Here is a 57,671-nt window from a genome sequence, read left to right on the forward strand (position 1 = left end):
GTGCACAACGCAATGCCGGATTTCTGGCTTGTGCCGCAGTGCGCCAGTACCGCGGCGGGGCGACTTGCAATGCTTTGCAAATCGGCTCGGCCCCGTACATTGCACGGTGCTGATCAATAAATGCGCTAACTACTTGCGGTGGCGGTCGAGCTCCGCCTGCGCGAAAAAAGCACTTGCCAGCCTCAGAATTTCGTTTGTTTTGCGCAGTTCTTTAACTTCGCGTTCCCAGTGCACGAATGCGCTCCTGTTCTGCACTCGTCACACCGTTCCGAAGCCCTGTATCGGTTTCATGCTGACGTACCCAGCGACGTAATGTCTCTGCAGTGCAGCCAATCTTGCCGGCAATAGATTCTATTGCAGCCCACTGTGAGCTTTACTCGTTCCTACCCTCCATGACCATACGGACGGAACGTTCGATGACTTCAGGGGAATATTTTGATTTGTTAATTGCTCGATTTTCTCAAATAATGGAGCTTCCCAGTTTTCCGGTACTGTTCAGTCTAGCAAAGAATCGTAGATGCTGTCAGCGATGACAGCGACATGGAGCTATTGATGATAGACAATACGTTTGTGCGTGCCCATCAACATTCAGCCGGTGCCCAAAAAAAGCGGTCCGGCAGTACATAGGCCGTTCGCGTGGAGGATTAAGCAGCAAAATTCATGTTGTAGTCGATGGATTGGGCAATCCGGGTCGCTGGCGACTGACCGGAGGAGAGGTGCACGACTTTACGCAGGCACTGGGGCTGATGAATGGCATGCAAGCGTAGTCGGTGCTGGCGGACAATGGTTATGACACCAACGATTTTGTGTCGTTTATCAGAGAACAGCAGATGTGCGCAGTCATTCCGCCTAAGCGCAACCAAACCGGGCAGCACGCGTATGATAAGTCATTGTATAAAGACCGAAATTTGGTTGAATGATTTTTTAGCCATATCAAGCACTCCAGAGGAATCGCCACGCGGCATGAAAAGCTGGACAGAAATTTCCTATCGTTTATCAATCTCGTGTTCAAGTAATTGGGCTGGCTTAAATGTTAGCAGCCCCTAGAATATTGAGCACTTTTATTGTCTACATTCATTCGATTCCGCAAGTCGGTTATCTAAAAATTCTGATACTAAATAAATATTTAGTATCCGATTGACTTAATCCATATACGGAATGCACCGAACCGGCATTTCTCTCAACCTGAAACCCCACTTCCCAAAAATCCTTGTGATACCGCGCTTCCAGCCAGTAGCGGCGGCTGCGGTCTTCGGGGATGTGGGTGATCATGGTGCTGAGGTCAAGGTGGGGGATGATGGCGTCTTGCCAGGTGGCGTGCAGGAATAGCTGGCGGCGGGTGGTGAGGTTTTGGGTTTGCTGGCTGTAAGCCCGGTACAACAAATAGGATGGCAACGAGCCGTTTTGCAGTTGTTGCCAGGCTTGATTGTCCGGTGCGGCGCTGTTGTAGTGGGCTTCTGCGGTCAGCGTCAGTTTATTACTGGTGGTGTAGCTGATGCCGGTAGCGATTTGTTGTTGCCATTGCTGTTCTCCGGCGCGGAATGCAGGATTATATGCGGCGAATGCGGCATCCGTTTGTTTTAGCGCGTAGCCGCCCGACCATTCCAGATTAAACACCGTGGCGTCGTTCAGTAAGTGACTGAGATTCAGTCCGAAGCGCGGTTTCTGTCCTTTTTCCTGAAAAATTAATCCCTGCGGCGTGAAGTCGCCGATTTTCTGGCTGATTGCCAGTAAATAGCGGTCGTTGTGATTAGTTGCACCGATATTCGGATTCCATCCGGATTGCATCTGCAAATCTGCCAGTCTTGGTGATGCGATCAGCGTCAAAGAGCCGCTGTCCCACAATTGCTGAGCGCGCAGCATCACACTGCCCTGCCGGTTTTCTCTAAGGCTGGCGGGATCAACGGACACCGCAGAACGTACCGCATAACTTTTAAAAAAATCAGTCGGGTTATAGCCGAGTGCAATGCCGTATCGGGCATTAATTCTGCCGGCATCCAGCAAGGTATTTTCTCCGGGTTTCCAGCTGACGCCGGCTTCTTTGAGTGTATTGATTGCGCGATCGCCGTTACTGGTGGCTGGCCAGTTGAGATCCACGCGATCAGAAAAAAACAGTCTCCAGGCTGGCGTCAGGGTTTTATCGAATTGGGCATCAATAGAAAGCCGCTGACTTGTCTCATTGCCGCCATCCCGCAGGCGCGCGTAACCGCTGGCAACTTCTGCAAAAGCACGCCAGTCGCTGGCTTTTTCAGGCTTCTTTTGCATGGTATCTGCCAGCGTCAGGGCTTCCAGTTCCGGATCATCCGGACTGGCATAAGCATTCACTGACAATAAAATCATCAGCAATACAGAAAGCCGGCAGCGAACAGGCGTAGGGGAATGACGGTTCTGCATAGGATTATTCCGGTTTGAAGCGTGGCAGGTAATCGCGTTGCAGCCAGGTTTCCGGCACATCCCGTTTTACCCAGTCGGAATAGCGCATCACGGTGACCCAGTCGCTTTCCAGACCATCAATGATCACTGTCTCAGTAGGACGTTCGACACCAAATATCGGCTGATAACGGCGGTAGTAGGCCGTTTTCAGTAATTTTCCGCTTTCCGCATAAAAACGGGATTTCACCGGACGCATACTGGTTTTATCCACCCACATCAGAATCCGGTGATATGCCGCGCCCTCGCCGCTGGCGTTCAGTTCCAGTTTGTAGGCGTGACGGGTCTGGCGCTCACCATCCTGCGTATCTTCTTCCGTTGCGCTGACTGCCTGATAATCCTTGGCGAAATTCACGGTCACCACATCGCCGTTGGAAGCCTGCCCGAGCAAACGTTGCTGCGGCGACAGGCGGATACTCGCCTTACTGGACGGATCAAAGAACCACATATCTTTACCGCTGAACAGAATCAGCTTGTTCGCATCGCGTGCCGGCGCAACATAGCGCACCAGCGAACGGAACTGTCCGCCTTTCGGATCGGCTTTGGAATAAATTGCCAGCGTACTGGATTCCGTTTCCTTGCCTTTACGGTATTCCACCAGCGTATTGGTTAAACCAAACGGAAAGTCCGGATTACGGATCGCATCGCTGGCTGCCAGAATTTCCTGCGGCGACAGTGCATATACAGCCGGGCTGATGGTGATGGCCGCCGCCAGTACCAGAAATTGACGACGATACTGAGAAAAAAGCTTCATTACATTCTCCGTGAGCAAACTCTGATCAGACATGACGCAATGCATCCACAATTTCAAACTTCGCCGCGCGGTTTGCAGGCAACCATGCCGACAACAAGGTGACCGCTATCATACTCAGCACACTGCCAGCCAGCAGCGGAATATCCTGCCCTACCCGCACCAGTATCAGATACGCGTACGAATAGCCGGGTGGATTCCAGGTCCAGCCACTGTGATTAATCATATACGCCAGTATCAATGCAGAGACTGCACCGAGCACAGAACCAATCACGCCCAGCAACAAAGCTTCGCACAAAAACAGGCGGCGAATACCGCTGCGACGTAAGCCGATGGCGCGCAGGGTTCCAATTTCATTGGTGCGCTCCACTACCGCCGTTCCCATCGTATTGCCAATAGTGAACAACACAATCACCGCAATCAGCATCGCGATAAAACTAAACATCGAATCCATGAACTGATTGGTCTGACGGTACATCGGGTTCAGCGTATCGTAGTCGAGTACATCCAGTTCCTGCTGCGGGAATTTCTGCTTCAGCAATTCCGTAATACGCGCTTGCGCTGCAGCGACTTGCTCGGTTTTTTGCAGCTGAATCATGATTGCGGTGACCTGCCCCGGCTGGTTGCCGTAAATCAGGCGCTGCGCCTGCTCCAGATGCATCGCCATATACACATCATCCAGTGCTTTGATGCCCATATTATTAGCCTTGATCACATTCAGACTGGCGACGTTCGGTGCACCACCGGCGGTTGCTGCCAGCACTTCGATACGGTTTTCAGAAGCCGGTATCACAGGTTTTTGCTCGCCCTCTGCCATCGATAAAGCAGCGATATCATCCGGCACTTGCCCCGCATCCTGTTTCGCTTTGCTGACAGCAGGAATGCAATCATTCTCAGAAAGTAAACTACACAACTTCAGTTTACGTGCGACTCCGGTACCAACCACAACCGCATCATTGCCTTTGCCTTCTAGCGGAATCGGTAGTGCATAGCTTTTTACGCCGTACTGATTCCATTGCATCATCCCGTTCCGCTCCGCAGGTACCAGACCTTCTGCCAGTACTGAGCGCGAGACACCGGCGGAAAAATTCCCCGCCAGACCGCCGAGACGCAAATTCGGCGTCATCAGGAATAACTGATCTTTTAACGCCGGATCATCTTTCAGCGTCTGAATAATCTGTTGATAATCACGGATGCCGTAAGCGGTCGGATTATCGCCGCCATCGATGAAATAGCCTTTGTGCTGAATTTGCAGATGGCCGGTGTATTGCACGAAACCGGTCAGCGAACCGTACAGAATATTGGAACGATAACCGCCGAACAGCAAAATCGCGGTCAGCCCGACTACCATCGTTAAGATCGTCGTCAGTGAACGGCGACGATTGCGCAGCAGATTGCGAATTGCCAGCATCAGGGTATTCATGCTTTCACCTCTCTTTGTTCTGTACCGACAATTTTTCCGTCGCGGATAAAGACCACATCGTCTGCTTCTGCCTGAATTTGCGGATCATGCGAGGAAAACACAAAGCTGACATCGCGTTCACGCTGCAGACGACGCATCAGTGCAATCACTTCCGCACCGGTCTGGCTGTCCAGATTGGCGGTCGGCTCGTCTGCCAGCACCAGACGCGGGCCGATGGCAAGTGCGCGCGCAATCGCAACCCGCTGACGCTGGCCGCCTGATAATTGCCCCGGTAAATTATTACGACGATTACTCAGTCCCACATCTTCCAGCAAAGCTTCGGTACGCTGTTTGCGTTCTGCAGCTGGCACGCCGGCCAGTATCAGCGGGTATTCCACATTCTCAAACGCGCTGAGCACCGGCAGTAAATTGAAGTTCTGAAAAATAAAACCGATGTGACGGGCGCGGAAATCGGAAAGCTGATCATCGTTCATGCTGCGCACATCGATACCGGCGATTTCTATGTGGCCGCTGTCAGGCCGGTCGAGGCAGCCAATCAGGTTCAGCAGCGTGGTTTTGCCGCTGCCGGACGGACCGGACAACACGGTAAAACGACCGGGGCGAATATCAAGGCTGATCTGGCTGAGCGCGGGCACACTGACCGCGTCCATGTGATAAGTCTTGCCGACATCTTGTAAGCGAACGGGATACATCACAGCATCTCTCCTGAAAAGTAATCCGGCGAACCGGTGCAATTGCACGGCATGCTACCGAAACAGCGCGCTGCAAAATTGTACCGTCACGACATTCAGACGTATTTTTGTCGCGATTTTCACCAAACCCCTATTCAAAGTTCTCACCTGAATAAAAATTTTTGCGGAAAACTATTCTTTTTTCTCACCTTCCGCAGAGAAACACGGGCTGGAAACAGCTAAACAACGGCTTTCCGGCATGCCAGATGCATCTGAAAACCGGCATTTGCGGGTATTCCGCATGTTTTTCATAGTCATTTCATTAAGTTTTTGAGGTTTTACACTGGCAAGCCATTTCCTTATTCAAATTCCTCACCTTTTTAAAAAACCGCCGTTTCTAGCTATTCAAACTCCTCACCTTTGCAAAAAAGTGCGGATTAACGAATAAAAATAGCAATAATCAGCACAGCCTTCCGCCTCAGACCAGAACTTGCGAGCTGTTTTTTTCCACAGGTGCGGATTTTGTCGCAGCAAAAGCAGCTCTTTTTCAAAGGTGAGAAATCCGAAGGGGGTAAATTAAAAAAATCACTGAAAATCAGGGTTTTAGCGTGGATTGCTACAGAAAATTCCCCGCTGCTGAATTGAAACAGATCGTGATACGCAGGGAATACCGGCCTAAGTTCGCGTATCCACCACGAACGCCGTACCGGAATTGCTGAAATCTGCGGCTTCCGTCAGCGATTTTTTTATTTTTCCTATTCAAATTTCTCACCTTGCGGCTTCTGCGTAAGAATTCCCTGCCCGGAAAACCCTGTTCGGGCTGCCAAAACCGGCTTTTTTGCCCGAAATGCGGGTTTCAGCACAGCAATCTGGCGGTCGTCGGCAGAAAGTCTGGCTCTCCGCAAAAGCAAAATGATGATTTCTGCATCATTACAAAGCGCTTACGCCGGAATTTTTAAGTTCTGACTATTAAAATTCCTCACCTTTGAAAAATTCTCAGAATTTTTTTACTTTTCTTATTCAAAGTCCTCACCTTCAGCGATTCTTGAACGACTTGCGTTCCGGCTTCTCGTGCTGCGTCGCAGAAAAAATGCTGATTTCAGTTAAAATGGCGGCCTTTCTGCATCCGCCCTTCCCTTGCACCTTGCTGTGCTGACTGCGGATGTGTACTTGATTTGATCCGGAATACTCCCTTGCAACACATCAAAACTGCTTACGGCCAGATCGCGGTAAAAGTCTGGCAAGACACCCATACGCTTTCCACGCTGGCACCGGTTGTGCTGCTGCATGATTCCCTAGGCTGTATTCAGTTGTGGCGTCAGTTTCCCGGCTTACTGGCTCAGGCCACGCGCCGTCGCGTGATTGCGTATGACCGCGCCGGTTTCGGCCATTCCGCACCGCGCAACGGTTACATCGGGGACGATTTCATCGAGGCGGAAGCGCAAACCGTGTTTGCGGAATTGCTGAAAGCCAAAGAAATCGACCAGTTCATCGTCATGGGCCACAGCGTTGGCGGTGAAATGGCGGTGAATGTAGCGGCGGCTTATCCGGAACGCTGCGTCGGCTTGATTACCGAATCGGCGCAATCGGTGCTGGAACCCATCACCCGCGCGGGTATTCTGGAAGCGCAGCAATTATTTGCTGATCCCGAACAATTTAAGCGTTTAGCCCGTTATCACGGCGAAAAAACCGCGTGGGTACTCAGCGCATGGATCGATACCTGGCTGGGCGCAGCCTTCGATCACTGGTCACTGGACCCGGTTCTGCCTTCAGTAAAGTGCCCGACACTGGTAATCCACGGTGAGCTGGATGAATACGGTACGACCGCACAGGCAAAGCGCATCGCCGACGGCGTCAGCGGGCCTGCGCAACTGGAGCTGATGCCAGGTATCCACCATGTGCCGCACCGCGAAGCGGAACAGCAAGTACTAACCATGCTGGCTAATTTCATGGCGACGCTGGCGTAATCGCTGATTGAGAAATGCGCGAAACTGACGGAGATTTGTGCAGAGATCGTCATTCAGCCTTTTCTGAGGCCCGGACTTTCTGCCGACGACCGCCGGATCGCTGTGCAGAACACCGCATTCAGCACGAAAAACATCAAAAAACGGGCCGAACAGCCCGTTTTTTTATTTTTCACTATTCAAAGTTCTCACCTTTGAACAAAAAATCCGGCTGAAATACAGGTAAAAAACCATCGTAAACAGCTTTTTACCGCCAGTTTTTCAGGTGATTTCTGTGTTTTTCTGATTCCTATTCGAAATCCTCACCTGACAGAACTCATTTCATCAATATCCGCGAGATGCGTTTGTCTCATAGCGCGGGCTGGCAAGACGGACAAGGCAGTGAATAGCGGTGCTATTCACAACGCGTCCAACGCTGTCCAGCGTGCGCTATGAGGCAAACCCTTCGGGAACGGAGGTGCCGGGCGCATTGCTTTGTTGCGTCGCTTGCACAGGCACCAGCCTGTGCTGCGCAACGACGCCGCGCACTGCCTCCCGGCACCTCGCGTTCGCACTCGTGGCTATTGATGAAATGAGTTCTGGTACTGTTCATCAGAAAAACCTGTTTTTTGCAGGAAAGCGGCCTAAGATGAAAGAAGGTAACACCTGTTACCTTCGTTTCGAGAGCCGCACATGAATTACCCATCCGATCAGTTGCAACCGATTACCCGCCTGCCAGCGCTGCTCGAAGCGATTTCACGTCAGCTGCAATTCTTGCAGGAACAAATCACCACGCTGCAAAAATTGCGGCAAAGTCAGGAAACGCTGGATGAACTGTCGCTGGCGCGTCTGCGGCGTATTTACAGCGAAATGGCCGACTTACCGCACCTGCTGCATGAACAGTTGGTGTACTGGGATACCGTCGCCGTCACCACGGAACAGCGTAGCAATCTGGAATTATTTGCACAGTGCATTACGGTGCTGGACGATGGCATTGCGGTGATTCTGGAACTGATACAGTTGCTGCGCACCCGTTACTCTGCCCGAATAGGCGCCTGAGCAAGTCCCTGAACACCGCCCAGAATACCTGCTGACTGCGTCGCACCATAAAAAAAGGCAAGCGTTGCCTTTGCCACGCTTGCCAAACCGGAGTGACGGCCTGACGTGCCGTCCACGAGGGGAAACCGGTACTCTCCACTACCACGTTGCAGCACCACTGCAACGCTCGTTCCTGCTTCAGACAATCAAATCAGTATTGCCAGAAAATACGTTGCAATTCTTTGGTGTTATTGGTCGTTGCCAGTGCCACGCTGGCCAGAATGCGCGCTTTTTGCGGATTCAGATCATGTGCCACGATCCAGTCGTATTTGTCGTCAGGCTGTTCCGCATTGCGCAGTACAAAGCCACCGGCGTTCACATGTGAAGAACGGATAATCTGAATACCTTGCTTATGAATATCCTGCAGCACCGGAACCAGGGAGCCTGCAACAGAACCATTGCCCGGGCCAGCATGAATAATCGCTTTCGCGCCAGCCTGTGCAAATGCACGGTAAGCAGTGTCATTCACATTGCCGCCTGCATAAGCAATTTCGACTAAAGGCAGCGATTTTATTTTATCAATATCAAATTCAGAAGCATTGGTATGACGTTTGTCGAGACGGCGGAACCAGTAGCTTTTACCTTCTACAATCATCCCCAGCGCACCCCACGGGCTTTTGAACGCATCCGGACGGATATTGATCATCTTGCTCACATCACGGGCGCTGTTGATTTCATCGTTCATCACGACCAGCACGCCACGGGAACGGGATTCTTTATTGCCTGCCACGCTGACCGCATTGAACAGATTCAGCGTACCGTCTGCGGACATCGCCGTACCCGGACGCATAGAAGCCACCACAACGATAGGTTTGTCGGTATGCACCACCAGATTTAAGAAATACGCCGTTTCTTCCGTGGTATCAGTGCCATGCGTAATCACGATGCCATCCACGTCATCGCGTTTGGCCAGATCAGAAACGCGTTTACCCAGCGTCAGCAGATTTTCATTGCGCAGACTTTCGGAAGCCACCTGAAACACTTGCTCGCCACGCACACTGGCGATGTCGTTCAGTTGCGGAATACCGGCAATCAGTTTATCCACCGGTACTTTGGCAGCCTGATAGGTTGCGCTGTTGGTAGCATCTGCACCGGCACCGGCAATCGTGCCACCGGTGGCCAGAATCACCACTTGTGGTTTTTGCTGCGCCATCGCCAGTGCACTAAAACTCAGTGCAATCACCAACATCCCGCATTTGCGCAAACCTGCTGTCATTCGTTTCATCTGCTTGTCTCCTCACAATAATTTTTTCAGATGACGCAGTGTAGAAGCGCTACCGCTTCCGGCAAAATGTCGGAAAACACGTAAAACGACGAAAATAAATTTTCCTGAGACAGAAAAATTTCGCCAAAACTTCAGAATACAGACTGAAAAATGCGACTGTGCTGCTATGACAGCCAACGGAATAGCGCCTGAGAGTTTTTTTTTCATACGCGCTCGGCACGACGCAGAATCAGCATGGAAAAAATGTCGGAAAGCGACAACAGGCGCGGGAAAATGACAAAAAAACCCCGGACGATGCCGGGGTCTCTGCCAGTTTTCAGTCCGTTATTTCGGAGCAGAAAGTGCCGTTACGGTAATTTCCACGGGGGCACTGTTGACCGTACCGTCGTTCACAATCAGGCGTGCGGTGTAAGTTCCCGGCAGATCCACACTGAAGGTTGTTCGCGGTAAATACGGGGTTGGGAATGCTGCTTTACTGCCAGCAGGTACACTGACCAGTGTCCAGTTGAAGCTCAGGCGGTCACCGTCAACATCGTAACTGGCTGTGCCATCAACCAGTGCATCCTTGCCGGCTTCCCAGTTGCCGTTACCAATCGGTGTTATTTTCGCAACCGGTGCGGTATTTCCGTTTTTCGCGATGATCGTGACCGTCGCTGGCTGGCTGTCGACTTTTCCGTCGTTCACAATCAGTGTCGCAATATACTGCCCGACAGCATCCGTTCTGAATAACGGGCGAGCGACATTGTTTGCCGATAACGTTGCCTTGCTGGTTTCAGGCGCACTCAGCGTCCATTTGTAAGTCAGCGGATCGCCATTCGGATCATAACTGCTGCTGCCGTCCAGCGTTACCTGCGTACCGGGCGTGACCGTCTGACCAGTTGCTGTCAGCGCGACCGGCGCAGCGTTGACGGTCGCAGAAGTCACAGTCACTGAGGCAGCAGCGCTGTCTGCCTGACCGTCATTCACCACCAGTGTCGCAACATAGTTACCATCAAGGTCTGCTGTAAATGTCGGATTCATGGCTGTTGCAGACGACAGCGTCGCCTTACTTCCGGAAGGTATGGTGCTGAGGTTCCATTTGTAGGTAATCGTATCGCCATTGCCGTCATAACTCTGACTACCGTCCAGAGTTACCAACTTTCCTGTTACAACGCTCTGTGCTTTTCCCGCATCGGCAACCGGAATCATATTTTTCACCGTAGCCGAAACCGTCACAGTTGCAGGTGCACTATCGGTTTTTCCATCATTCACCACCAGCGTGAAAACATATGCGCCGGTTTCATCCGCAGTAAACGTCGGGCGGGCATCGGTCAGTGAAGACAAGTACGCATTACTTTTCGCCGGACGGCTTGTTAACTTCCACGTGTATTTCAACGTATCGCCATCCGCATCAGCACTGCCAGTGGCATCCAGCGTTACCAGACTGCCGGTGTACACGCTTTGCGCTTTTCCGGCATTCGCCACCGGCGCAGAATTCACTTTCGGCGTCGTTGCAGAAGCGGTATTGTCAGAGGAAGAAGAGCCGCCGCAGGCGGTCAGTACAGCCACTGCCAGCATCGGCAGGGCGATCAGTTGCAAACTACGTTTCATCATATTCTCCGGAGGGTGTTAACGTCCGCCCGCATCAGGGCGGAACTTTCCGGCAGGTGGATATCCTGCCGCTGTGTTGTCTGACCGGGTGATCAGCGGGTCTTGGCTGCAGACTGATATTTCAGTGCTGCTGCTTTTTCAATTGCGACGGGAAGCGCACTGGCGGGCAATGCATATTCATACTGTCCGGCCCAGCGTTCACCGAAGTACACGCCCGGCGGTGCTTTCTCAACCAGATAAAAGCGGTTAGTCCAGTATTTACTGTCCTGATCCTGGAACACCGCGACATACACGCGGCTGCGCGAAACAATGGTGTCGGCATAGGTATTGTTGACCCACTGCTTTTTATGCTGTGTTTCAAACGCAGTTGCCGGATAGGTATACACCAGACGGAATGTACGGGTGGACTGGGTTCCGCCAACTGCCTGGGTTTTGATCAGGATATTCCACTGCTGTTTTGCGGCTTCCATTTCGGCGCGGGTTGCCAGTTCTGCCGCTGGTTCGCGCAAAGCCAGATTCGGATCGGCAGTCGCTGCAGTATTTTCCAGCGCAGTATCGAATGCAGCATTTGCCATCCGGTATTGACTGACTATGCGCTCCGCCGTCCATGCTTTCGCAGCCTCTTCTTTTCCGGCTTTGACTAACATCGGCAGCACGGTTCCCTGACGCAGCAGGTTATGGCCGTCCGGACTGGTTTTATCACCGGCAAACGGAGGCGGTCCCACATACAGAATACCGGGTTCCAGCTCCAGCAAGGTTTCCAGACCGGTCGGCACCAGTTTGTCCGGCACCGCGTTGCCCTGCAGATCCGTTTTATAAATCATCTGGCCGTATAAAAAGTGCTGACGGGAAGCGGGATTCCCTTCCCGTAACAGAAAATGCGTAGTGTTTTGCAAAGCCCGCAGATTGCGGTCTTTATACGTTGAAGTACGGCTGAACTGCGCTTTAGGAACCAGTTTGGCCGGATCATTTGCCTCGTAGCTGTGACGTGTCCAGATCGTTGCGACGCCGGTGGCATCATCATATTCCACAAGGAATTTCCCCACAGCAAAAGCACCGGCCTGATTCAGGGAAACACCACCCATAGGAACATTGGCGAAATAAACGCCACTAATACCGCGCTTATCAGTCTGCACCTTTTTCTGATCCAGCAAGCCGTCCGCTTTATCCTCTTCCAGCTGCTTCTTGTCGGATGCACTGAGCGTGTTTTGCTGCAAACCACCGCTGTTGGATGGCTGGGCAACTTTTTGCACCGCTTGTTCAACCAGCTTGCCGAACAGGCTTTGTGCATGCACCGGAACCGTGCAAATCAATAAACTGCCCGAAACCGCAGCAGCTAAGGCGGCGGATAATGTCTGACTACGAGTCTGCACTTCTGAAGATTTCATCGGAGATCCTGTTTCATAAGAGAGATTCCGGTGCTGCCTGATACTGACTTCTGCCGCAGATTAAACAGCAACGCACCGGATCGATTTATCAAAATGATTTCTTATACATTTCGACAACATCTTATAAAATGCAGGACGCATTGAAATCACATGAAAATGTGGCAAAGATGTGAAGTTCTGTGTATATGATGTGATCTGCCAGCATGTTTTGCGCCATTCACTGCCGGTTCAGTTCACAGATTTTCAATTCGTGATGCTTATGAACGTCAAAATCGGGATCGTCGAAGACAACCCGCGCACCCTAAACCGCTTCAGCAAGGCCATCAGTGAACATACTGGCTGGCACTGTGCTTTCGCCTGCAGCCGGCTGGCGGATGCGATGCAACTGATTCACGAACATTCCATTGATGTTTTATTGCTGGATCTCGGATTACCCGATGGTGCCGGTATTGACCTGATTCCGTTCACGCTGCGTCGTCAGCCGGCATGTCAGATTCTGATTATTTCGGTGTTCGGCGACGAGGAAAATGTGATTCGCTGTGTAGAGGCAGGCGCATCCGGTTATCTGCTGAAGGGCCAGGGCGACGATGATCTGGCGGAGCATCTGCAAGATTTACTCAATGGCGGCTCGCCGATGTCACCACAGATTGCACGCCGGGTTCTCAAACAACTGCGTCAGTACGCCAGTCCGGCGCCGGTATCCGGTAACGGAGGGGTGACCGAATCAGCGCTGAATGATCTGACCAGTAAAGAACTGGAAATTCTGAAAGACCTCGCCATCGGCCATACCTACAGCGAAGTGGCTGCCAATTTGCATATCAGTCTGAATACTGTACGCCACCATGTTAAGAGTATTTACAGCAAGCTCTACGTCAATTCACGCACGCAGGCAATTAACACTGCAGCCCGTCTCGGCTTACTGTGAAACAATGATCTCCGCCGAATCCACTCCTTTCACACAATGGCTGCGCGGCTGGCTGGCGATACTCTTTCTGCTGCTATGCATGCTGATCTGTTTACAGGCAAAAGCCGCAACAACAGAGATTACGGAAGCTGAACTGGCGCAGGGACAATTCAGCGCATCCAGCGCCGCACAAGGCCAGTGGCAAAAAGTCGCACTCTCCGATGTCTGGCGCAGGCAAAGCCCTTGTCGGCAGGGAATCTGGACTTACCGGATTCCGGTCAGTATTTTCCCCGACCCGCAAGACCGTTCGCTGCTGATTTACCGCGCAGGTAACCGGCTGCGATTTTTACTGGGTGATACCAAAATCGGCGAAGCCGGTGAATTTCAGAATCAGGATACCGATGTCAGTAACCACGCCACCATGCTGAAGCTGCCTGCGGCCAGTCAGTCTGATGGCGCAAACACTTTGTATATACAGGTGGCCGGTGACTGTCGCCGCTACTCAGGCCTGTCGCAAATGCTGGCGGGGACTTATGAAGAAATTCAGCCTCTGCACGGCAGGAAGGTTGGCATCTTTATCTGGTCAACCGTCGCAATCGTTGTGGTCTGCTGCATATTGTGTTTTGTCAGTCTCAGTGCGGCGATTCTGTACCGCTCTTTCAACGCACTGCTGTTCGGAATTACCTGCGGATTCTGGGCGTTGCGCGCCTGGCTGTGGTCTATGCATGCATTACCGCTGCCATACGCTGTATGGTTCTTCCTGATCGACCTGAGCTTTGGTATCTGGATGTCGCTGATCTGCATCCTCGCAATGCGTATCAACCATATCCGGCTTCGCTGGCTGGAGCTGGCACAGTGGATAACACTTGCATTTTTTCTTGGCAGCTCAGTCGCGCTGGTGTTCGGCGCACCACCTCTGTTCAAAGCGCTGGGCATTGATCTGGTCGTTTTAGCAGGAACCGGTGCCCTGATCTCAATCATGGTTCAGGCATTCCGCAAACCGGCACCGGGTAACATCGCGGTTGCCCTGGCTGGTTTTGTCATGCTGATTCTGGGTATGTATGATCACTGGAATGTCTGGATGACGACTGCACCGGATGCTTATCAGCGGTTTTACTTTACGCCGCTGATTGTGCTGTTCTTTATTCTGGCAGTCGGTATTGTGCTGAATCTGCAGTATATGCGCGCCATGCGCAGTGATGCGCAATACAAAAAAGTACTGGAAGCAGAAGTCAGCCGTCAGCGTGCCATTCTGGAGCGGCACCATCAGGCGCTGGCACAGCAAGCCCGTCAGGAAGCGGTAACGTCAGAGCGGGAAAGGATTATGAAGGATATGCATGACGGGCTGGGTTCGCAACTGGTCGGTCTGATGTCTCTGGTGCAAACAGCGCCGCAACAACAATCGGAAATTGAACATGAATTGCAGCAGGCACTCGATACTCTGCGCGCCACCATTGATACACTCAGCCCGAGCGGCGAAGATCTGACCACAGTGCTGGCACAATTCCGTTTCCGCCATGAATCCCGGTTCAAACGCGCCGGCATTCAGTTGCACTGGCGGGTCAAACCGTTTTCCAGCACAGAGTGGAGTTCAAACGGCCTCATTCAGTTTGAACAAATGATCCGTGAAATTTTCACCAATATCATCAAACATGCCGGAGCCAGCGAAATCTGGGTAGATGCCGGCACGAATACCGAAGACAATTTTTTGTTTATTCAGGATAACGGCAAAGGTTTCGATGCTTCAGGTAACAGCGGACGTGGGCTGAAAAATCTCAGCCAGCGGGCAACTGAAATCGGAATACGACTCAGCATCGACAGTACACCTGGCATCGGTACGACCGTTTCACTGTACTGGTCATTAATGCGGAAAAACTGATCCAGCAGGCTCAACCCCGTTTTCCACTGAAAAACCACCCGAAAAAGCGCCGGACAGCCTCAAATGCGGTGTTCTGCATAGCGATCCGGCGGTCGTCGGCAGAAAGTCCGGGCCTCGGGAAAGGCCAGATGAGGACTTCTGCACAATCTGAGCGTAAAAAACAGCGATGAAACCCTTTATTGCTGCGCGACGGGCGATGCGGTTGCGGCGAGCTTGTCAGGCATGCTGACACCCATCGCCGCGTACAAGGCCACGGTATCTGCGTAACGACTCAGCCGCGCCTGCAGCAACGCCAGACTGGCTTGCTGCTCTGCCAGCTGTGCCTGCAACACATTCTGCAGCGGAATTGCACCGGCTGCGCGTTGTTTGCGGGTGACTTCCAGCGCTTTCAGGGTCGCTTGCTGCGCCTTGCTGTTCAACTGCCATTGCTGACTGTCCGCATCCAGCGCGCGCAGGGTATCCGCCACATTCTGAAACGCATTCAGCAGCACGCTGCGGTATTGCGCCGCTGCCTGCTGATACTGTGCTTCGGCTGAACGTTGCTGATGCAGCAGCGCACCGCCACGGAATACCGGCTGCGTCAGATTCGCACCCAGATTCCAGAACGATGAATTGCCTTTCAGCAGATTTGCCAGCGTCAGGCTGCTGCTGCCCAGCGTGCCGGTCAGGCTCAGATTAGGCAAACGGGCTGCCACGGCAACGCCAATCTGTGCATTCGCTGCCTGTAACTGCGCTTCTGCGATGCGGATATCCGGACGCCGTTCCAGCAATTCCGACGGAATACTCAGTGGTAACTGCGATGGTAGCTGGAGTTGCGCCAGTGTGAATTCCGCTGGCAGCGTATCGCCGGGCAGCAAACCCAGCAATACACGCAACTGCCCGCGCTGCTGATCCAGCGCCCGCTGCACCGGTACCAGACCGGCTTCTGCCTGTGCCAGTGCCGCTTCCTGCGTAGCGACATCCGCTGTTGACGCAATACCCAGCGCTTTTTGCTGACGGGTTAGTTCTGCCAGCTGACGGTTCGCCAGCAATTGCGCCTGTGCGATCTGCAACTGTTCACGCAAACCGGCTTCCTGCACCGCTGCCAGAATCACATTCGATACCAGCGTCGTGCGTGCCGCCTGTACCTGAAAACCGGCAGCATCCACCTGCGCCGCAGCGGCTTCGTTCTGACGTTTCAGTCCGCCTGCCAGATCAAGGTTATAGCTGACACTGACCTGTGCCGTGTGCAACGTGTAAAAGCCTGCGCCGGAAGCCGCCGGACTGGCCAGCGGGTCGGCCACTTTCTGACGTGTCGGCTGCCAGCTGGCATCGACCGATGGCAGCAAACCAGCACGCAATACCAGCGCATTTTCCTGCGCCACTTTCAGCGCCGCATTGGTTGCCTGCAGATCCGCATTATTGCTGAGTGCCGTCGCAATCAGCTGGTTCAGCGCTTCCGATCCGAAAGCCTTCCACCAGCCATCCTGCACATCCAGACCCGGCAGCAATTGCTGTACGACGGCTTTTTCATCCGCAGTGACTTTACCGGTAGTAGCTTGCGTCGCTTGCTGCGGTAAACCAGCCTGATGTCCGGCCAGCAAATCCGGCCGCTGATAATCCGGACCCGCAGTACACGCTGCCAGAGCGGAAACACACGCCAGTGTCAGTAATGATGTTGAAAATCGCATCATGCCTCTCCTTCGCTGGCATCAAATTGCACCGGTTGTTCCGCGACCTTTTTACGGTTACGCACACCGGATTCAATCATGTAATACAAAGCCGGCAGCACAATCAGCGTCAGTGCGGTTGCCGTAATCAGGCCACCCACCACCACCGTTGCCAGCGGACGCTGCACATCGCTGCCGAGGCCATGCGCCATCGCTGCTGGAATCAGACCCAGTGCAGCGACGGTTGCGGTGGTCAGCACCGGACGCAAACGTTCGCTGGCAGCATGAATCACGGCTTCCTTCAGGCTGATATCGGTTTGCTTGCTCCAGCGGTTCAGATTGGAAATCATAATAATCGCATTCAGTACCGCCACCCCGAACAAGGCAATAAACCCGACCGCAGAAGACACATTCAGCGTCATATCGCGCAAATGCAGCGCACACAAACCACCGAGCGTTGCCAGCGGTACGGCAGACAAAATCAGTGCCGGCTGACGCAGATTTTTAAATTCGCCGAACAGCAGTACAAACATCAGTGCCAGTACCATCGGCAGAATCATCGCCAGACGCGCCTGCGCCCGTTGCTGATTTTCAAACTGCCCGCCCCAGTGAATAGAAAAACGGCTGTGGTCATACTGCACCTGTTTTTCAATCGCCGCATGGGCATCATCCAGAAAGCCTGCCAGATCACGGTTACGCAGATTCAGACGCACGGTCAGATGGCGTTTACCCATTTCACGGGTAATCGTGGTTTCACCTTCGGCAAAGGAAATGCGTGCCACCTGCGACAGAGGAATCTGTGCATTCGACGGCGTAATCAGCGTCAAATGACCAATCGCTTCCGGACTGTTGACCATGGTGTTTTTGAAGCGGGCAGCGATGTTATAGCTGCGCTCATCAATGAACACTTGCGTGACCGGCGCACCACCGATACCGGTTTGTATCAGACTCATCACATCGGCGACATTGATACCAAGCCGCGCAGCAGCCAGTCTGTCCACATCCACTTTCAGCTGCGGCAGCGGTGGTTCCTGATCAATAATCACATCCTCCGCACCGGGAACCGCACTCAGGGTACGCACCACATCATTCGCAATACGGCGGGTTTCGCGGAAATCATTACCCATCACTTTGACTACCAGATCGCTGTGTGCACCGGCCAGTTTGTCCAGCACGCCGTCTATCATCGGCTGACTGAAACCAACCTGCGTGCCGGGCAGTTTTTTGAACCGCTCTGCCATTTTTGCGATCAGTTCCTGCTTGGTCAGACCGCTTTTCCATTCGCTGTAAGGATGCAGTGTGACGGCGGTTTCGATATGCGAAGGCGTGAACGGATCGGTACCATCATCATTACGTCCGAGCTGGGTCACAACGTGATTCACCTCCGGAAATTCCAGCGTTGCTTCGCGCAGCGCATCTGCCATGCGGGTGGCTTTATCCAGCGCAATGCCCGGTGGCAGCGTCACTTGCAGCCAGATCGAACCTTCATCCAAGTACGGCAGGAAGTCACGGCCTATAGTCGCGCCGCTGACGATCACTGCCGCCAGCGTCGCGATAAAAATCCCTGTTACCACGCGGCTGCGACCTACCAGCCAGTTCAGCACTTGCCCGTAGCGCGGTTTCAGCCATTCCAGCACCGGATTATGGAAAATTTTCAGCGGCTTTTTCAGAGCCATATAAGACAGGCCCGGAATCAGTAACAGCGCAACCAGCAAAGCGCCGAGCAGCGCAAAGCCAACCGCGTATGCCATCGGCGAAAACAGTTTGTATTCAATCCGCTGGAATGCGAACAAAGGCAGATACGCAATGATGATGACCAGAATCCCGAAAAACACTGGCCGCGTCACCTGACGTACCGACTGCATGATGTCTTTGCCCTGCAGTGTCGCGTCCGGCTCTTCTTCGCGGCGGCGCAGGATGTTTTCCATCATCACAATTGCACCGTCCACGATAATCCCGAAATCAATCGCGCCCAGCGACAGCAAATTCGCCGGAATTTTAAAATGGTGCATCAGGATAAACGCAATCAGCAGAGAGACCGGAATCGTGATCGCAACGATAATCGCCGCACGCGGACTGCCGAGAAACAGCAGCAATACCAGCGTGACCAGCGCAATCCCTTCAATCAGCGTGTGGCTGACGGTGCTGACCGTTGCATTCACCAGATTGCTGCGGTCCATATACGGCACCACCTGCACATCTTTCGGCAAAATCTGCTCGTTCAGTTCCTTCACAGCTTCATGCACACCCGCCATCACACGTGAAGGGTTTTCATTTTTCAGCAGCAGCGTAATGCCCTCGACCGAATCCGGATTGTGATCAATACCCAGCACGCCGTGACGTTCCTGATGGCCGTAAGTCACTTGTCCCAGATCGCGCAATAACACCGGCACACCAGCCTTTTGCGTGATGACGATATTGCCCAGATCATCCAGATTACGGATCAGACCAACGCCGCGCACCACCATGCCCTGCTCACCACGGGTCAGCACGCTGCCGCCCGCATTCGCATTATTTGCATTGATCGCTGCGGTAATCTGGTTCAGCGACACGTTGTATTTACTCAGTGCTGCCGGGTCCAGTTCCAGCATAAACTGGGTCGTAATGCCGCCGAAATTCGCGACATCCACCACGCCGGACACTTGTTTCAGCCGCGGAATGACTTTCCACAACTGCAATTCAGACAATTCGCGCAGGCTGCGGGTTTTCGATACCAGGGTGTAGCGGAAAATTTCACCAATCGGCGAAGTCAGCGGGTCCAGCCCCGGTTGTGCGCCGTAAGGCAAAGCCACCGTGCTGATACGCTCCTGCAAACGCTGGCGCGACCAGTAATCATCAGCACCGTCTTTGAATACGACGGTAATCAGCGATAAGCCAAAGGTACTTTTGGAACGCATGATATGCATGCCGGGCGTACCCATGATCTGACGTTCCAGCGGAATCGTAATCTGTTGCTCCACTTCTTCCGCCGCCAGACCATTCACCTGTGTCACGACTTGCGACGTAGTGTCGGCAATATCCGGATAAGCTTCCAGCGGTAACTGATTCCATGCAAACCAGCCATAAGCGGCAACCAGCAAAAACACCAGCGCGACGATACCGCGCCGGTTAAAACACAGGGTAACGAGACGATCAATCATTGAAAATCACCCCGTCTTTCAGCAATACTCGCTCACCGGCTTTAAGGCCGCTCAATACTTCAAAACGACCGTTATTCACCGGGCCGACCGTTACTTCCCGCGCGGCCAGTTCACGCGGCGCGACTTCGACAAATACTTTGCTGGCAAAACCCTGCTGCACAACTGCCGTCGCGGGAACCAGTAAGCCCTGATGGGCACCGGTACTCAGCTCGGCTTTGGCAAACATGCCGGGTTTCAGCTTTTTATCGGTATTGATTAAGGGAATGCGGACTTTGACTGAGCGCGTATCAGGGTCCAGCACATCACCGATGTACTGGACTTTCGCCTGCACCGGTTCTGCAAAAGCGTCAAAACGAATCGTTACGCTCTGCCCTTCGGCCAGTAAGGCAAGATCTTTCTCTTTAGCCGATGCGGTGACAAACACTTTGGACAAATCCGCGATACTCATCAGCGGCTGGTTCACATCATTCCAGTAAGCGCCCGGCGCTGCATTCAGCTCGACCACGCGACCGGCAGACGGTGCACGTACCACCAGCTGATGACCCGGCAATATATCACCGGCGCTTTGTGCTTTTGCACCCAGCAATCCCAGACGCGCCTCAGCGCGACTCAGTTCTGCCTGTGCCTGCGCCACATCGCTTTGTGCCTGCTCCAGATCGCGTTTAGTACCGACATCGGCTTTATCCATCGCTTGCTGACGTTCTAACTGGCGCTTGCTCAGATTCAGCGCAGCCCGTGCTTTTTCCTGATCACTTAGCGCCTGTGCCAGATCAGCTGAATCAATCGTCAACAGCACATCACCGGCTTTGACGATGTCACCAGCCTGTTTGCGCACGCTGGTAATCCGGCCTGCCAGTGGCGTCATGATTTTCACAAAACGTAAAGGATCTGCTTCCACCACCGCTGGCAATTGCAAAGGCAATGCCACTTCCTGTGGCTGTACTGCGGCAATCTGCAACGATTTTTCCAGTGCGGACTTGGCGGCGATCAGAATATGGCCATCCGCATTACGGGTATAGCCTTCTGCCTGAGCAGGTTTGTTATCTGCGGTTGCGGTCCGGTTTGCCAGCAGCCACCCGCTGCCACCCAGTACGGTAAAACTCAGTATGCCAGCCAGTAAGCGGCGGGGATGGATGGATTTTCTGATCATAATGCAGCCCTTTCTTTGCGACGAACAAGGATGTACACCCTGTCAACGGGCGCTATCGTAGGCAATCTTGCTGCGCTGCACACCTGAATCTTTTTTCAGGAAACGCAGGCTGTTCAGCAGCACTGCTATACTGCTCAGCATAGAAATTCCGGAGGCACACCATGCGTATCCTGCTGGTAGAGGATGATCTGAAAGCCGCACGATTGCTGGTCAATGGCTTACAGGAAGAAAACTGGCACGTCGATCACTGCCCCAGTGCAGAAGAAGCGGAACAGCAAATTTCGCAGGGATATGATTTACTGATTCTGGACTGGAATCTGCCCGGCATGGATGGAATGCTGCTTTGCAGCAAGCTGCGTAGTACCGGTGTTTCAACACCGGTACTGATGCTGACAGCACGCGACGCGCTGCAGGATAAAGTACAGGGTTTGCGTCAGGGTGCAGATGACTATCTGGTGAAACCCTACGCGTTTGAAGAATTACTGGCCAGAATTGAAGCCTTGCGCCGCCGTGCGGAATTGCAACCGGCTCCGGTATTGCAAGCCTTCGATTTGAGCCTGCATTTACAAACCCATACCGCTGTGCGCGCCGGACAGGAAATTGAACTGACCCGCAAAGAGTTCGCATTACTGGAATTTTTTATCCGCCAGCAGGGAATATTAATCAGCCGTCATCAACTGGCAGAACATGTCTGGAAAGCAGATCTGATTGCGATTGATAATCTGATCGATGTGCATATTAAAAATCTGCGCAAAAAAATTGACTTGCCCGGCTGTGAACCGCTGATACAAACCGTGCGCGGACAGGGTTTTGTGTTCGCACTACCGGAGTAAACATGCTTTCTTTCCGCCAGCGACTTGCCGTGATACACAGCGCCGCGATTACCGCCATCGTGGCTTGCGCGGCATTTGCCACGTGGTGGGGCTTATCGCATGAAATGAATCAGCAATTAGATCAGGCATTGCTGGCGATTGCAGATGCTGAAGTTTCGGTACTCAACAGTGCGCCGGATCAACCGGTGCGCGTGCATGATCAGCAAACCGGTAAAGCGCCGCCTTCGCTGGTACGACTGGACCGGCTGGTGCAAATTGCCCTGCGTGATGGCACCGTGATCGCTAAAAGCCAGAATCTGGGCGACGCCGATTTACCGCTGACCAAAGATATTCTGCAGCAGACAGCCACGAATGAAACCGCGCTGATCACGATTGATAATTTTGGTGAAGAACCTTTGCGGATGATTGCCGTACCGGTACACGCCAGTGGCAAAAATTACATCGTGCAGGTTGCCGGTTCACTGGATGACACGGTGCGTATCGTGGATTATGCCACCGGTTTATTCAGTATTCTTGCGGTGGTGCTGGTGGCGGCGGTGGTGCTGGTGGCAAACAGCATGACGAAAAAAGTCTTTATGGCGATTGAAGATATTGCGAGTCAGGCAGATCGCATCGGCGATGCGAATCTGAGTGAACGGCTTGCACAATCCTCGGACGCCGACGAAATCGCGCATCTGACCGGTACGCTGAATCAAATGCTGGCGCGGCTGGAAAATGCGTTTCTGATCGAGCGTCGCTTTACTGCCGATGCCTCGCACGAAATGCGCTCACCGCTGACACGCTTACGCGCTGAAATCGACATTTGTCTGCGCCGCGAGCGCAGTCCGGAAGCCTACCGCGAAACCCTGCGCTCTTGTCTGGACGAAGTCTGCGGCATTACCAGCATGGTGGAAGAATTGCTGTTACTGGCGCGTATCGAAAGCGGTCAGGAAGATGATACCGGTGCACAGTGCAATGTGCAGCAATTGCTGGAAGCAGTTGCCAGCGCACACCGTAGCGCTGCCGATGCGAAGCAAATTCAGTTGGTGCTTGATAGCGCACCGCCTGTTGAAATCCGTTTATCTGAACGTGCAGGCAAACTGATACTGAATAATTTTATTGAGAATGCGCTGAAATTTACCGGCCACGGTGGTGAAATCCGGCTGTCTGCAAGCATAGCCGGAAAACAGTTGCAGATCCGCGTACAGGACAGCGGCCCCGGCATCGCAGAACAGGATCTGCCGCATATTTTTGAACGCTTTTATCGCGGGCAACAGGCTAAATCCAGCGGCATTACCGGTGCCGGACTGGGTTTATCTCTGGTGCAGCACATCGCCAGCCGCGCCGGAGCCAGCGTCGTGGCGGCGAATACCGGTTCCGGTGCGGTGTTCACCCTGCAAGTCGCACTGGTCTGAATTTCCGAATCTTCGGAATCTTACGGAATTTCTGTATTTCGCTGATCCAGTGTCCGCGAAACCCCTGTTTCAGCCCTGTTGCAGCTCCATTTCAGCCCTATTTGAGCCCTGCTCGCTGAAACCGCACTTTCATCGTGCGGACACAAATGCTGCCGACAATCTGCAGCAGCTAAAACATATTTCGACAATTCACGCCAACTCCCGGCGCTGAAAAAACACGCCTGACGCTTTACGGAGGACACATGGAAGCCTTACACAACATCAATCTGATATCGTTTCTGGATACCATGATCAGCCTGACAACCGCCTTCATACTCGGCGGGCTGATCGGCTATGAACGCCAGATACGCCAGCGCACCGCAGGTTTGCGCACCAATGTACTGGTCGCAGTTGGTGCTGCGGTATTTGTGGATATGGCAAACCGGCTCGAAGGCCATGAAGGTGCGGTACATGTGATCGCCTATGTGGTATCCGGCATCGGTTTCCTTGGCGCGGGCGCCATCATGCGTGAAGATGGCAATGTTCGTGGCCTGAATACCGCCGCAACTTTGTGGGGTTCCGCTGCTGTGGGCGCAGCCGCCGGTGCGGATCTGATTATGGAAGCGATTGCGGCCACGCTGTTTGTGCTGGCGGCAAATACGCTGCTGCGCCCGATTGTGAACCGCATTAACCGTCAGCCGATGGAAGGTGCGGATGTGGAAGTCACCAATACGGTCTATATTATTGCGTCCAGAACGCATCAGAAATGGATACTGGCCTTTTTATCGAAAGCGCTGGAACAGGCGAATTATCCTATCCGCGATCTGGAAATCCATGCTTTCGGTGATGAAGATATCGAGATTGAAGCAACGCTGATGGCCACTTCCGTCGATGCTGAAGAACTGGATAAAATCGTCGCCAGCCTTTCCGAACAAGCGGCCGTCCGGCAAGCGTTCTGGAGCCCGAGTACCTCTGAATAAGGAAGCAACCCGATGCGTATCAGCCTCTTCGTCAGCACCCTGCTGTTTGCGCTGCACATTAATGCCAGTGCTGCCAGCAATGAAACCTGCTGTGGCCCGGTCAGCGCCAAAGGTGCGCAGTTAGCGGAACAGTTGCAGAACAGCGGTGTAGAACGACTATGGCTGGCCGGAAAGCACGTAGACTGGGAAAGCGGCGAGCCGGATCAGGGCGACAAACCGGCAAAGTCGCATTGCAGTGCATTTGCGGCCGCGTTTGCAAAAAAGCTGGATGTATATCTGCTGCGTCCGCCGCAACATTCACAGGTATTACTGGCGTCGGCACAAGTCCTGTGGCTGCAAACGGAAGCCGCCCGTGCCGCTGGCTGGCGGCCTGTAGCCGATGGGCGCAGCGCGCAGACGCTGGCGAATCAGGGGCAACTGGTTGTTGCCGGTTTTCAAAGCCCCGACCCGCATAAACCCGGCCATATCGCAATCGTGCGTCCGGCGGAACTCAGCGAGCAAAGCCTGAAGGAAGATGGCCCGCGCCTGACACAGGCCGGACAAAAAAATTACCTGTCCACCAACGCCCGCATCGCGTTTCGCTACCACCCGGGCGCATGGCCGGACGGGATTCGTTATTTTGTGTTTGACGGCAAGTCCGCACCGTAATCACATGATCAAATGAACTCAACGTAGCGGTGCAGATTTTCCGGTTTTCCGGCTTAGTCCGGCATTTTTTATCGCTGCAGCAGCCGGAAGTTCGCGCTTTTTTGCCTCAAATGCGGACTTCAGCACAGCCACCGCGCTGTCGTCGGCAGAAAGTCCGGACTTTCAACAAGACCACATGACGATTCTTGCATCATCAGACAAGCTGAATCGCGGGTTTTTCTCCCGTATCGCACTGTTTCTTCCGCTTTGTTCCCCGCCAGATACTTAAGTCGACCCCCGCGCTGCGCGTGGATCGGATGACGGACTTTAGGTCGCGCAAGCCATCACAAATACAGACTGTTCTGTTAAACCCCGCAGAGCATGCTGACGATGTTGTTATTATGATTAGTATGATTTTTCGTATCGTCGGTTAAGGTATTATTCATTCTGCATCTCCGACGACGTACAGCGCGTCGCATCAGCCGCATTCACGCTGCGGTACTCACACATCTTGCTTGTTTCTTTGACGTATTCACCGAATTGGCGGGTCTATGGTCAGTATTCACCGGTATTTGCAATATCAGCTGAGCGGACTGGTTTTGTTGATTGGTCTGGCATTCACCATGGGCGGTTATGCCTTCATGAGCCGCATGGCGGAAGATGATGCGGTGAAATCGCTGCGCTCCATGACTGGTGAGTCCGGTTATGTGCTGGATCAGTTGTTGCAGCCGCCGACCACGCTGCTGAAATTGCTGGTGAATGTACCGGACTTAAAAACCGGTAAGGAAGAAGACTGGATGCTGCGCCTGCCTGCGCAGGCATCGATTCTGCAGGATAACAAGATGCTGAGCAGCGTTTATGTTGCCGGGCCACAGGGGCAGTTTCTGTTATTACGCACCCTGCATTCTGACTGGGATCGTAAGCGCTTCGACGCACCGGCCAATGCGCAGTGGCTGGTTCAGTTGCAAAGGCTGCATCCGTCTGAGGGCGAAGATCAGGTCTGGGTGATTCTGGATGACAAGTTTCAGCTACTGGAACGCCGCCGTGTCAGTTCCTTCGCAGATTACGATCCGCGCACCCGTCCGTGGTATCAGGCCAGCCATGAAAAAGACGGCGTGCTCAGAACAGCAGCGTACACCTTTCATGCCACCGGTAAAACCGGCATTACCCTTGCCAAACATATGGGAAATGGCTGGGTGATGGGCATGGATATCCGCGTGGATTCGCTGGAAACAGAACTGACGCGACTGGCGCAAGCGAACGCGGCGCACATTGCCTTGTTTGAATATTCCGGCGCCATCGTATCAGCTGACCGGCAGGACGCCAGCATGACCGAGTTTCTGAAAGGCATGGTGCATGCATCGGCTGCTTCTGCATCGCAAAGTTTTGACTGGTTGTTTGATCACAAAGGTGAATCGTGGTGGGTGGGCACGGCAGATATTCATATTGAGAATTATGAAGGTCTGAAACTGCATGTCGCCGTACCAAAAGATAAGTTACTGGCGAAACCACGGCAATTGCGGAATACCCTGCTGGCGGTGACTTTACTGATCACTTTTCTGACGCTGCTGATCACCCGCCGGACCGCGATGCGCATCTCCTCAGTGTTTCAAACGCTGGCAGAGCGTGCTGACGCGCTGATTCACTTTGATTTCAAAGCCTTCGCCAGCACCAAAACCATCATTACTGAAATTGCGCAGCTGGAAGCCGGACTGGAGCAAACCCGCACCACCACCTCGGATTTTTTGCGTTTGCTGGAAAAGGTGTCACGCGAAGCCGATCCGGAAAAACTTTTACCACTGGTGCTGGAAGAAACCACCAAAGTTGCGCAGGGCGAATCATCGTGGTTGTATATCCATGATGGCAGCGAGTGGCAATTGCGGGCTGAACGCGGCCCCGGCAATGAATACGACTGGCTGAATACCTGGCTGGCAATGCCGCAAACTGCGCGCAGCGCCATGGTGCAAAGCCAGTCCGCCACCGGACATTACGCGCTGATGCTGCCACTGCAGGGACGGCGCGGGCAATTGCTGGGCTTACTGGTGATAGACCGCCAGTCCCCGTTCAGCGAACAGCATCAGAATTTTGTGGAAACTTTGTCCGGCTTCGCGGCTTTATCGCTGGAATCGCGCGAAGCGATCGCCCAGCAAAAGCAATTGTTTGAATCTTTTATCAAATTGCTGGCGGAAGCAGTCGATGCCAAAAGTCCGCATACCGGCGGACACTGCCACCGGGTGCCGGTACTGACTGAATGGCTGGTGGAACTGGCCGCGACCAGCGATGCGCCTTGCGTTGCCGGTTTTCAGCTGAATGAAGAATTGCGTGAAGCGGTGCATATCGCCGCCTGGCTGCACGACTGCGGCAAAGTGGTGACGCCGGAATATGTGGTCGACAAAGCCACCAAACTGGAAACCCTGTACGACCGCATCCATGAAATCCGGATGCGGTTTGAGGTCTGCAAACGCGAGACTGAACTGGCCGCCTGGCGCAGCGCCTTTCCGCAAGGTTTGCCAGCGGATGCTTCAGCACAAGTAAGGGCTGCGCTGGACGCCATCGACCAAGACTTTGCATTTGTGGCGGAAAGTAATCTCGGCAGCGAATACATGTCACCGGAAGCCATCCAGCGTTTGCGCCAGATTGCCGCCCGCACATGGACGCGCACGCTGGATGACAGGCTGGGCATTTCGCGTGAGGAATCCGACCGCCGCGCGATGCTGGCACCAGTGGCATTGCCGGTACAGGAAGCTTTACTGAGCGATCAGCCGTATCACAAAATCCCGCGTCCACCCGGACAGGCATTTTCCGGCGACAACCCGTGGGGATTCAGTATGCAGGTGCCGGAATATTTGTATGATCGCGGCGAATTACGGAATTTATCGGTAGAACGCGGCACGCTGACCGACGAAGAACGCTATAAGATCAATGAGCACATCGTTCTGACCATCAAAATGCTGGAAGCACTGCCATTTCCGCGCCATTTGAGTAAGGTGCCGGAAATCGCCGGCAGCCACCATGAACGCATAGACGGAAAGGGTTACCCGCGCGCCGTTGCGGCCGGATCGCTGAGCATTCCGGCCCGTATGATGGCAATCGCTGATGTGTTTGAAGCCTTAACCGCACCGGACCGCCCTTACAAATCCGGAAAACCGATCGCGGAAGCACTGGATATCATGCGCAAAATGGCTGCCGGCGGCCATCTGGACAAGGATTTATTCGAGGTACTCGCGCAATCCGGCATTCCGTCGCGCTACGCAGAAACCTTCCTGAATGCGTCTGCACATACCGGCGGCGCGCTGCAATAAGTCTGTGACGATGTGCTGGCTGTAGCTGGCTGTAGCTGGCTGGCTGACTGCATTCGGGTTGAATGATCAGCCGTTTCGCTGTCCGTCCGCCTGAAAATAGCCGGATTCAGGCTCAAATGCGGACTTCAGCACAGCAATCCCGCTGTCGTCGGCAGAAAGTCCGGGCTTTCAAAAAGACCACATGACGACTTTTGCACAATCATGCCAGCCATCGGGCAGATGATGGCGGGCAACACGGACAATTCAGGCTGCGGATGCACGCTCCTTATTTGCTGTCCTTCATCAGCGATTTTTCGCTGACGCAGTGCGGCTTGAGTAACCACAAATCAACCTGCACGCCCGGCCGGTCGTCGTTTTTTCCGACATTGCCATAGCCCTGCCTGGAATTGGTACCACCCCATGTAAATGAATCTTTTTTCGGTGCGGACTGATTCATATCCTGCAGGGTGATTTTGACCAGCTCCGAAAAGGCAGTCCGTTTCGATTGCTTCAGAATCTCGAGGTATTTTTCTTTTTCCGCCGGCTCGATTTTGATACCCAGTTCCATGCCATTCGGCAACTTCACCCGGTGATATTCCGTATTCAGCACATCCCAGGAATCCAGTACTTTGCCATTGGCACTTAATTCCACGAACTGCACAGGCTCACCGGCATCATTGCAGCCCATAGCAAAACTCAGCGGTGTCACGAAAAACGCTGCTGCCATCGTCAGAACTTGCCATTTTTTCTGTATTTGAGTCATTTCAGTACCTCCGGATTTGTGGTGAGCGACACGCTGTGTTATCGCAGGATTCATGACGAATATAGCACATAAAAATTGCTTATCTGACTATCTTTCGTATCAGCAAGATCCACGTCAAACCACCATGAAACCGGCACACCCGCAACGTCGCTGATCGTCGCAATTTGCTTTCTGCACCGCGCAAACCGCAGTTGGTCGCAATCCGCAGGCAACGCCAGTCCGCGCTTGCTACAGTAAGCACATGCACTCACCGCAGTGCACTCTGAAAAACCGGAAAGGAAAGATCATGTTAATGACCGACAAACTCGACAGCTTATTGTTAGCCAGTATTGCGCTGGTAGCACTGATGCAATTCGCACAGCAATTATTCGCCTGAGCACAAACATCATGCTCGGATTTCTGATCTGGCTTTGCCTGTTTATTCTGTGCTGGCCACTGGCCTTGTTTGCGCTGCTGCTGTACCCGCTGTGCTGGCTGATCACCCTGCCCTTCCGTGTACTGGGTATCGCAGTCGATGGCGTGTTTGAATTGCTGCGCGCCATTGTGATGCTGCCAGCTCGCTTACTGGGCGGTGGCAGATAAAAGCGAAGTTTGCGGAGCCTTTGCGCGGACACCGGCTGATGTTTGACGGCTTCGGGCGCAATGTTGATTAAACTGCCGATGCGGTCTCAGAGCAACACGCACAAAGCATAAATGCCAACGGCGATGATGCTGAGCACCGTTCCGCAGGCAATCATGCTGGCCGATCTGCCGGTCTGCAGATAATAGGTTTCCAGCACGACGATATTTGCCGCTGGCGGTAGCAGACAAATCATATACAGCGCAATCCGGTTCTGACTGACCAGATCAATCTGCCAATGCATGCAGACCAGGATAAAAACGCTCAGCAATACAAACAAACCCAGTGCCTTACCAATAAACGGCAGCAACGCCTGCCGGAAATCGCTGATGCGCACCGGTGTTTCCGACAGCCAGATGCCGAGAATTGCCATGCCGGTAAAGCTCATCAGAAACTTCAGCACTGCATACGCCGCATGCCCCTGACTGGCGATCACGTCACTGAACGGACTGAGCAAGATCCCCATCGCCAGAGACCATACCGGCGGCGCTTTCAGCGTTTCACGAATTCGCGCTCGTAAGTCCGCACCTTTCACCAGCAAACCCACACCAACCGAATTCCCGAACAGCGAACTACCGACATACGCCGCAATAAATATCATCGCCGCCCCGTTACCAAACAAACTGCTGGCCACCGGCAACCCCAGCCAGCCAATGTTCAGATAACAAAAACACAAATTCTGCACCGGATCTTTCGTGACCAGGCGGCTGATCACCAGCATCAGCGACATCACCACCATGATGCCGCCAATCACCACAAACACACCCGGCGGATGCGTTGCGATATTAAAAATAATCACCAGTGGAATAATCAGACGCGTCAGCAAAGCGGAAGCACGCGCTTTGACATTGAGTCCGGATTTACCCAGCAAAAAACCGGCAAACAAATACAGCAAGGGAGCAAGAACAGAAACAGGCATGCGGACTTTCAATCACAGGCGATATCAGGCAGACGGAATGTGCGCGAGGCAGGCTGCTGATCGCCGCACTGACGCACTCATCCGGTGAAGGATCGCTTAGAAATTTACTTTCAGGAAACTTTTTGATTATAGAAGAAAGCATTCCGTCCGGTCATTCACAGATGACACGGTTTTGCACAATTCGCTGTTATTGAAGAAGACTGACATCATCTGCTGCAAAACCGGATTGTCACGCGTGTTGCCGGTGAATCTTGTCGTCAAATTCAAGGCTTTCAGTAAAGGAAGGCACATCCTGTGCTGGATACCGGAAAATTGCTTTTCCCACGCCACCTGCCGGAAGAAGGCAATTTGGGCTTGAATGAAGATTTTTGCACAGCAATCCGGCGGTCGTCGGCAGAAAGTCTGGTTCTCTGAAAAAGACATGTGCGGAGATCGGCACATCAAGCCTCATCCTTCAGCCAGAAATTCACCTGCAACGGTAACTGACCACATCAGACAAACACTGAAACAAAAAGTGATCAGCGCTCCGCACACGCCATCAACCCCATGCTGTAAAACAGAGCTACGGAAACAGCGCACGCCGCTGCTCGTTACTCAAAGCCGACTTTTGCCCGGCAAAACGCTAATAGCCAGCAAATGCAGGCTGCATCTTATTGATACGGTCTGATTTTCAGAGGGTAAAACTGGTTTTTTCATAATTTTCGGGCTGAATCACCATCATAATTAAGGGTTGATTACTATTATAATCAACCTCAGTATTTTACGCACATAAATACACAGCAAAATTTCTCAGTAAATCGTGGGTTTTTCTGTTTCCTTTAAAAACAAGGGCTTGTCTGCGGTAATTCCGGAAAGCGCGGAGATACCTGTGCTTCGACCGGCTGTCGAAATTCACTTAACTTTGAATTTTGTTCAGCTAACTCTGAACTTTTTGGATCCAATGAAAATTAGCTTTTTGTAATTTTCGAGCATTGAAGGCCAACGGGGAGAAGTTCTGCCGGAGATCGAAAGACCGTCTTTTGAAGGCAAATGCAACCTTTTTCAGCAGTACAAATTTGGAGAGGATGGCGAAGATAAATACTTGCAACTTACACAATCTGAGCAAAAAAACGCTGAATTGCACTCAAGTATCACCTGGTCACCCCAGCATCATCCGGAACCATCCCCCGAATGAGCCAGAGTGCAGGTACTGGCTTAACGACAACAATGTAGCTAAAAACGATTGGCTACGAAACTTAGCCCAGTCCGAATTGTTTGTGCAGCACCTTGTCGAAGAAGCCGCGCGGCAAAAAGCGCCGGGCGAAAGCGCCCTGACGTGCAACCTTGCCTGATGGATAGCGCAGAAGTGGCACTTGGTCGTTGGCAGCCAGCACGATGGTCTCAGCAACGCTCTCGGCACTATCCGCTGCACGCATCGCCTTTTCAAATGCAATCAGATACTTCTTGCGACTGGCATCGTAGGCAGACAGTGGCTGATCGGAAGGCGTCACGCTGGTGTCGAAAGCGGTGCGGGTTACTCCTGGTTGAATCACCGCCACGCGCACACCGAAGTTGCGTACTTCATGATCCAGCGATTCGGAATAGCCTTCGATGGCATGCTTGGTCGCTGAATAATGCGCGTTGAAAGGAGCGGGGATGATTCCCAGCCCTGAGCCTACGTTAAGGATGCGGCCGCTACCCTGCTTACGCATGGTGGGTAAGACTGCATTACTGACTCTGACGACCCCGAACACATTCGTCTCGAACATCGCCCGTACTTGCGCGATTGAACTCTCTTCTGCAGCAGCAGGCCCAAAACCAAAGCCGGCATTGTTCACCAGCAAATCGATACGCCCTTCTTGTTGCAGCAGCACATCAACAGCTGCTTTAACAGAAGCGTCGTCGGTTACATCCATCGTCAACATAGTAAAGGCACCGTGGCCGGCTTGGGTGCCGCGTCGGCTCGTGCCATAAACCTTGTAGCCCGCTGCAACGAGTTTATGGGCGGTAGCTTCACCGATCCCTGAGGAGGCGCCAGTGACGAGGGCGACTTTTGATACGTCTGAGTTTGTCATTGATAGCTCTTTGATTGAATTGGATTAAGTCGGGTCTGACTGTTGCAGAAGGCTGAATTAATGCGCCAGGAAAGCCAGTGATCTGATCACGAAATCGGAATGAAACTGGAATATGCCCCCATGTCCGGCGTCGGGATAAATGACTAAGGTACTGTTCGGAAACCGCTTCGCCAGGTCATACGTATTTTGTGTAGGAACCATTCGGTCTGCTTCGCCGTTAACAACAAGCACCGGCTGTCTGACCGCCGACAAATCAACCGGACTCTTACGTCCCCACATACTTAAAGCCTGCAACTGCGCGATGTAAGCCGCCACGGTGATTTCTTTATCCCGATTCTCGGCGCGTTCATTCAATCGCGCCAGAAACGCTTTTCCGGCCTCAATACCATTGGGTGTGCGAGTGAAGAACAGGTATTGCTTCGGGTCTTGTCCTGTCAACAGCCCCCGGAGAATGTCGTAGTTAGCGACGCCATTTACTGTACTGATGCCTTCTCCACCAGCAGGACCTGTACCTGCAAGTATCATCTTGCGGATAAGTTGCGGCTCCTTCAGAACCATTTCCTGAGCGATCATGCCGCCCATTGAAAAACCTAAAAGATCGACTTGCCTGAGTCCCTTGGCTTTGATGAAAGTGATGGCGTCGTCCGCCATTTGCTCAATAGAATTAGATGGCGAACCAGAGGATGCACCGATGCCGCGATTGTCGAAGGCGATCACATGGTGCCTTGCTGCAAGACCGTCCATGATCCTTGGATCCCAGTTATCCAGCACGGCTGCGAGATGGGCTAAAAACACTACGGGAGTGCCCCCATTGTGTTGCCCCATCTCCCGATAGACGAAACTGACATCGTTAACTTTGATGGATTGAGTCGGAACATTCTTCCAGTTGGTTTCTTGCGTTTGCGGAGCTACCTTCACTGACTCTCGCGTTTGATCGGTTGACGCCTCTGCTGCTCCAACCGGGGTTGTAAGCAGAGTAGACGTAATGGTGAGGCTGGCAAAGATGGCCTTCCACAACTGCTGAATCGCATGCGTTTTCATGGTTGGATCCCGGTTTTTTTAATCGATTTGTGGCAGGTAGAAAGGGCGTGGTGCAGTCAGTGCTTGATGCACTTGTTGCGTCAAGGCGTCAGCCAGCACCTCATCTGCACCGGCTTCCAAACCATCCAGTGCGCGCTGTACGATGTCTTCGGGACTTGTTTTTGGTACATCGAAGCCGCGCGTGAGGTCGGTATCGACGTAAGCCATGTGCAAACCTAATACCTGAGTCTGCTGGCTTGCCAGCTCATGTCGCAGTGCGTTGGTCACGGACCATGCAGCCGATTTACTGGCTGAGTAGGCTGCGAGCTCGCCACCGTTCACCCATGACGCAACGGAAAGTACGTTGAGTAAAGCACCTCCACCATTTGCCTTCAGCACAGGCGCAAATGCTTTACTGATATTTAGCACACCAAAAACATTGGTTTCGAAGATGCGTCGTGTAACCGCTTCACTGTCACTCGCCAGAAAACCGCCCGGCTGAGCGATGCCTGCGTTGTTGATTACCAGCGTTACGTCAGATGCCGTTTTAACAGCGGCATCGATTTCATCTTGTTTGGTGACGTCAAGTTGCAATGCGGTGACACCCGGTTGAGTCACGCTAGCGGGATTTCGTGCGGCAGCATATACCTTACGCGCGCCGCGGGCGAGCAGCGCCTGGGTAAAGGCTAAGCCAATTCCGCGATTGGCACCGGTAACAAGAACAACAGAATTTTCGATTTTCATAAAAGACCCGGAGATAAATTAAATTTTCATATGACAATCATCATATGAAATGACGAGCCGTTACTTCTCGCAACGGCGGTGGATTAGCGAACCTTGATCACGACTTTGCCTTTAGCTCGCCCACTTTCGACGTAAGCCAGGGCTGCATTGGTCGATTCAAATGGAAATACCTTATCAACAACCGGATGAATGACGCCCGACTCGATGAGCGATGTAATTTGTTTGAGCTGACTTCCGTTTGCTTTCATAAAAAGGAATGAAAAATCAACTTGTAACCGCTTCGCCAGTCTGCGGGTTCCCAGGCTCAGAAGGCGTATTACTTGTTTTACAAACCAAGGAGCATTGATTTCCTCTGCAAATAAAGGATCGGCGGGCCCGGAAATGGTGATGAGCTGTCCGTTGGGCTTGAGCACCTGCATCGACTTTGCGAGTGTCTTGCTGTCCTGACTATTTAACACAACGTCGTAGTCGCTCAGGACTTGCTCAAAATCTTCTTTTTTATAGTCAATGACAATATCCGCACCCAGTGCTTTCACCCAGGCCACATTGCTAGTACTGGTTGTAGTAGCGACTGTCGCACCAAGATGCTTAGCTAGCTGAATGGCAAAAGTTCCCACACCACCTGAGCCAGCCTGAACGAAGACCTTCTGTCCTTTCTTTAATTGAGCCTTCTCAACCAGCGCTTGCCAAGCGGTTAAGGCCACCAATGGCATTGATGCGGCCTCTTCCATAGTGAGATTTTTAGGCTTTAATGCCAGGGAGTTTTCCTTGATAGCGATAAATTCCGCAAAGGTGCCAATCCGCAAGTCATCTGGCCTCGAATACACCTCATCGCCAACTTTGAACTGTCGGACTCCGCGGCCAACCTGAGTCACAATCCCTGCCACATCGTGGCCGAGGATGAAAGGGGTAGCGTACGGCAAGATAAGTTTGAACTCACCATTTTTAACCTTGGAGTCAATCAGGTTTACGCCAGCAGCATGTACCTGGACGAGGACTTCGTCTTCACGTAGCTCAGGTATCGGCATATTTGCCAGCCGCAGTGCATGATTCTTTCCATAGCGCTCAACGATGTATGCTTGCATGGCTTCTCCTGTTGTCAGATCTTGGTTAATTGAAAGTTAAAAGTTTAGACTTAGCTTGAATTTCATATGATGATCATCATATTTTTGAGCAAAAAAATTTAGTCGTCTGTTTTTGGTTTTGCTAAAGCGAGATTCTTTAAGGTTGCATTACACCATGCGTCCGACAAATTCGCATCGTCGACCGCGCGTGCCAACACCAAGGTGCCCACCAGCGTGGCAACCGATACCAAGGCCCGTTCGTGAGCACTCGGCTGCCCCCAGTCCGGGAACTGACGAGCGACAAGATCAACCATCTCTTTGATTCTTCGTGTTGCCGCAAGCCGTACCTCAGGCGCCTGGCGTGGCATTTCAGAGCCAAGAGCAGATAGTGGGCATCCAGTCTCGATACTGGCGAGGTGTTCTTTAGAGAGATAAGCCTGCGCAAGCGCTTGCAAAGCTTCATTCGGCGGTGCTGCTGCTATTACGTTTGCTGCGATCGTATTGGATTCGGCTCCCGCACGGTCTGCGGCTTCTGCCAGCATCGCGTCGCGGGAAGCGAAATGTGCATAGAATGCGCCGTGAGTCAGCCCGGCCTCTTTCATAATGTCAGCGACTCCCGTGCCATCGTAACCGCTTCTGCGAATGGCGCGTGCGGCTGCCTGAACGATCCGTTCATGGGATGCTTCTTTGGCACTAGCTCTGATTCCGTCTTTTGATTTTCGCATGACGGTCATCATATACAACGTTTCCCGGCTTTGCAAACATTTTTTGGAAATTACTCCTGTGGAGACTCCACCGAGCAGATTAAAATTTTCCTGTCCATTTTTGCCATGAAGCCAATGTCAGATCCGGCGTCTTTTCCCACACCTTTAGCGATGAATCTACCTCAATCACGACGTTAAGCTTTTGTACGAGGATGGCTTGCCACCAATCCCATATCGAATTGATGTGGTCATATCCAGTGTTAAGGTTGGATAGAAAAGTGGCTAAAGGCTTTCGTGCTTTTGCGCATTGCCCATCCCTTCTAAAGCTCAGAGTGATTCAACGAAACCTCTGAAAATTCAAAGTCAGCTGAATTATTTGTTCAATACTCAGTGATCCAAGAGAATGTAAATTATTGGTTTATCAAAGTTCACAGTTCAATCTTGGATAAAGATCGTCACTCGTACTGACCATACGTCCCGTGGAAAAATCAGCCCAACCTGGAACTGGGAGCAGGCGGACAAAGTCGAGTGCGTACTTATGCATACGATGTAGTGCTCGATATGTTGAAAAGGCAAAACAGCTTGCCGGATGGACAATTTTGCTGGTATCCACCTGTTGCAGATTCCAGGGCAAATAAACCAGTCACAACCGAACGGCAAAGGGGAGCTGGAAATACCGGATGACTGTGCGGTGGCCTGAATGTGCCAATATCGCCGAAAAAAATGTCGAATCAAGTAAAATCCAGCGTTCAGTCTGCATTTCTCGCTGGCAATCAGCTTTTCTGCGTCAATATTCCGGGCGATGGCGCCATGAATTGAACAGGTAAGGAACGTTGCGGCGAATTGCCCGCCTTCTTCCAGACAGTCACCGATTCATGAGTCCAGTTCACCCGTTATTCTTTGTCGCAGCACTTGTTATTGCGTATCTCACTACCGGCATCCTGAGCCGCTTCGTTCCGGCACCAGCCGCTCACGGACGTGCGACAAGCATAGACGGACTGCGGGGGTATCTGGCGTTTTCTGTGTTTATTCACCATGCGGCCATCTGGTACTTTTATTTGCGCGGCGGAGAATGGCAGGCACCACCGACAGCCCTGTATAACCAGCTTGGTCAGGGCAGCGTCGCGCTGTTCTTCATGATTACGAGTTTTCTGTTTTTCAGCAAAATTCTCGACAGTGATCAGAAACCGATAGACTGGGGACAGCTGTACATATCGCGCCTGTGCCGGATCGCTCCTTTGTATCTTGTGGTGGTGGGCCTTCTTTTTTGTCTGGTCGGCTTCCTGACAAACGGAATCCTTTACGACACGCCGGGCCAGTTACTCAAACAAGCGACGCACTGGCTGCTGTTTACAACCTACGCAGCACCTGATCTGAACGGTTTTCCGCATACAACACTGATACTGGCAGGTGTTACCTGGTCTCTGCCGTATGAATGGTTTTTTTACCTGTGTCTGCCAGTGATTGCGTGGAGTCAGCGGCGAAAAGCGCCAACCGGCATTCACCGGTTGGGAATATTTGCATTGTTGCTTTTTATCGCCTGGAAGCCGCAGTGGCAGCATGTACTGGCATTTGGCGGCGGAATGCTGGCGGCAAAACTCCGCTCTGCACCAGTGTTATGCAAGTTCGCGCAATCGGGACCGGGCTCGTACCTGGCTGCAACTGCACTGGTACTGAGCTTCGGCTTGTGTGAAAGCATCCGCCATCCTGCTGCCCTGCCATTACTGACACTGGCATTTACACTGATTGCGAACGGTTGCGACTTATTTGGCGTGTTGAGAAATCCGGTATCGCGCCTGCTGGGTGAATTTGCTTACAGTATTTATTTATTGCATGGGTTGCTGCTTTTTTCATGCTTTACGCTGATCATTGGCAACGACGCTGCCGCAGAATTCAGCGTACCTGAACACTGGCTGACCGTGTTGGCACTGATCCCGGGTGTAATCCTGTTCAGCTATGTCAGCTTCAGATTGATTGAACTGCCGGGAATGCGTCTGGCAAAGCCGGTATTGCAAAATTTACGCAGCCGCACACGGCAAAAAGAAGTATAAAAATATGCATCTCATGTTTTTACGCTCTGGTTTTAAGCAAATGAAGCATTTAAGTCTGCTGTGGCTCTGTTTTTCTCCCTTGATAGCATATGCAGAGCCCCAAAAACTGCAATGGATTCAACTCGGAGGTCGCGGGGGAACATATACGCTTCCGGTCGTCGCCAGTCAGCCTCTTGAAAAAATTTCACCCACGGTTGAGCGGATCATTTTTGTTCAGCATGGTGCAAAGCGCAACGCTGATGATTATTTCAGGACGATGGATTCCGTTGTCCAGCCAGATCAGCACACACTGGTAATTGCGCCTGCTTTTCTGACTAAAACTGATGAACAGGGCAAAGGAAATACCGGTCCCCGGTGGACAGCATCATCGTGGATGAAGGGATTGATTCCGTCTGTTGACGGGCAAGGCCCCGGTACTTTTCAGGTATATCACGACATCATTCATCGACTACAAATGCAGCACCCGCATGCATTCCGGCAGATTATTTTTGCCGGTCACTCAGGTGGCGGGCAATTCGTTCAGCGCTTTGCCGTGCTGAATCAGATCGACGAGCAACTGCGGTCACAAGGTACTGATGTACGTTATCTTGTCGCCAATCCATCCAGTTATTTGTATACCAGCCCCGTCAGGCCCGTATTACAAAAAGATGGTTCTTTCGCCCTTGCAAAACCGGATCTTGCAAGTGTTAACTGCCCTGACTGGAATCAATACAAATATGGTCTGCAGCAAATCCCCGGCAGCGATATTGCTGACTCAGACGACATCAGCAAACGCTATTTAAGCCGGCAAGTCACTTACCTGCTGGGTGAGCTGGATACCGATCCTCAGCATCCGTTGCTGGATAAACATTGTGCTGCCGAACTGCAGGGGGCGTACCGGCTCGCTCGCGGACTCGGTTACAGTGCTTTTTTACAGCAATTGGCGCAGCAAACCCGTATGGTCGGAGCATATTCCAGCGGACACAGATTGATCGTGATTCCGCGCACCGGACATGATCAGAAGAAAATGTTCAGCGCGCGCTGTGTCGCAGCGATTTTGCAGGATCGTCCGGCAACAGAAAACTGTACTGCCGACGAAACGCCAGCCGCTCAGAATGGCGACTGAGTTGTGATCTGGCCACCCAGCGACATAAACAGACCGGCACCAAGATAGTGAATGGTATGGGTCGCAGGGTTGGAGGCATCCATATGCCAGTGGCCGCCGGAGAATGCGCGCGAGTCTGCGGCGGCGGAAACGACTTCAGCGAAACAGGTATCGTAGGCTTTTTCTGTGTGTGACTCGGGAATCAGGCGGCATTCCATCCAGGCGATGCAAGCGTCTTCCAGTACCGGCAAACCCAGCACAGAACCTTGCTGTGCTTGTAATTGCAGGCGGTCAAACTTGTCACCGTCGCGACCGCTGATACTGCCTGCAGCATAGGTTTGCGTTGCGAATTCTGCGCTCGGGATGATGATCGCAAACTGTCCGCTGGCATTGATCAGTTCTTTGGTCAGCGTGGATTTATCAATCACAATCGCAATGCGCGGCGGTGTAAATTCCACCGGCATCGACCATGCTGCAGCCATCAGATTACGTTGCCCCGCAAACGCCGTTGTGACAAGCACGGTCGGGCCGTGGTTCAGCAATCGTGATGCATGTTCCAGCGCGACAGGTTCAAAGCGGGACATCCGGCAGTCCTCAGACAAACCGGCCCGGGCCATCCGGCCACGGCGTCAGAATTTCAAAGCCGCCGTCTTTCACCAGCACCATGTGCTCCCACTGCGCAGACAGCGAGTTATCTTTGGTCACGACAGTCCAGCCATCTTTTAATTGCATGATGTCGCGCTGGCCGGCATTCAGCATCGGCTCGACGGTAAAAATCATACCTGCCTGCAGCGTCATGCCGGTACCGGGACGGCCATAGTGCAGCACGGTAGGTTCATCGTGATAAATTTTGCCGATACCGTGGCCGCAGTATTCGCGCACGATGCTGTAACCGGCTTCTTCCGCCAGTTTCTGAATCGCATGCCCGACATCACCCAGCGTTGCACCGGCGCGGACTTTCTGAATACCAGCCATCATCGCGTGATACGTGGTGTCCACCAGACGCTGCGCATCGTCGCTGACTTTGCCGACGGTGTACATGCGGCTGGTATCGCCGAACCAGCCATCTTTGATGACGGCGACGTCGATATTCAGAATATCGCCTTCATTCAGCACTGTGCCGTCCGGAATACCGTGGCACACCACATGATTCGGCGATGCACACACCGTTTTCGGAAAACCGTGATAGCCGACATTGGCAGGCTTGGCTTTTTGTTTATGCACGATAAAGTCGTGGCAAATACGATCCAGTTCATCGGTGGTGATGCCCGGTCGGATGTGTTCCGTGATCATGGCAAGCACTTCCGCTGCCAGCGATCCGGCGTATTTGGCTTTTTTAACGTCTGCTGCGGTATGCAGCGGAACCCGGTTTTTAAAACGCATCACAGCTCCACATAGAATTTCCGGCATTGCGCCAACACTTCTGGACAAGTACCAGAAAACCGGGACCCATTATCCGCAGAAATCCGCACTGACCGGCATTTCTCTGCGTAATGCGTCCGAAAGGTAAGACTTTACCAAAATTCGGCGAAATCGTTTGATGAATGCAGCATATCCGGTCTTCGCGCAGCTCTGCCTGCCACATCAGATACCGGAAAGCGACTGATGTTCTGTTCACGAGCCCGAAAATCTTCGTCTTTCCTGTCTCAATATACAGTTTATGTCTGACGGAACTGACGCCGCCATTGTTGCGGCGGTATGCCTAAACGCTGCCTGAAATGCAGACGCAGCGTTTCGGCAGAAGCAAATCCGGCCGCCGTTGCAACCTGCTCTACCGCTAAATCGCTGACTTCCAGCAAATGCTGGGCGTGGCTGATGCGCTGATGCAGTAACCATTCGGTAAAACTGCTGCCGGTCAGCTGACGGAAATGACGGGTAAATGTACGGCGGCTCATGGCCATTTTTGCGGCGAGCTGATCCAGCGTATAGGCCAGTTGCGGCGCATTACGCACTTCATCCAGCAGACTGCTGAGTTTGTGATCGCTGCGGGTTTCCGGCACTGGCTGTTCAATGAATTGCGCTTGTCCGCCCTGCCGGTGTGGCGCGATCACCAGCCGGCGTGCGAGCCGGTTTGCGACCTCAGCCCCGCACAGCTGACGTACCAGATGCAAACAGCAATCCAGCGCCGCTGCCGTGCCGGCGGAAGTCATGATGCGGCCCTGCTCGATGTAAATCACATCGGTGTCGAGCCGGATTTGCGGAAAACGCTGGCTGAAATCATCGGCATAAGCCCAGTGCGTGGTGGCCTGCAAACCGTTCAGCAAGCCGCATTCCGCCAGCACATAAGCGCCCAGACACAAACCGGCCAGATACGCACCGCGCGCAGCGGCATCCAGCAAAGCCTGTCGTAATGCCGCTGAAACCGGCGTTCCGGCATGCCAGCTGGGCAAAATGACGATATCTGCATGGGATATGGCTTCCAGCCCGCGAGAAATCCCGATCTCAAAACCAGCCGATGACGAAATCTGCCCAGTCTGCTCGGCGCAGACGACGCAATTCATCGCCGGAAAACCCGGATGCGCCTCGCCGAACACAAGGCATGGCACTGATAAATGAAAAGGACTGATTCCCGGAAACGCCAGCACGGCAATATTCAGTGGCTCAGACATTTCGCTCTCCGCCGCATTGATTGTTTGACCCGATCCTAATGATAACTGTCATTCGGGTCAATGGTTTGCAACTGCATCAGGATGGAAAATGCACTCACTTCAATCCGACACGAAAGGAAATCCCATGACCCGCGAAGCACTGATCATCATTGACGTCCAGAACGATTACTTTGCCGATGGCCTGTTCCCGCTCTGGAATGCTGAAGCTGTACTTGAGCAAACTTTGCAGGCAGTCAGACATGCACAGGCGCAGCAAATACCGGTATTGCTGGTGCAACACGTGGCCGATATCAGCCAGGGACCTGCGCCGTTTTTTAATCCGGACAGTGAAGGTGTGGCTATTCATCCGCGTTTACAAGCCATGCTGCCGGATGCACCGGTGATTGTGAAACAAGCAGCCGACAGCTTTTGGAAAACCGGTCTGGAAGCACACTTGCGCCGGCTCAATATTAACAAAATAACACTAACAGGCATGATGACGCACAATTGCGTGACCCACACTGCCCTTTCCCGCGATGCAGAGGGCTATGAAGTCAGCATACTGGGAGACTGCTGCACCACCGTCTCGGAAATTCTGCACCTGATTGCACTGAGTGCGATCCGCAACCGTATTCCCGTGCAGAATACCGCCGACTGGATCGCCGGCCGCTAACAATATTTGACCAGACAATTTCTGCAGAAAGGACATAAAAGGACTATGATAAGAGCGTATTCGACACTTTTACGGAGCCTATTATGTCCGGCACAGTCAGCGGCGTTAATCAGCAACAGGTGCAGCAACTCGCATCACAGTTAAAATCCGCAAGCCTGAACCGCAATGATGCGGATGGAGATAACGACAAAACCAAAATTCCGCAGGCACAGGCGGTGCAGCAGGCAGAGCGTAAGCTGGCAACCGTCGGCAATGTCGGAACGCAAATTAATACGTCTGCCTGATTGAACAGGCAGTCACTCTGCTCAGCCTGTGTCACAACGGGCACAGGTATACTGAGCATATCTTGCTCTGCGCGCCCTGATGCTGTCTTGCCTTATTGTTTTATCTGCCGATCTGCCGTTTTTTCCTGATCTGCCCGGCACGGATCGGGTCTGCGGAATGTAAGAAAATACCTCTGGCGCAATATCCTTTTTAAGAGCCCCCGTCGTTCAAAAATTATTTGACTGAATAACATCAGCTCCGTATGCTGCGCAGTTCCCTGTCGCATGCATCGCTTTTGGCATAAGCGCAGGCCTCCCCCCGATTACCGCTTACCTGACTTTGCCATGCAGCGCCACCTGCCCCATCTTCTGTTAACTTCCGCTCTGTCCGTATTGATCAACTCAGCTGCGCAAGCACAGCAAACCACGCCTCCCGTACAGCAAGTAGAAGTACAGGCGAAAACGCAGCCTGCAGATCACAAAACGGACAGCGCCGGAAAAGCGGTATTCACACGTCAGGAATTACTGCAATTCGGTGATATGAATGTCAGCGAAGCCTTACGGCGTTTGCCCGGCATCACCGTCAGCGGCAGCGAAATCCGCTTGCGGGGTCTGGGTGGCGGTTACACACAAATTCTGCTGAACGGAGAGCCGGTAGCCCCCGGTTTCAGCATCGATAGTCTGTCGCCGGAACTGATAGAGAAAGTCGAAATTATGCGCTCAGGCTCTGCTGAATACAGCGCGCAGGGAATCGCCGGAACGATCAATATCGTACTGCGCAAGCAACCGGCACAAAAAGGACTGAACTTACGTGCCAGCCTGCAAAGTGCGCCGCAATGGCATTTGCCGCAAGCCGGGCTGGAATGGACTACAGGCAGTGGCGCCTGGCAGGGTGGGCTGAATGCGGTAGTAAAGCAAACACGCAATGAAATCCAGCTCCGTATTACCGAACAACAAGCGACGCTGCAAGGTAAGCCGCTTGCAGAACGCTGGTTTGATGAACAGGATTTTTTCCGCACCAATACTATCAGTCTCGCACCGCGCCTGAACTGGAAAGGCGATCACGGTAATCAGGTTCAGACCCAGCATCTGATGGAATACAGTGAAAGCCATATGCATGGCGGCAATCATGAAACAACGCTGCTAGGTGACCACTCAAGCTATCCGGATACTGCATTCCGGTCACAGGCCAGTGTACGCAACTGGCAATCCGACATTCAGGCCAGCCAGCGGCTCGATGAAAATACCCGGCTCGAAGGAAAATTATTGCTGCGTTATAACCGGCGTGACAGCGACTATTTCTTCGATGGTGATGCACCTGCACCGCAAACCAGCCTGCGTCGCGAAGTATTGTCGTATGCGCTCGATAAAACGCTGAGCACCAGCGGCAAATACAAACGCAAGGCCGGTGAGGCACACAGTCTGGTATTCGGCTGGGATGGTGCGATGATTCAGCGCGCTGAACAACGACTACAGCTCGATCAGACACCACCCGTCGCCGGACAATCCACGCTGGATGAAAACTACCATGCCGATGTACGCAGACTGGCTTTATTTGCGCAGGATGAATGGGATATCAGCGACCGGCTGCAAACTTATCTGGGCTTACGCTGGGAAGGTTTGCAAACCGATGTCAGCGGCAACGCACTGCCTGCTGTACGCAACCGCTCCAGCGTCTTCAGTCCGGTCAGCCAGTGGTTGTGGAAAGTATCGGAAGACAAGCAGGATCAGTTGCGTCTGGCGATTTCGCGTACTTACAAAGCACCGACAACCCGCGATCTGGTGCCGCGTCGCTATACTGTGAACAATGCCAACAGCCCGGCCAATGCGGACTTTCAGGGGAACCCTGCCCTGTTGCCGGAACTGGCATGGGGACTGGATCTGGGATGGGAAAAGACACTGGCCAAAGACAGTTATCTGAACCTGTCCGGCTATCTGCGGCGTATCGACAATGTCACAACCTTCCAGTTATTCCGCTTTGGCGATGAATGGGTTTCCATGCCAGCCAATCAGGGTAAAGCCCATGTACGCGGTATCGAAATCGACACCCGTTTATCGCTGGAACGCTGGAGCCCAGCTTTGCGCGGCACTCAGCTGAAATTTAATCTGAACCGTAACTGGTCGGAAGTCGACAGTGTACCGGGCCCGAATAACCGGCTGGTGCGGCAAACACCGCTGAGCCTGAATGTTGGAATGGATTTTACGCTCAGCGATGCCATGCGCGCGGGCTGGAATCTGCAATTCCAGCGTAACGGTAAGGTTCGTCCTTCTGAAAAACTGGATACCTATATCGGCACCACCAGAACACTGGACGCTTACTGGAACTGGAAGCTGGATAAGCAAACCCAGTTGAAATTGTTCGCCGGTAATTTACTGCATCCGCGCGGTATCACCGGTGAAGGCTATCATGATGCCTATCTGTTATACCGTCAGGCAGAAGAGCGGACTTACCGCACTTTCCGCCTGCAATGGGAACAGCAGTTCTGATTGAAACTCAGTAAAACCAGACCCGACGAATCAAACCGTCTTCAACTTCATACACAGCCACGGTATGGCGCGGAGACGGGTCCAGTCCGGTGACTTCTTCATGATCGACCACGATATTGCCGCTGACAATGCGATTGAGAACTTTGGCATGCAGATCGGGCAGCGTGAAACGGTTTTTGGCGTAATGCTCGCTGAACGCCTGCATCCCCTGCAACACCGGCTCCGGTTGCGGCGGCCGGAAAACCTGAACATTGTTACTGTATTCAGCAACAAATCGCTCCAGATCGTGTGCGTTATACGCATCTAACTGCCGCTGCACAACGGTGTCAGGTTTTTTCATGGCATAGCTCCGGATAAAGAAAAAAGTAATCTGTGAATGGAGTATAAACTGCCCGCTTGACAGTTCGCTGACAAGGTTACGCGCAGCGTTCAGAACAGCGATAACTGTCCGGCGTCTGCCACATTCTGTAAGCCGGACATCAGCAAATCCGGCCTGAAATCTGCGGTACTCAGACCTTTAAAATGGCGGCCACGGTCTTGAATGCCGCAACGTGCCGCGGCTTTTTCAAAACGCTGCCGTATCAGATCTGCCCAGATGCCGGTTCCTTTCATCCGCTGCGCAAAATCTGCCACATAATCCGCACCGCCACGCATATCGCGTACCCGGTTCATGACGCGGGCCGCACGGTCAGGAAAATGCGTTTGCAGCCATTCCTGAAATAAGGGATTCAGTTCCTGCGGCAAACGCAGCACGATATAACCGGCACTGTGCGCACCGGCATCTGCGGCGGCTTCAATGACTTTTTCCAGATCCGGCTCGGTAATGAACGGTATGACCGGCGCAATGCTGACGCACACCGGAATACCGGCATCACTCAGCATGCGTATGGTTCGCAAACGCCGCGCCGGTGTGGTGGCGCGCGGCTCCAGAATGCGCGCCAGATCTGCGTCCAGCGTTGTCAGTGTGATCGCTGCTGTCGCTTTGCGCTGCGCAGCCATCTCAGACAATAAATCGATATCGCGTTCAATCAGCGAAGATTTGGTAATCATCGCCACCGGATGACGGCTGCGGTGCAATATTTCCAGCACTTGCCGGGTAATACCGAATTCACGCTCACAAGGCTGATACGCATCGGTATTAACGCCCACAGCAATTGGCTCCGGATGATAACCGGGCTTCAGCAAAGCCTTTTTCAGCAGCTCCGGCGCATTGGTTTTGGCAAACAGCCGGGTTTCAAAATCCAGCCCCGGAGAGAGTTCCAGATAACTGTGGCTGGGCCGTGCATAGCAATAAATACAACCATGTTCACAACCCTGATACGGATTCAGCGAAACGGAAAACGGTAAATCCGGAGACTGGTTGCGACTCAGTATGGTTTTTGCCTGTACCGCCTGCACCTGCGTTTTCAGCGAGCGCTCACTGTCTTCAGAATCATTATCTGTCAAGGGATGCTGCCATCCGTCATCTTCCGCGCTGCGTTGCTGCTGATGAAAACGGTGTGCAATATTCCCGACTGCACCGCGCCCTTTTTGCGCCCGCAACGGCGCCTGTGCCAGCGGCTCTTCAGGCTCTGCAATACGAATAAAGGTGCGGTTTTCCGGGGACATGAACAAATACTGATTATATGTACAGTATTTTTGATTATAGCCGCTTTCGCAAATACTTTTGCGTGTTTTTTCAGATAACCAGACACTTTACTGCTTCAATGAAATGCGCTGTCCGGACAGCATTCACTGTTTCATGGATAATCGTTTTTTTGTGCCAGAAACGCTGGATACCACACTGGGATAAGGCCATAACGGCATCAGAAAAAACCCGGCCTCACGATGCAATCTGTTCAATTCATCCCATTTCATCGCATGAACTCACTGGATTTTAATTTGCTGAAAGCACTGGAAGCATTGCTCGACGAGTGCAATGTCACCCGCGCGGCAAAGCGTCTCGGCGTTACACAACCGGCCATGAGTGGCATGCTAGTCAGACTGAGAGCGCACTTTGGAGATCCCCTGTTCGTCAGGGCGCAGCGTGGTATTGTTCCGACACGACGCGCGGAAGAGCTTGCCGCTGAGGTAAGAAAAATCATTGCGCAGATAAATGCCTTACAACAGCCGGCCTCATTCACCCCTTCGAGTGCAAATCTGACATTCACCATTGCGGCAACTGACTATGCCTTGCGGACAATCGCTGTACCTTTACTTTCTGCGATCAGGCAGCAGGCGCCGCATATCAAAATCGCATTCGTCACCGTCGATGAAGCGCAGATTCAGCGACAGCTGGAGCGCGGCGAAGTCGATCTCGCCCTGATAACACCCAATACCGCCCATCCGGACTTACATGCCCGTCATTTATTCGAAGAGCATTACCTCTGCGTCCTCCGGGAGCATCATCCGGTTCTGAAAAACCGGAAAAAACTGACGCTGGAACAGTTTTGCGCACTGGATCATGCCCTTGTCTCGTTGCACGGCGCTGCGTTTTCAGGCATCACCGATCGTGTGCTGGACCAGACGGGCAAGCGCAGAAAAGTCTGTGTTTCTGTCGGGAGCTTTCTGATCCTTCCTGATATTCTGAGATCCAGCGACCTGGTCGCGGTACTGCCAAGCCGCCTTGTCGACGGTCAGCAGGGACTCACTGCGGTGCCGGTTCCGGTCGGGATACCCGGTTTTACCAAAGTTGCAGCCTGGCATGAACGTACGCATCAGGATCCTGCCCAGCGCTGGATGCGTGAAACGCTGTTCAGGCAGTTTCCGATCCCTGACAAAAAAACGTAGAACGCTTTTCATCAATATTTCGTCAATGCCCGCGAAACGTTTGTACCATAGCGCGGGCTGGCAACTCCCTTATCCGCGTTTTATGAAGGCAGCACTGATCAGACCATCCAGCCAGTCCTGATGTCCGTTCAGCATCGGATTCGGTTTGCTATCCCGCAATCCGATTGCTGGCTGTCCGTTCTGCGTTTCCTGCGTCAGAATCCGTACACGTCCGCCGTCCAAATCCTCAATCAGCCACGCATGATGCACATCCAGCCGGTCGTTTGCTCCTTCGGTACCCGCCCAGCCATGCCAGGCCAGACGACCCGGCGCTCCCGGCGCAGGAGCAATACTCTCATTGCAACTTGCTTTCACCGGAAATCCGAAGGTTTCAAAATAAAAACGGTCGCCCACTGTTAATTCAGGGCCACTGCCATGATAAAACCGGACATTGGCAGAATTCGCGTAGTAAGTCAGCCAGCATTCCGGATGACTCAGTAGCGGCCAGATCTCGGCTGCACTTAAACCCGCAACTATCACTTCGTTTGAAACAAAATTATCCGAAAAACCCGGTTCAAAATTCGCCGGCCAGATGATCGCATTCATTTTCATATTCGCTCCCGCATTTCACTTGTTTTGAAGAACGTTCTCATCCTGAGCGCGTGCAAGAAATAAATCTAATCCTGAATTTTTATGAAATGCATCATTTGAACTGATATCAAAGAACCGGCACTGACTTCTTTTCGTTAAAAAAAAAGAATCACCATCAAATACATATTCAAATGCAATAAGCACTTAAGAAAAATTTTTATTAAAAAACATTGATTCCTTAAGACCAGTAACCGGATGAAATTCAGCGCGTTTCTCAGACCAATTACCTTACTGTGAGATAAAGTCCGGTTGACGCCGCTCACAATAAGATATATCTTAGAACTATCTTAAATACATCTCAGAACAAATCATGCATCCTTTTATGTCAGATTTTCATCATCACAGGGAACGGGCGTTTTGCCGCAGTCACGGCGCCGTACCGGGGCATCAGCACATCGCGCATGCCGGTAGTTTTGGCGGACACCATCCGGAAGGTCATCACGGATCAGGTCGCGGTGGCGGCGGTCACGGGGGGCATGGCGGACGGCACGGGCGTGGCGGACGGATGTTTGAACAGGGCGCGATCAAAATTCTGGCGCTGAATCTGGTGGCAGAACGTCCCTGCTACGGTTACGAGCTGATCAAATACATCGAGACGCTGGTGGGCGGCGATTACAGCCCCAGCCCCGGCGTAATTTATCCGACGCTGACCTATCTGGTGGATATGGGCTGGGCAACAGTGACGGAAGGCGATGCCGGACGCAAACAATACACCGTCACCGCAGCCGGTCTGGAGCAACTGGAGCGCGTCAGACCCGAACTGCATGCATTGCTGGCGCGCTTAAAACTGGTTCGCGAAGGCAGCGATGCACGTCGTTCACCCGATATCGAACGCGCTATGAATAATCTGAAAGCCGTGCTGCATGTCCGGTTTTCAGAAGGGAATGCCAGCCCCGAACTGGCCAGAAAAATCGCAGCACTGATTGATGAGGCTGCACTGGGTATACAAAAACTGGAGGTATCCGTATGAAACAGCACCGCTATCAAATCACCGTCACGCATACCGCCTTACCGGATGGCAGCGCACCGCCGGAAGCACGTTCTTTACAGTTTGAAACCGGAAACCATGATGACATTCTGAACATCGTCGACAAAGTACGTCAGCGCGGCGACTTACCGGAAGCCGACGCCACTGCCTTTGCCGTGGGATTAAAACTGTTCAGCGAAGTCATGCTGCAACACCGCCAGCTGCCTTTATTCGCTGACTTTGCACCGCATTTCAGGCAATTCATGCAGCAGTTAAAACAGCGCCCCGAGGCGCAATAAACGCTCGCTGATACGCGCTTCATCATCCGCCGCACCTGATACACAAAGTCTGACATCGCCGCCCGGTGCTGCGGCTTCAACTGCTGACGATGGCTCAGTTCTTGCAGTTTTTACGACGCGACACAAAATACTGCATATATAATCAGTATTTTGTGTCGCGTCGGACATTCAGATAGCAAACGGTGTATTTTTGCAGGCTGTTGCATGGCATACGATGCCACTTTGCTCACACAAATAGCGATGTTGCATAAAACACCGCAGAGTGGCGCACTCAATCGTTCACTGCTACGGAGATCAGCCTTATGCGTATCCGCCCGCTTCCCCTCGTCATTTGCAGCCTCAGTGTCGCGCTTACCGCCGGAATCCGGCTTGCTCAGGCGGAGGAACCGCCAGCCAGCACGGCTTCCGCGACTGCCAGCCAGAGTCAGGAAACTGCCCCGCCTGCAGTCGAAGTCAAAGCACTGCGCGATCCGGCCATCATGCCTTACAAACAAGCCTATGAAATGCTGACCAGCATTCAGAAAGCCACGCAGGATAAAGTGAAAGTGCTGGTGCGGGTCACTGCCAAAACCCAAAAAACCATTCCAGACTTGCACATTCGTCTGGAAAGCAATGAAACCCGCCTGCCGGTTCCGGTGTCGGAAAACGGTATCGTCGATATTCCGCTGAGCGCCAAAGCCTACGCCGAGGGTGCGGAATTTGTGACTAATCAAAAGAAATCAACGCTGTCGGCCCACATCACGCTGATTCCGAATCTGCCTGCTAACGGCTTTCAGGCAAGCGAAGTACAGGACAGCCTGAACGCCAGTATCAAAGCCATGCGCGAATTCGTGCCGTGGTATTACCGGATCTTCATTTCCAATCCGAAAGGCGTCGCCGTGTGTTACGACAATCCGCAGCAGCAAATTGTCCTCCGCGGACAACAGGAAAAAGTCATCAGCGCCAGTGAAAAAATGGATAACCCCTACGGTGCATCGTGGTACTGCGGCAAGCTGATGGCACGTGAACTGGAGAATGAACACATCCTGCCCGCCAGTGGCTATCACCTGCTTTACCTGTAACAAGCATCCTGAATGCTTTGAACCACGCCGGAATGCCCTGAAAATGCTCAAATGCGGTGTTCAGCACAGCAATCCGGCGGTCGTCGGCAGAAAGTCCGGCTGTACGGAATCAGCAAATGACGATAGCTGCATAGAACCCAACCTTGCCCTACCTTCAGTTTACGGCTTCTTTGTTTTGCAATTGTAAAAAAGTGAGATATTTTTACTGATACAATACGTCACATTACACAACAATACGTAACATTAGCGTGCTTTCAAGAGTGTGTTGCCGTGACGATTTCTGCCAGCCAAACTGATTCAGCAGTACTGACATTTCCTGTTCAGCGAAATGTCCAGATCCTGCTCGATCAGGCAATGTATGAAGTGATGTCGGCGCGCTTTGCCGGTACGCCGCATCAGGATTTCGGCAAATGTGCTGCTTATGCGATTGTCGGCGCGCAGGTACTGCATTTGCTGACGGGCGCCAGATGCGAAGCGGTTTGCGGCGGGCAAATTATGGATTGTGGCAATGAGCAGTATCTGGTCATCTCGCCGAAACGGGCAGAAATCCGGAATGCGCGGCATTTATCGGATCTCAGCAATTACCATTGCTGGATAGAAGTCACACCACCCGGCATCCATCTGCATGCAACCCTGATTATTGATTTCACGGTGCGTTATGACGCAGACTCGGCAAAGTTCCTGGGACAGTCTTACGCGCCGGCTGAACGTCTGAATTTTCTCTGGGAACATGAGCGCTATTTCAATAAACAAATTCCGCAAGCGGTACAGCATCACCCGCACCTCAGAAATAAAGAATCCGGCTGGCTGTGGCGTGAAGCGCGCTGCGAAAAACTGCTGAACAGATATGCGCAGCAAAACCGTGCGCAGTTTGCACAAATGTGCGCAGATACGCTGCAAATTTTTGCCGACAAAGTCGAATCGCTGATGCAGGAAACCGTAGCAGCCTGAAGCAACCCGGCCTGCGCGAAATACGCCAGCGCATACTTGCCCGCAAACCGCTTACACCATCTCCGGCACTTCCGCTGGCAAGCTCGCCAGCCAGCAGCGCAGCGACTGCTCACCCGATGCACTGAAGGCCATCACGCGCGAGCCGTTTTGCCGCTTCGCCCAGCCCAGCGCTTCAAATTGCCTGAGCAACACCGCACCCAGCACACCCGCCAGATGATGGCGGCGCTCGCTCCAGTCCAGACAATGACGGCACAGCGGACGATGGCCGGATTTCAGCGATTCTGCGTCGATACCGAGGCCTTGCACCGCCTGCCGTCCGTGCAGTGTCAGCGCCATGCCCTGCTCACCGATGGTCAGGCAGCCGGCCTGCAGTAACTGCTCATACACCAGCACACCCAGCTCTCCGGCCAGATGGTCATAGCAAACCCGCGCTTTGCGCAGTGCCGGTTCGCGCGGGCTGGATCGCAGACGCACTGCGCCGGAACGAAACGCCACATTCATCAGCGATTCCAGCAACTGCGCCACATCCTCATTCGCCAGCCGGAAATAACGATGCCGCCCCTGCGCTTCGACTGCCACCAGACCCGCTTCCAGCAATTTCGTCATATGGCTGCTGATGGTTTGCCGCGTCACACCGGCAATCTCCGCCAGCTCCGTCGCCGTCAGCGCCATGCCGGACATCAGCGCCGTCAGCACCTCCGCACGTGCATGGTCGCCAATCAGCGCAGCAATCGCGACGATATTCGGGCCGTCTTTCATGGTGTGATCTCCGTTATGGTGAATATCAATATGTTTATTAAGTAAAAATCAGTCGCAGCTTCAGCATCTTACCAGCGTCCCTGCGCTGCACCGTTCGATCTGCATCGAAGCATCGCGCCGCTGCCACGCCGTATAGTCACCCGGTCGCTGCAGACGCAGCTTTTTTCGGGAGTACGCACCATGATCACTTGCTTTATCCGCTATCAGATTGATCCGTTTCAGCGTGAAGCGTTCAAAGAATATGCCGACAACTGGGGACGGATTATTCCGCGTTGCGGCGGGCATTTGCTCGGTTATTTTCTGCCGCACGAAGGCAGCAACGATATCGCATGGGGCCTGATCGCATTTGACAGTCTGGCGAGCTATGAAGCCTACCGCGCCCGTTTGCGTACAGACGAAGAAGGCCGCGCAAATTTTCTGATGGCGCAGGAAAAACGCTTTATTCTGCGCGAAGAACGCAGTTTTACGGAAGTGGTGGACAGCACCTTTCTGCAACAGGCCAGCCATGATCGCGGTACTGTTTGAAGTCAGCGTGCGCGAAGGCGCACACAACGGCTATCTGGACGCCGCAGCGGACTTGAATACGCTGTTGCAGCAGGCAGACGGCCTGATTTCCATCGAACGCTTTCAAAGCCTGAGCACGCCCGGCAAGCTGTTATCGCTATCGTTCTGGCGCGATGAAGCAGCGGTGATCGCGTGGCGCAATCAGCCGGAACACCGCGCCGCCCAGCAAGCCGGACGCCAGCGCTTATTCGCCGACTACCGGCTGCGCGTTGCCAGCGTGATGCGCGACTACGGCATGCAGGAACGCACACAAGCCCCGGAGTACAGCAAGCGCTGCCATCCGGCGTCTGCTGCGTAAGTGCTGCCACCGGCCACAACACCAGCGCTGCGGTTGCAGTGATACTTGTGACGGTAGCTGCGTCTGCGGGCGGAACCAGCCGGCAGCGGTCGTATTGTGCAGCTATCGTCATTTACCATTTCCGGAGCGCCAGACTTTCTGCCGACGACCGCCGGATCGATGTGCCAGAATCCGCATTTGAGGTCAAAAATGGCTTTTCAGGCATGCCAAAGCCGGTTTTGGTGTCTGAATGGTGCTGACAGAACTCGCTACGTTCCACTCTTCAGCTGCCGGAGTTACTTTCGATAGTCAGCTCACCATCAGGCAAATTTCATGCTGCAGGAATTTCCGGAATTTTTCTTCATCGCTAAGCTGACTGATGCTGCACAGAAGAGCCTTATCCCGGCGGCAGATGCTGCCGGATCAAACGCAAACACTCCTCAATTTCATCAAACCAGTCAGCATTCAATGCATCATGATTTGCGCAAAAAATGCCACGGTATCGCGTACGTCTGAAGCGGTGAAGCCCGCCATTCATCTGTGTTTTGACGCTACCGTGTCAAAGGAATTCCATTCCACACAGGGCGCGTTTGTCTTGCCTTATGACCGAATATCCACCACTTCCCATTCCCCCAAATAAAGAGCAGCACAAGCTGCCCCTTAATGGTTACTGGCGAACTAAAATTAACAAAGACATCCCGGTATTTGTCCTGACCGGATCATTACCGACGGTTTCTGTTGAAATATCCCGACCGATTAATAAGCCGCCTCCGACTGGGCTGAGAACAACATTTGTTCCGGCCAGATTAATCGTTTTACTGTTTTGATCGAAGGTCCAGTTCAACGTGGTTCCAAGAACGCCATTGCAGCCGGAAATCAGCTTGTTATTGAACGGGGTTACGTCAGTCACCCCGTTCGTTGTTTTTCCATAGCCGGAGTTCGGACTGACTTCTTCGCCGCTGTTTGCGCTGCAAGTTAAGGTCGCTGTGTAGGCAATATTGTTGCCGTTATTGATGGCAGAAAACACGACCGTTCCCAATGTCTGCCGGACACTGACATACGTCGTACCGACACCTGTATCCAGCATCATCAGTTTATAGCTGCCGATAAAGTCATTGATCGTCAGTGTACTGTTGGATTCCATTTTGGCGACTCTGGCCGACAGCGCCGATAAGTTGGAATTAACACTGTCAATTGCAGTCGCCAGTGCCTGAAAATTCTGGTTTACTGCCGCCGCACTGGCGGGTTGTCCCGATGTGAACGTATTCGGAACAGTGGTTGCTGATGCATGCAGCGCGATGAACATGGCACTGATTGCAGTGAGCTTGATGAAAGACGATTTCATGGTGTATCTCCTGTAAGTGATAAAAATGTTTTTTCAGATGAGCAGGTCAGCGCCATTGCGCAGTTCCCCAGATACCGGTGCTATCCCAACGTAAAGTGTTTTGGGTCACAGGTTGCGTATCGACCAGCGGATAGTTTGCCAATGTGACTACAGGGACCGTTACCGGGTGTGTGCTGTCTGACTGTTGCGAACTCACTCCACTCGATGCGGTGACAGCAGCAAGCGAATCGGCGAAATGAGAAAGTACTTTGTCAGGTACCTCGCCTTTGGCGATACGATTGGCAATATTCACGACCTTGTCCGCCAGCGTCGCACCGGCGCCATCGGTATTGGCTGCCAGTGCCAGAGCAGCGAGCTTGAAAGTGGTAACGTCGGATGTTTTTCCATTTGAGACATTAAACACAGGCGGCGCCATCGCTTGTGACAAGGAGAGATTCAGCACGGAGCTGGCAACCATTGTTGTGACACTATTGACGAGTTCAGCTGTCATCGTCTCTCCGTCAGACACACGTTTGTCCAGCACAGCAGCGACGATTTCAGTCAACGGTGTGATGGCGATACCGCTTTTGACAGAGCCACTGTCAGGAATAACGCTGCGTAAGATCGCCTGGCTGGTTTCGGGGCCACCGGTTGCCTCGTTACGATAGGTGCCGCTGACATACAAGGTGACCGGGTACACGGCGTTCACCGGCATGTTCATATTCGCAACGCTGCCATTGATCGTACCGGTCGCGATAATCTTCCCTGAAGAATCTTTTGCCGTCACTGATCCTGCGGTATATGCGCCCTTGTATGGTGTTACTACGACGGGAATGCCCGGATCATTGGGAACATCAACTGTGTTATTCGAAGGAGAAGAGCCGCCGCAGGCTGCCAGCAGTAATGCACAGCAACTGGCTGAGAGCATAAAAAGTACTTTTGGAATACGCATCATGTCGCTCCCTTTTACTGCAGAGCTGGCAATGCTTCACCGGGCTTCACACACTTCGGCAACGTCGCACCGGCAAATGAAGAGAGCATGCCGCAACGGTAGGATTTACCGCGAACCGTCGCAGCGAAAAACACTTGCGTGCCATTCAGTGTGTTGTCCTTACGCATGTCGGCAATACTGATATCCGTCGGTTTGACAGCGAATACCTTTGCTGTGGCCTCAGCCACTTCTTTTTCATCGACCGTACCCACGCCCAGCTTTTGAGCGACAACAGGCGCGAAAGAACATGCACTCACTTGGGCGACTAACACTGCAATCAGTACGCTGCGAAAAACAATATATCCAGACTTCATCGGGCTCTCCTTAAAATATTTCCAATAAACGGCTGTACAATCTGACCGCTTAATTTCTAATTCGCCCGAACTGCTGGAAAGGTTCGATTTTTTTTGCAGATTTTTTAAAAAATGTCGCTGCGCCCTTTTTTAGATCATTTGGCAACGTCTCCTGACGAGATGCGCCAGTTTTTTCAGCATGCGAGAAGCACCATGTTGCGCGTGCTCGGATACCGGTTTCCGAAGATCCCGCATCAAATGCTGGAAGACGCCGTCATGCAGGCGTTTAAGCAATTGTGGGGCGATCAGCTTGGACAGTTCTCATCTGTTCACCCAGTCCATACCGAACTCTTCAGAGCAGAACTCATTCGTTTTCTGGCAAGAACAGTCGCATTTCGTCGTTTGCTCGATATGCTTGAACAGCACAAGGATGAGATTTTGTTGCGTGACCTGATCACTTCGAACCAGGACGATTGCTCAGACGATACGATGTATGAGTCACTCATGCCGAAAGAGGACGATGATCCGATTCATGACGCATTGGAAAATCTTCAGTTAGTACAGCGTTTGCAACGATGTGTTGATCATTTGACGCCGAAATTAAGTGAAGTGATTCGTTGTGTACTGGGTGATTTAAGGCAGGCAGATACAGCGCTGATGCTTGGTATTCCAGAGGGAACTGTTAAAAGTCGTATCAACGAAGCGGTTAAAAAACTGAAGCGTTGCATGGGTATTCATTCGGAGGATGTATGAGCGAAAACATACCCGTATCAAAAGACGAGGCACTGTTGCTGGCTCAGCTGGAACGATCGTTAACAGATGCTGAGTTACAAAGCCTGCGTCAGGCAATTTCTGAGGATCCTTCATTGGCAGGAGATGCGCGACTGATTGCTTTACTCGAAAACTTGCGCCTTGAGCAGCGTATCGCGCAAAACGAAGATACCGCATGGCTGAAATTCAGGGAACTCGCCCGGCAAAGTCAGGAGGCATCGCCGGCTGCGTGCGAACAATCACAACCTGTATCACGCTGGTTCTCGTGGCTGGGACAATGGTCTTCGTCCATGCGTTCAGCAATTCCGGTATTGGCAGCGTTTGTCATCATTGCGCAGAGCGGTGGACTGGTGTGGCTCTATAACAAGCCTGTATCACAAATTGAGCCTCAAACTGACACAAGGGGAGGCATTACAACGCAATGCCCGGCAATACTTGTGCGCCTGAAGTCGTCTGCGACGATGGAAGATTTAACGCGCATATTGACGCAAGGACAGATGCAAGTGGTAGCAGGGCCTGACGCTACGGGTTACTACCGTATCGTCGGACAAACCAGCTTGCCGGACGATGGCGTTATTTTGTTGAAGGATATAGCAACCGAAATCAAACCCGCCAACGATTGCAGTCTGGCACACAAGTCACTGTGA

52 protein-coding genes, 1 pseudogene and 1 other annotated feature are annotated in these 57,671 nt (G+C 52.7%); of the genes and pseudogenes, 25 read left to right on the top strand and 28 right to left on the bottom strand.

What is annotated here, in order from left to right:
* The 5 genes and pseudogenes from KDM89_RS15520 to KDM89_RS15540 form a co-directional block, all read right to left on the bottom strand.
* Nucleotides 1–400, bottom strand: a pseudogene (locus KDM89_RS15520) (transposase); the annotation flags it as partial.
* Nucleotides 56–172: a sequence feature (AL1L pseudoknot), on the bottom strand. (Overlaps the previous pseudogene by 117 nt.)
* Nucleotides 401–1,095: 695 nt before the next feature.
* A complete protein-coding gene (locus KDM89_RS15525; RefSeq protein WP_212688833.1) occupies nucleotides 1,096–2,394 on the bottom strand; it encodes a hypothetical protein in 1,299 nt (432 codons plus the stop codon).
* A 4-nt stretch (nucleotides 2,395–2,398) separates the two neighbouring features.
* Nucleotides 2,399–3,184 carry an outer membrane lipoprotein-sorting protein gene (locus KDM89_RS15530; protein WP_212688834.1) on the bottom strand — a complete coding sequence of 262 codons (786 nt, stop codon included), beginning with the start codon at nucleotides 3,182–3,184 and terminating at the stop codon, nucleotides 2,399–2,401.
* 25 nt (nucleotides 3,185–3,209) lie between these two features.
* Nucleotides 3,210–4,604: an ABC transporter permease gene (locus KDM89_RS15535; protein ID WP_212688835.1), complete on the bottom strand. Its 1,395-nt coding sequence runs from the start codon at nucleotides 4,602–4,604 to the stop codon at nucleotides 3,210–3,212.
* Nucleotides 4,601–5,296: an ABC transporter ATP-binding protein gene (locus KDM89_RS15540; protein WP_212688952.1), complete on the bottom strand. Its 696-nt coding sequence runs from the start codon at nucleotides 5,294–5,296 to the stop codon at nucleotides 4,601–4,603. The genes KDM89_RS15535 and KDM89_RS15540 overlap by 4 nt, the downstream gene beginning before the upstream one ends.
* A 1,172-nt stretch (nucleotides 5,297–6,468) precedes the next feature.
* Here KDM89_RS15540 and KDM89_RS15545 point away from each other — a divergent pair.
* On the top strand, nucleotides 6,469–7,242 hold the full coding sequence (locus KDM89_RS15545; RefSeq protein ID WP_230427905.1) for an alpha/beta fold hydrolase: 774 nt from the start codon (nucleotides 6,469–6,471) through the stop codon (nucleotides 7,240–7,242).
* A gap of 669 nt (nucleotides 7,243–7,911) precedes the next feature.
* Nucleotides 7,912–8,277 (top strand): hypothetical protein, encoded by a 366-nt coding sequence (locus KDM89_RS15550; RefSeq protein ID WP_212688837.1) that lies wholly within the window; start codon nucleotides 7,912–7,914, stop codon nucleotides 8,275–8,277.
* A gap of 190 nt (nucleotides 8,278–8,467) precedes the next feature.
* Here the strand turns inward: KDM89_RS15550 and KDM89_RS15555 are convergent, their stop codons facing one another.
* The 3 genes from KDM89_RS15555 to KDM89_RS15565 form a co-directional block, all read right to left on the bottom strand.
* Nucleotides 8,468–9,505, bottom strand: coding sequence for an asparaginase (locus KDM89_RS15555; RefSeq protein ID WP_230427914.1), 1,038 nt, complete (start codon nucleotides 9,503–9,505; stop codon nucleotides 8,468–8,470).
* A gap of 360 nt (nucleotides 9,506–9,865) precedes the next feature.
* On the bottom strand, nucleotides 9,866–11,134 hold the full coding sequence (locus tag KDM89_RS15560) for a PKD domain-containing protein (RefSeq protein WP_212688838.1): 1,269 nt from the start codon (nucleotides 11,132–11,134) through the stop codon (nucleotides 9,866–9,868).
* An 89-nt stretch (nucleotides 11,135–11,223) separates the two neighbouring features.
* Nucleotides 11,224–12,519, bottom strand: coding sequence for a hypothetical protein (locus tag KDM89_RS15565; protein WP_212688839.1), 1,296 nt, complete (start codon nucleotides 12,517–12,519; stop codon nucleotides 11,224–11,226).
* A gap of 259 nt (nucleotides 12,520–12,778) precedes the next feature.
* On the opposite strand from KDM89_RS15565, the gene KDM89_RS15570 reads away from it, so the two are divergent.
* Together KDM89_RS15570 and KDM89_RS15575 are read left to right on the top strand one after the other, a co-directional pair.
* The gene (locus tag KDM89_RS15570; protein ID WP_212688840.1) at nucleotides 12,779–13,444 is read left to right on the top strand and encodes a response regulator transcription factor; all 666 of its coding nucleotides are present in this window, start codon (nucleotides 12,779–12,781) and stop codon (nucleotides 13,442–13,444) included.
* Between the two features lie 4 nt (nucleotides 13,445–13,448).
* A complete protein-coding gene (locus tag KDM89_RS15575) occupies nucleotides 13,449–15,302 on the top strand; it encodes a sensor histidine kinase (RefSeq protein WP_212688841.1) in 1,854 nt (617 codons plus the stop codon).
* Nucleotides 15,303–15,478: 176 nt separating this feature from the next.
* Here KDM89_RS15575 and KDM89_RS15580 read toward each other — a convergent pair whose 3' ends face one another.
* From KDM89_RS15580 to KDM89_RS15590, 3 genes are read right to left on the bottom strand one after another with little or no spacing between them, the layout of a single operon-like run.
* Nucleotides 15,479–16,975 (bottom strand): efflux transporter outer membrane subunit, encoded by a 1,497-nt coding sequence (locus KDM89_RS15580; protein WP_230427906.1) that lies wholly within the window; start codon nucleotides 16,973–16,975, stop codon nucleotides 15,479–15,481.
* Nucleotides 16,972–20,091 (bottom strand): efflux RND transporter permease subunit, encoded by a 3,120-nt coding sequence (locus KDM89_RS15585; protein ID WP_212688842.1) that lies wholly within the window; start codon nucleotides 20,089–20,091, stop codon nucleotides 16,972–16,974. The genes KDM89_RS15580 and KDM89_RS15585 overlap by 4 nt, the downstream gene beginning before the upstream one ends.
* Complete coding sequence (locus KDM89_RS15590; RefSeq protein ID WP_212688843.1) at nucleotides 20,084–21,241, bottom strand: efflux RND transporter periplasmic adaptor subunit; 1,158 nt, start codon at nucleotides 21,239–21,241, stop codon at nucleotides 20,084–20,086. Before KDM89_RS15590 ends, KDM89_RS15585 begins: the two co-directional genes overlap by 8 nt.
* Before the next feature lie 161 nt (nucleotides 21,242–21,402).
* Between KDM89_RS15590 and KDM89_RS15595 the strand changes: the two genes are divergently transcribed.
* From KDM89_RS15595 to KDM89_RS15615, 5 genes are all read left to right on the top strand, one after another.
* Nucleotides 21,403–22,074 carry a response regulator transcription factor gene (locus KDM89_RS15595; RefSeq protein WP_212688844.1) on the top strand — a complete coding sequence of 224 codons (672 nt, stop codon included), beginning with the start codon at nucleotides 21,403–21,405 and terminating at the stop codon, nucleotides 22,072–22,074.
* 2 nt (nucleotides 22,075–22,076) lie between these two features.
* Nucleotides 22,077–23,468, top strand: coding sequence for a sensor histidine kinase (locus tag KDM89_RS15600; RefSeq protein ID WP_212688845.1), 1,392 nt, complete (start codon nucleotides 22,077–22,079; stop codon nucleotides 23,466–23,468).
* A 242-nt stretch (nucleotides 23,469–23,710) separates the two neighbouring features.
* Complete coding sequence (locus KDM89_RS15605) at nucleotides 23,711–24,427, top strand: MgtC/SapB family protein (RefSeq protein WP_212688846.1); 717 nt, start codon at nucleotides 23,711–23,713, stop codon at nucleotides 24,425–24,427.
* Nucleotides 24,428–24,439: 12 nt separating this feature from the next.
* Nucleotides 24,440–25,075, top strand: a complete 636-nt coding sequence (locus KDM89_RS15610; protein ID WP_230427907.1) for a hypothetical protein — start codon at nucleotides 24,440–24,442, stop codon at nucleotides 25,073–25,075.
* 530 nt (nucleotides 25,076–25,605) lie between these two features.
* The gene (locus tag KDM89_RS15615) at nucleotides 25,606–28,356 is read left to right on the top strand and encodes an HD domain-containing phosphohydrolase (protein WP_212688847.1); all 2,751 of its coding nucleotides are present in this window, start codon (nucleotides 25,606–25,608) and stop codon (nucleotides 28,354–28,356) included.
* A gap of 265 nt (nucleotides 28,357–28,621) precedes the next feature.
* Here KDM89_RS15615 and KDM89_RS15620 read toward each other — a convergent pair whose 3' ends face one another.
* Nucleotides 28,622–29,098 carry a hypothetical protein gene (locus KDM89_RS15620; protein ID WP_212688848.1) on the bottom strand — a complete coding sequence of 159 codons (477 nt, stop codon included), beginning with the start codon at nucleotides 29,096–29,098 and terminating at the stop codon, nucleotides 28,622–28,624.
* A gap of 387 nt (nucleotides 29,099–29,485) precedes the next feature.
* On the opposite strand from KDM89_RS15620, the gene KDM89_RS15625 reads away from it, so the two are divergent.
* Entirely contained in the window at nucleotides 29,486–29,680 is a 195-nt protein-coding gene (locus KDM89_RS15625) for a hypothetical protein (protein WP_212688849.1), read from the top strand.
* 86 nt (nucleotides 29,681–29,766) lie between these two features.
* Here the strand turns inward: KDM89_RS15625 and KDM89_RS15630 are convergent, their stop codons facing one another.
* A complete protein-coding gene (locus KDM89_RS15630) occupies nucleotides 29,767–30,636 on the bottom strand; it encodes an AEC family transporter (protein ID WP_212688850.1) in 870 nt (289 codons plus the stop codon).
* A 358-nt stretch (nucleotides 30,637–30,994) separates the two neighbouring features.
* Between KDM89_RS15630 and KDM89_RS15635 the strand changes: the two genes are divergently transcribed.
* Nucleotides 30,995–31,303 carry a hypothetical protein gene (locus KDM89_RS15635; RefSeq protein ID WP_212688851.1) on the top strand — a complete coding sequence of 103 codons (309 nt, stop codon included), beginning with the start codon at nucleotides 30,995–30,997 and terminating at the stop codon, nucleotides 31,301–31,303.
* 568 nt (nucleotides 31,304–31,871) lie between these two features.
* Here KDM89_RS15635 and KDM89_RS15640 read toward each other — a convergent pair.
* From KDM89_RS15640 to KDM89_RS15660, 5 genes are all read right to left on the bottom strand, one after another.
* Complete coding sequence (locus tag KDM89_RS15640) at nucleotides 31,872–32,690, bottom strand: oxidoreductase (RefSeq protein WP_212688852.1); 819 nt, start codon at nucleotides 32,688–32,690, stop codon at nucleotides 31,872–31,874.
* A gap of 57 nt (nucleotides 32,691–32,747) precedes the next feature.
* On the bottom strand, nucleotides 32,748–33,731 hold the full coding sequence (locus tag KDM89_RS15645; RefSeq protein WP_212688853.1) for an alpha/beta fold hydrolase: 984 nt from the start codon (nucleotides 33,729–33,731) through the stop codon (nucleotides 32,748–32,750).
* Between the two features lie 18 nt (nucleotides 33,732–33,749).
* The gene (locus KDM89_RS15650) at nucleotides 33,750–34,454 is read right to left on the bottom strand and encodes an SDR family oxidoreductase (protein ID WP_212688854.1); all 705 of its coding nucleotides are present in this window, start codon (nucleotides 34,452–34,454) and stop codon (nucleotides 33,750–33,752) included.
* An 83-nt stretch (nucleotides 34,455–34,537) separates the two neighbouring features.
* Complete coding sequence (locus KDM89_RS15655; protein ID WP_212688855.1) at nucleotides 34,538–35,539, bottom strand: NADP-dependent oxidoreductase; 1,002 nt, start codon at nucleotides 35,537–35,539, stop codon at nucleotides 34,538–34,540.
* A 98-nt stretch (nucleotides 35,540–35,637) separates the two neighbouring features.
* The gene (locus KDM89_RS15660) at nucleotides 35,638–36,255 is read right to left on the bottom strand and encodes a TetR/AcrR family transcriptional regulator (RefSeq protein WP_212688856.1); all 618 of its coding nucleotides are present in this window, start codon (nucleotides 36,253–36,255) and stop codon (nucleotides 35,638–35,640) included.
* 842 nt (nucleotides 36,256–37,097) lie between these two features.
* Here KDM89_RS15660 and KDM89_RS15665 point away from each other — a divergent pair.
* Together KDM89_RS15665 and KDM89_RS15670 are read left to right on the top strand one after the other, a co-directional pair.
* Nucleotides 37,098–38,273, top strand: a complete 1,176-nt coding sequence (locus KDM89_RS15665) for an acyltransferase family protein (protein ID WP_212688857.1) — start codon at nucleotides 37,098–37,100, stop codon at nucleotides 38,271–38,273.
* A 373-nt stretch (nucleotides 38,274–38,646) separates the two neighbouring features.
* Complete coding sequence (locus KDM89_RS15670) at nucleotides 38,647–39,378, top strand: hypothetical protein (protein WP_212688858.1); 732 nt, start codon at nucleotides 38,647–38,649, stop codon at nucleotides 39,376–39,378.
* Here the strand turns inward: KDM89_RS15670 and KDM89_RS15675 are convergent.
* The 3 genes from KDM89_RS15675 to KDM89_RS15685 all read right to left on the bottom strand — a co-directional run bounded on the left by KDM89_RS15675 (nucleotide 39,363) and on the right by KDM89_RS15685 (nucleotide 41,966).
* Entirely contained in the window at nucleotides 39,363–39,941 is a 579-nt protein-coding gene (locus tag KDM89_RS15675) for a flavin reductase family protein (protein WP_212688859.1), read from the bottom strand. The two genes, KDM89_RS15670 and KDM89_RS15675, sit on opposite strands and share 16 nt — an antisense overlap.
* A gap of 10 nt (nucleotides 39,942–39,951) precedes the next feature.
* Nucleotides 39,952–40,740: a type I methionyl aminopeptidase gene (gene map / locus KDM89_RS15680; RefSeq protein ID WP_212688860.1), complete on the bottom strand. Its 789-nt coding sequence runs from the start codon at nucleotides 40,738–40,740 to the stop codon at nucleotides 39,952–39,954.
* Nucleotides 40,741–41,015: 275 nt separating this feature from the next.
* Nucleotides 41,016–41,966, bottom strand: a complete 951-nt coding sequence (locus KDM89_RS15685) for a GlxA family transcriptional regulator (RefSeq protein WP_212688861.1) — start codon at nucleotides 41,964–41,966, stop codon at nucleotides 41,016–41,018.
* A gap of 124 nt (nucleotides 41,967–42,090) precedes the next feature.
* On the opposite strand from KDM89_RS15685, the gene KDM89_RS15690 reads away from it, so the two are divergent.
* The 3 genes from KDM89_RS15690 to KDM89_RS15700 all read left to right on the top strand — a co-directional run bounded on the left by KDM89_RS15690 (nucleotide 42,091) and on the right by KDM89_RS15700 (nucleotide 45,368).
* The gene (locus KDM89_RS15690) at nucleotides 42,091–42,618 is read left to right on the top strand and encodes a cysteine hydrolase family protein (RefSeq protein WP_212688862.1); all 528 of its coding nucleotides are present in this window, start codon (nucleotides 42,091–42,093) and stop codon (nucleotides 42,616–42,618) included.
* Nucleotides 42,619–42,701: 83 nt separating this feature from the next.
* The gene (locus KDM89_RS15695) at nucleotides 42,702–42,902 is read left to right on the top strand and encodes a hypothetical protein (RefSeq protein WP_212688863.1); all 201 of its coding nucleotides are present in this window, start codon (nucleotides 42,702–42,704) and stop codon (nucleotides 42,900–42,902) included.
* A 372-nt stretch (nucleotides 42,903–43,274) separates the two neighbouring features.
* Entirely contained in the window at nucleotides 43,275–45,368 is a 2,094-nt protein-coding gene (locus tag KDM89_RS15700; protein WP_212688864.1) for a TonB-dependent receptor plug domain-containing protein, read from the top strand.
* 7 nt (nucleotides 45,369–45,375) lie between these two features.
* On the opposite strand, the gene KDM89_RS15705 is transcribed toward KDM89_RS15700, so the two are convergent.
* Nucleotides 45,376–45,708 (bottom strand): nuclear transport factor 2 family protein, encoded by a 333-nt coding sequence (locus KDM89_RS15705; protein ID WP_212688865.1) that lies wholly within the window; start codon nucleotides 45,706–45,708, stop codon nucleotides 45,376–45,378.
* An 89-nt stretch (nucleotides 45,709–45,797) separates the two neighbouring features.
* Nucleotides 45,798–46,976, bottom strand: coding sequence for a PA0069 family radical SAM protein (locus KDM89_RS15710; RefSeq protein WP_212688866.1), 1,179 nt, complete (start codon nucleotides 46,974–46,976; stop codon nucleotides 45,798–45,800).
* Nucleotides 46,977–47,195: 219 nt separating this feature from the next.
* Here KDM89_RS15710 and KDM89_RS15715 point away from each other — a divergent pair, with 219 nt between their 5' ends.
* Entirely contained in the window at nucleotides 47,196–48,137 is a 942-nt protein-coding gene (locus tag KDM89_RS15715) for a LysR family transcriptional regulator (RefSeq protein ID WP_230427908.1), read from the top strand.
* 69 nt (nucleotides 48,138–48,206) lie between these two features.
* On the opposite strand, the gene KDM89_RS15720 is transcribed toward KDM89_RS15715, so the two are convergent.
* Nucleotides 48,207–48,728 (bottom strand): SRPBCC family protein, encoded by a 522-nt coding sequence (locus KDM89_RS15720; RefSeq protein ID WP_438947526.1) that lies wholly within the window; start codon nucleotides 48,726–48,728, stop codon nucleotides 48,207–48,209.
* Between the two features lie 361 nt (nucleotides 48,729–49,089).
* On the opposite strand from KDM89_RS15720, the gene KDM89_RS15725 reads away from it, so the two are divergent.
* The 4 genes from KDM89_RS15725 (at nucleotide 49,090) to KDM89_RS15740 (ending at nucleotide 52,045) form a co-directional block, all read left to right on the top strand.
* On the top strand, nucleotides 49,090–49,737 hold the full coding sequence (locus KDM89_RS15725; RefSeq protein ID WP_212688867.1) for a PadR family transcriptional regulator: 648 nt from the start codon (nucleotides 49,090–49,092) through the stop codon (nucleotides 49,735–49,737).
* Nucleotides 49,734–50,033: a DUF3861 domain-containing protein gene (locus KDM89_RS15730; protein WP_212688868.1), complete on the top strand. Its 300-nt coding sequence runs from the start codon at nucleotides 49,734–49,736 to the stop codon at nucleotides 50,031–50,033. The genes KDM89_RS15725 and KDM89_RS15730 overlap by 4 nt, the downstream gene beginning before the upstream one ends.
* Nucleotides 50,034–50,335: 302 nt before the next feature.
* Complete coding sequence (locus tag KDM89_RS15735) at nucleotides 50,336–51,094, top strand: hypothetical protein (protein ID WP_212688869.1); 759 nt, start codon at nucleotides 50,336–50,338, stop codon at nucleotides 51,092–51,094.
* Nucleotides 51,095–51,364: 270 nt separating this feature from the next.
* Entirely contained in the window at nucleotides 51,365–52,045 is a 681-nt protein-coding gene (locus tag KDM89_RS15740) for a hypothetical protein (RefSeq protein ID WP_212688870.1), read from the top strand.
* Between the two features lie 51 nt (nucleotides 52,046–52,096).
* On the opposite strand, the gene KDM89_RS15745 is transcribed toward KDM89_RS15740, so the two are convergent.
* Nucleotides 52,097–52,804 carry an ArsR/SmtB family transcription factor gene (locus tag KDM89_RS15745; protein WP_212688871.1) on the bottom strand — a complete coding sequence of 236 codons (708 nt, stop codon included), beginning with the start codon at nucleotides 52,802–52,804 and terminating at the stop codon, nucleotides 52,097–52,099.
* Between the two features lie 180 nt (nucleotides 52,805–52,984).
* Here KDM89_RS15745 and KDM89_RS15750 point away from each other — a divergent pair, with 180 nt between their 5' ends.
* Complete coding sequence (locus KDM89_RS15750; RefSeq protein WP_212688872.1) at nucleotides 52,985–53,329, top strand: NIPSNAP family protein; 345 nt, start codon at nucleotides 52,985–52,987, stop codon at nucleotides 53,327–53,329.
* On the top strand, nucleotides 53,310–53,666 hold the full coding sequence (locus KDM89_RS15755) for an antibiotic biosynthesis monooxygenase family protein (RefSeq protein WP_212688873.1): 357 nt from the start codon (nucleotides 53,310–53,312) through the stop codon (nucleotides 53,664–53,666). Before KDM89_RS15750 ends, KDM89_RS15755 begins: the two co-directional genes overlap by 20 nt.
* A 646-nt stretch (nucleotides 53,667–54,312) precedes the next feature.
* On the opposite strand, the gene KDM89_RS15760 is transcribed toward KDM89_RS15755, so the two are convergent.
* The 3 genes from KDM89_RS15760 to KDM89_RS15770 are packed head-to-tail and all read right to left on the bottom strand — an operon-like array spanning nucleotide 54,313 to nucleotide 56,274.
* Nucleotides 54,313–54,990, bottom strand: a complete 678-nt coding sequence (locus KDM89_RS15760; protein ID WP_212688874.1) for a hypothetical protein — start codon at nucleotides 54,988–54,990, stop codon at nucleotides 54,313–54,315.
* A 46-nt stretch (nucleotides 54,991–55,036) separates the two neighbouring features.
* The gene (locus tag KDM89_RS15765; protein ID WP_212688875.1) at nucleotides 55,037–55,924 is read right to left on the bottom strand and encodes a hypothetical protein; all 888 of its coding nucleotides are present in this window, start codon (nucleotides 55,922–55,924) and stop codon (nucleotides 55,037–55,039) included.
* 11 nt (nucleotides 55,925–55,935) lie between these two features.
* On the bottom strand, nucleotides 55,936–56,274 hold the full coding sequence (locus KDM89_RS15770) for a hypothetical protein (protein WP_212688876.1): 339 nt from the start codon (nucleotides 56,272–56,274) through the stop codon (nucleotides 55,936–55,938).
* A gap of 111 nt (nucleotides 56,275–56,385) precedes the next feature.
* Here KDM89_RS15770 and KDM89_RS15775 point away from each other — a divergent pair, with 111 nt between their 5' ends.
* Together KDM89_RS15775 and KDM89_RS15780 are read left to right on the top strand one after the other, a co-directional pair.
* Entirely contained in the window at nucleotides 56,386–57,006 is a 621-nt protein-coding gene (locus tag KDM89_RS15775) for an RNA polymerase sigma factor (protein WP_212688877.1), read from the top strand.
* Nucleotides 57,003–57,671, top strand: coding sequence for a hypothetical protein (locus tag KDM89_RS15780; RefSeq protein WP_212688878.1), 669 nt, complete (start codon nucleotides 57,003–57,005; stop codon nucleotides 57,669–57,671). Before KDM89_RS15775 ends, KDM89_RS15780 begins: the two co-directional genes overlap by 4 nt.

This window comes from Cognatundibacterium luofuense (assembly GCF_018139685.1).
Taxonomy (GTDB): Bacteria; Pseudomonadota; Gammaproteobacteria; order Burkholderiales; family Burkholderiaceae_D; genus Undibacterium; species Undibacterium luofuense.

Bases quoted from the DNA above. Each gene is read 5' to 3' on its own strand.
- KDM89_RS15640 (WP_212688852.1), bottom strand. From the start codon at position 32,690: ATGACAAACTCAGACGTATCAAAAGTCGCCCTCGTCACTGGCGCCTCC.
- KDM89_RS15535 (WP_212688835.1), bottom strand. From the start codon at position 4,604: ATGAATACCCTGATGCTGGCAATTCGCAATCTGCTGCGCAATCGTCGC.
- KDM89_RS15660 (WP_212688856.1), bottom strand. From the start codon at position 36,255: ATGATGACCGTCATGCGAAAATCAAAAGACGGAATCAGAGCTAGTGCC.
- KDM89_RS15555 (WP_230427914.1), bottom strand. From the start codon at position 9,505: ATGTTGGTGATTGCACTGAGTTTTAGTGCACTGGCGATGGCGCAGCAA.
- KDM89_RS15730 (WP_212688868.1), top strand. From the start codon at position 49,734: ATGAAACAGCACCGCTATCAAATCACCGTCACGCATACCGCCTTACCG.
- KDM89_RS15570 (WP_212688840.1), top strand. From the start codon at position 12,779: ATGAACGTCAAAATCGGGATCGTCGAAGACAACCCGCGCACCCTAAAC.
- KDM89_RS15595 (WP_212688844.1), top strand. From the start codon at position 21,403: ATGCGTATCCTGCTGGTAGAGGATGATCTGAAAGCCGCACGATTGCTG.
- KDM89_RS15690 (WP_212688862.1), top strand. From the start codon at position 42,091: ATGACCCGCGAAGCACTGATCATCATTGACGTCCAGAACGATTACTTT.
- KDM89_RS15565 (WP_212688839.1), bottom strand. From the start codon at position 12,519: ATGAAATCTTCAGAAGTGCAGACTCGTAGTCAGACATTATCCGCCGCC.
- KDM89_RS15735 (WP_212688869.1), top strand. From the start codon at position 50,336: ATGCGTATCCGCCCGCTTCCCCTCGTCATTTGCAGCCTCAGTGTCGCG.
- KDM89_RS15550 (WP_212688837.1), top strand. From the start codon at position 7,912: ATGAATTACCCATCCGATCAGTTGCAACCGATTACCCGCCTGCCAGCG.
- KDM89_RS15665 (WP_212688857.1), top strand. From the start codon at position 37,098: ATGAGTCCAGTTCACCCGTTATTCTTTGTCGCAGCACTTGTTATTGCG.
- KDM89_RS15720 (WP_438947526.1), bottom strand. From the start codon at position 48,728: ATGAAAATGAATGCGATCATCTGGCCGGCGAATTTTGAACCGGGTTTT.
- KDM89_RS15585 (WP_212688842.1), bottom strand. From the start codon at position 20,091: ATGATTGATCGTCTCGTTACCCTGTGTTTTAACCGGCGCGGTATCGTC.
- map (WP_212688860.1), bottom strand. From the start codon at position 40,740: ATGCGTTTTAAAAACCGGGTTCCGCTGCATACCGCAGCAGACGTTAAA.
- KDM89_RS15760 (WP_212688874.1), bottom strand. From the start codon at position 54,990: ATGAAATCGTCTTTCATCAAGCTCACTGCAATCAGTGCCATGTTCATC.
- KDM89_RS15560 (WP_212688838.1), bottom strand. From the start codon at position 11,134: ATGATGAAACGTAGTTTGCAACTGATCGCCCTGCCGATGCTGGCAGTG.
- KDM89_RS15635 (WP_212688851.1), top strand. From the start codon at position 30,995: ATGAAGATTTTTGCACAGCAATCCGGCGGTCGTCGGCAGAAAGTCTGG.
- KDM89_RS15625 (WP_212688849.1), top strand. From the start codon at position 29,486: ATGCTCGGATTTCTGATCTGGCTTTGCCTGTTTATTCTGTGCTGGCCA.
- KDM89_RS15675 (WP_212688859.1), bottom strand. From the start codon at position 39,941: ATGTCCCGCTTTGAACCTGTCGCGCTGGAACATGCATCACGATTGCTG.
- KDM89_RS15695 (WP_212688863.1), top strand. From the start codon at position 42,702: ATGTCCGGCACAGTCAGCGGCGTTAATCAGCAACAGGTGCAGCAACTC.
- KDM89_RS15590 (WP_212688843.1), bottom strand. From the start codon at position 21,241: ATGATCAGAAAATCCATCCATCCCCGCCGCTTACTGGCTGGCATACTG.
- KDM89_RS15685 (WP_212688861.1), bottom strand. From the start codon at position 41,966: ATGTCTGAGCCACTGAATATTGCCGTGCTGGCGTTTCCGGGAATCAGT.
- KDM89_RS15530 (WP_212688834.1), bottom strand. From the start codon at position 3,184: ATGAAGCTTTTTTCTCAGTATCGTCGTCAATTTCTGGTACTGGCGGCG.
- KDM89_RS15655 (WP_212688855.1), bottom strand. From the start codon at position 35,539: ATGCAAGCATACATCGTTGAGCGCTATGGAAAGAATCATGCACTGCGG.
- KDM89_RS15775 (WP_212688877.1), top strand. From the start codon at position 56,386: ATGTCGCTGCGCCCTTTTTTAGATCATTTGGCAACGTCTCCTGACGAG.
- KDM89_RS15765 (WP_212688875.1), bottom strand. From the start codon at position 55,924: ATGATGCGTATTCCAAAAGTACTTTTTATGCTCTCAGCCAGTTGCTGT.
- KDM89_RS15755 (WP_212688873.1), top strand. From the start codon at position 53,310: ATGATCGCGGTACTGTTTGAAGTCAGCGTGCGCGAAGGCGCACACAAC.
- KDM89_RS15710 (WP_212688866.1), bottom strand. From the start codon at position 46,976: ATGTCCCCGGAAAACCGCACCTTTATTCGTATTGCAGAGCCTGAAGAG.
- KDM89_RS15645 (WP_212688853.1), bottom strand. From the start codon at position 33,731: ATGAAAACGCATGCGATTCAGCAGTTGTGGAAGGCCATCTTTGCCAGC.
- KDM89_RS15715 (WP_230427908.1), top strand. From the start codon at position 47,196: ATGCAATCTGTTCAATTCATCCCATTTCATCGCATGAACTCACTGGAT.
- KDM89_RS15575 (WP_212688841.1), top strand. From the start codon at position 13,449: ATGATCTCCGCCGAATCCACTCCTTTCACACAATGGCTGCGCGGCTGG.
- KDM89_RS15605 (WP_212688846.1), top strand. From the start codon at position 23,711: ATGGAAGCCTTACACAACATCAATCTGATATCGTTTCTGGATACCATG.
- KDM89_RS15615 (WP_212688847.1), top strand. From the start codon at position 25,606: ATGGTCAGTATTCACCGGTATTTGCAATATCAGCTGAGCGGACTGGTT.
- KDM89_RS15750 (WP_212688872.1), top strand. From the start codon at position 52,985: ATGATCACTTGCTTTATCCGCTATCAGATTGATCCGTTTCAGCGTGAA.
- KDM89_RS15630 (WP_212688850.1), bottom strand. From the start codon at position 30,636: ATGCCTGTTTCTGTTCTTGCTCCCTTGCTGTATTTGTTTGCCGGTTTT.
- KDM89_RS15705 (WP_212688865.1), bottom strand. From the start codon at position 45,708: ATGAAAAAACCTGACACCGTTGTGCAGCGGCAGTTAGATGCGTATAAC.
- KDM89_RS15745 (WP_212688871.1), bottom strand. From the start codon at position 52,804: ATGAAAGACGGCCCGAATATCGTCGCGATTGCTGCGCTGATTGGCGAC.
- KDM89_RS15725 (WP_212688867.1), top strand. From the start codon at position 49,090: ATGTCAGATTTTCATCATCACAGGGAACGGGCGTTTTGCCGCAGTCAC.
- KDM89_RS15620 (WP_212688848.1), bottom strand. From the start codon at position 29,098: ATGACTCAAATACAGAAAAAATGGCAAGTTCTGACGATGGCAGCAGCG.
- KDM89_RS15610 (WP_230427907.1), top strand. From the start codon at position 24,440: ATGCGTATCAGCCTCTTCGTCAGCACCCTGCTGTTTGCGCTGCACATT.
- KDM89_RS15580 (WP_230427906.1), bottom strand. From the start codon at position 16,975: ATGATGCGATTTTCAACATCATTACTGACACTGGCGTGTGTTTCCGCT.
- KDM89_RS15670 (WP_212688858.1), top strand. From the start codon at position 38,647: ATGAAGGGATTGATTCCGTCTGTTGACGGGCAAGGCCCCGGTACTTTT.
- KDM89_RS15650 (WP_212688854.1), bottom strand. From the start codon at position 34,454: ATGAAAATCGAAAATTCTGTTGTTCTTGTTACCGGTGCCAATCGCGGA.
- KDM89_RS15540 (WP_212688952.1), bottom strand. From the start codon at position 5,296: ATGTATCCCGTTCGCTTACAAGATGTCGGCAAGACTTATCACATGGAC.
- KDM89_RS15780 (WP_212688878.1), top strand. From the start codon at position 57,003: ATGAGCGAAAACATACCCGTATCAAAAGACGAGGCACTGTTGCTGGCT.
- KDM89_RS15770 (WP_212688876.1), bottom strand. From the start codon at position 56,274: ATGAAGTCTGGATATATTGTTTTTCGCAGCGTACTGATTGCAGTGTTA.
- KDM89_RS15525 (WP_212688833.1), bottom strand. From the start codon at position 2,394: ATGCAGAACCGTCATTCCCCTACGCCTGTTCGCTGCCGGCTTTCTGTA.
- KDM89_RS15600 (WP_212688845.1), top strand. From the start codon at position 22,077: ATGCTTTCTTTCCGCCAGCGACTTGCCGTGATACACAGCGCCGCGATT.